Source organism: Providencia sp. 2024EL-00732, assembly GCF_044006275.1.
Classification (GTDB): Bacteria; Pseudomonadota; Gammaproteobacteria; order Enterobacterales; family Enterobacteriaceae; genus Providencia; species Providencia huashanensis.
On sequence record NZ_JBIPDG010000019.1, the window covers coordinates 1 to 53971 of the forward strand.

Genomic DNA, 53971 nt, shown 5'->3' on the forward strand with positions numbered 1-53971 from the left:
AAAAAAATATTCACCTGCATTCGAGTTTTATATCAAAAAACTCAATAGAAAAGATAAGTTACCTCGCGGAAAATACTTTAAAAACAGAAGGGCAGGTCATAACCCTGTTATCATGGATGAATTCTGGATGGGTGTAAATAGCTCGGCTTTTAATGAAGCTTACAGACGAGCCAGATCATATTAATTGACGAATTAAGGTGGGTTTGAAATGGATGATTGCCATTTAGTATTAGAAGCCAGAAAAAAAAATAGAGCTATTTTTAATGATATTAAAGTAACGACAAGGATGTTTTCTGAGGTTGGGTATAATTACGCAAAAAGACAAATTAACTTGAAGTTTTATTGGTTGGGGATGCTTTTGTTTTTTGTTTTTCTGTTTTGTTTTAATTTGATTTTAGATAAGTTTATATCCCTTTCTTTATTCTATAGTTTTTTTGCTTCAGGAATTGCTTGTTTTTTGATTTGGGTATTTAAAATCAGCAAGCATTTAACGAGTGTAGAGGACTATATTGATAGTCTTTTAAGCCAGTATATACCCAATGACAAAGAGGCTTTTGATACACTGATTGATAAAGTTAAGACTTCACCTGATGAGTTTTTGTCGTTAGTGCGTAAGTGGGTAGAGTTAGAGGTAGAAACTTACAGGAAAAGAGATTTAATCAAAAAAGATTATAAATTTATCAGGTCAAATAAAGTTTAGGTAATTATAAAATTGATTAATTAATCGATTTTAAGGAATAACTATGAATACTGTAAGTGATTTTCAGAATACATTAAAACCGATTATTGAAATGATTTTAACCGTCAATAACTATGTACTGATAGTTACGATAATAGCGATAGTATTTTTTGATAAAACAAAACTCATGTATCGTATTGCATTTTCCTATTCAGGTATCGGATTAGCATTTTACTTTTATGGACATTACTTTGTTTACGATGAAGTGTTAATTGATATAAATAATACACCTCCGTTTGCACTTACTATGATGAATATTGGAATGCTCACTGTTCTGGCTTATTGGATTTATTGGATATATTACATGGGAAAAGTATTGGGTTTATTTAAAAATGAGGATAAAGCTGATGGTAAAAAAGACGCTTAAATCTCGCTCTATTAAATCGTATCTAAATGAATATAAAAAAGATAATTTATATTGCCAACATTGTCATAAACAATTAGAAAGAACCTCTCTTGTCTATAAAAAACAAGCTTTAACTAAATATGCTATTTCGGAAATGAGAGAGAAAATTAATGAGGCGGCTTGGTTGTTAATGAAAAGCGAACTCATTATGCTCTGTCGATTCTGTCGCGATATTTATTGTATGCCTGAATGTTATTTTTTTGATTTGAAAGGTTTTAAAAAGTATTTAATTAAAGCTAAGAAAATGACAAAAATGACGATCCATGAATATGTTATACGCTTAAAGCGACTTGATACAATATTTTCAAAGGCTCAATTTAAAGTAAAAAGCAATTTACTTGACGACTTTAAAAGTCAGTTCGAAAGTGAAATGACGAAAGAAATGTTCATTAACTATTCGGTTGCGATATCTGTTTATTTAAGATACAAAAACTAAAGTAAGAGGTAGATATGAAAAAGTTTTTTATTAAATTTCTCGGTGGTTTTACTCAAGATGAAGTAAAAGAAATCAAAAATGAAAATTTTCTTTTACATGAAAAACAGAAAAGATTAGAAACATTATTTGAGAATATCTCACGTTATAAAGGCACCTATCCCGCATGTAAAGCTTACAATGAGTTTCTTGAGGTTATTTATCATAATGACAAATATTTATCAGATTATGTTGAAGAGTATCTAAAAAAATTGTGTATTTCTTTTATTGTTTATTTTAAAAGTGAAGGTAATCATCAGGCGGTAGAGTATTGGGAGAGGATGCTGAGTGATTCCGAAGAACGTAAGAAAGGGTGTCGTTAGGTTAAAATTAGTTAGGTGATTATAATTACTTTGATAATCACCTATAAAAACAAATGGTTATAATACTCATTTAACATAAATATGATAATGCGAACTGTGATTAAGTTCTGTGATAAATAAGAATTGTAGAGGGCGGTAATAAATGCAAATGAAAGCGTATTTTAAAGCAATTGAATATCAATTGAGCAATTTCAGCCAAGAACAAGATATCAATTTAACAAAGGCAGTACTTGTTTGCAAGAAAGCCCAAGAAGAGATTGAACAAAATTCAGGACCATTAACCCCTGAACGTGAACACCTTGCTTTTATCCAATTGAGTCAACATGTCTGTGAATATCTCGATCACAATGATGATTGTGAAAATCCTGAATTCTATCTGGCAATGCAACGCCTAGAAAACGAATGCCTAGGTCGAATATTAAGTTATCGATTAATGATGGGATGGTTAGTTAGAGATAAAGAGGCTCCGATTCAATTTAACGCATTTTGCTAGCAAAATACGATTAGCCGGTGCATCGAGTTAGTGTTTTTTGCTAGCAAATTTACATTGGCCAACAACCAGGATTAATGAAAAATGCTAGCAAAAAAGTATAAAAAAAACCTCACGTGGTGGGCGAGGTTCTTAAAACCATTGATAGGTGGTTTTAGTATAACGTTACGTTATCATCTAAACGCCTTTATTATACAATACAATTAAATTGTATTGTACACTACAAAAAACCTAATTAAATAATTTCCAATCTAACACCACAATCACCACATAGGATATTGGCTGAGGGTTTAGCCCATACATTCAGCCCACATGCACTACAGGTGAATTTAGCCCGTGTTCCAGTACCTTTTATAGGTGGTCTAACCGTTATTTCTGGTTCTTCCTCTTCCTGATGTCGATCAGGAACGTTCTGGCTTTCACTTTCTTTTATATTAATAAGTTGAACCTCGTCTTTTTGTATTGTTCTCGTCAGCTTATCAATTAATTGTTGTTCGTTATCAGGCGTAACTCTTAGCCAATCATCCAAAATCGCTTCATACCGTTTGGACGGAATATATTGTTCCGCGCCCCAACGGTCATACCAAGAAATTGAAAAACCATTTTTCAATAGGTCATACACAGCCGTTTGAAAGCGCCCTCCCCTAATGATGTATTCATTCATCTGTTGACCTGTTTTTTTTCCCCCTTCTCTGCCTGTGCTCGATGGCATTAATCCAATTTGTTCCATTTTTTCAGCCCACACTTGATCGTGATAGCCCTTTCTCGCTTTCTTCACTGGCATATAATACTGCCAAACATGCACCATCTCATGAACTAAAGTCGATAAGGTTTCTATCAGTGGATAGCTTCCAAAATAGTCGGGATTCATTGCCAGTTCAGACAATTTTGATTCACCAACAAACCGTTCAGGGGAAAAATACCCCATTGTATTTTTTCCTCGCTGTAATGTTATGATTAAGTCTGGTAAATCGTTATCAAATAAGGTTTGATTAAAGTAATCATAAGCTTGCTGTAGTTCGGTGTAAGCTTTAATTGTTGGTTTTTTAGGTTGCCCCATCTACCTTTCCTTAATAGCATTAATGCATGTTTTCATTATTTCATGATTAGTCAACACATTTAAATAGACTGATTTGGGCTTGTTTGTACCGCCTAATAGTCTCTTTGATCTCCTCAAGCTCATGATCTTTAGATGCTAACTCCCTAATTAACTCGTCCTTCTCTCGGCTTAGAGCAATGTAATCAGTAGCTGCCGCAAGGATAGCGGTTGAAGCCGTTTTCATACTTAAAAAAGCTTTCAATTTTTCTATTTGTTCATCTTCTTCTTGCTTGGTTCGTAGCATTAACTTAGCCATATCAACCTCTTTGTATTGTACAATACAATTACTGACACAAAAAAATTATCGTTCATCAATTATGCCGTTAAGTATTTGGGTATTGATGTCTAATTTATCCTGCTTTATATCTGTCTTTGCTTGAACTTGCTTAGTTCTTACACTGATATTTCCATTAGAATCTGTTTCTAAGGTCATGCCTGCCATTTTACAGCGTTGTTTTGCTTTTTGAGCTGATACGGATAATTGGCAATCATTCAGTTTAATGGTCTTACTTGACGTTCTGATATTAATAGAGGCTATCGCCAATGTTGGCGTTAATACCATCAAAACAGGAAGTAATTTAAAATTTATCATAACATTCCTTTTTGTCGCGTTGGAATGATTTAATGATATCATTAAATCATGATTGCATGCTCTAATTTCTATTAATTATTAGCCATGATTTCCCGATAGGGACAGGCGTAATGTAACGACCATTAGGATATGCAATCATATTCACAGGCTCTACCTGATTTTTACATATCCGTTGTTTTACGTTAATAATCCAGCCCTGCCCCACCTCTTTCATTTCTCCTACATACTTACACAAATTAGAATCAACAAATTGCACAACCTGTTCTGCATCATCGATTCTATTCGCATTAAGCACTTTTATTTCATCTAAGTCCTTTACCTGTGCCATTGATACAACAGGTAACATCATTAATAAAACAGGGATAAGTGTTTTTCTAAGCATGTTAGACCTTTTTCAATTCAGCATGATTTAATGATTTCATTAAATCACTATTTGATTAGGTATACCATTCCAAGAACAATAGAAAGGCAACCCAAAATTTGAGATAGCTCTTTAAATTCATGCTTATAATTACTTTTTTTAGTAGAAAAAGTAATTACCACTGCAATAATAGCCGCAACCACGCTAGCTATGTAAAAATATTTAGGGGCTAAGTCCATTAAATAATCCATCTTAAATAACCCTTATCATACTGATTTAACGTATTTTTATGTTAAGACAAGCGCTTTGATCATGATATAATGATTTCATTAATTCATTTTATTACGGTACATTTCATAGCTTGTTAATAACATTTCAGTCATTGTGATCCCCTGCTCTGCTGCATAAGCTTTCATTTCTTTATGCTTACTCACAGGTATCTTTATTTGAATTGGTTTAATGTCTCCATCAGGCTTTGCCCCCTTCCCTGTTACATCCAATGTAGGTTCATTTTCTTGAGGAGGGGTGAGCTTGATATTTTTTTTGGGTGCTTTCATTTTTACTTTCTCTTCATTAAATAATTAAAACATTAATTCATGATATCATGTATTAATGATATCATGAACCTCTTCAACCATGTTTTTAGCAATTGAATTTAATGATTTAAATGGTGTTTCACTTAATGAACGCCCTTGATCTAGGGCATTGCCGTAGCTGGTCTTAAAAGGAATAATGGATTTCAAAACCTTAAATCCCCAAGCAGTTATTGTTTCCTGTGCTTTTACCCCTTCCGCATCCGACGGTGATTTAACAACAATAAAAACTATTTTCTCTTTGTTGATACCTTTCTTTATTAACTCTCTCGCAAGTTCTAAGGATGGCTCTAGATCATCAATCGTTGTTCCTGTAGAAACCAGAACCAAATCAGATTCATTAGCCACATCTAATGATGTCGTTTCAGCAGCGGGGCGACCATCAATTATGAGTAAGTTATATTGATCCTTAATTTTCACTGCCGTATCAACTCGACGATATAACCCACAGTCAATCATAGGAAGTCCAGCCTCTTCTCGACGCTTACACCATTTTAATGACGTTTGTTGCTTTTCATCGATATCAGCAAGATGAGTTTTCCATCCAGCCTCAGTAAAACCTGCGGCTAATGTTCTTGCGATTGTACTTTTAGCACCACCACCTTTTTGACCGATACATGACACTATCATGATTTCATCCTTTCATTATTTCATGTTATAGGTAGCATTTTGTCATAGAACCAAATACAATAAAAGCATTATTTCATGCATTCATGCTATCATGATTTAATCATATCATGATATTTTTTATAAAAATGTAAAAATAGATGCTTTGAGCAAAAAATCGAGCGAAAAAAAATAATGTTAACAAAATGATCTAAAACGGGAAATTCTGTAATTTTACTACAAAATAAAGCGGGGCGGTTTTGTGATGATCGGGTAGGGGGTGCCTCTAAAAAAAGGGGTTCCTTAACTTTAAGTCAAGTAAGAGGGCGATTTTTACAAAAAATTTCCGCATTTAACATAAACCCTCTTAATCGCACCTCTTTTTATGACTAGTGATTAAATTTATCTCCCTCACCACAGAAAGTCTATGATGAGGGAGCATGGAACTATAAGTTACGCCCTTTATTTTGCTCTTGGGTTTTCTTATGCTCGTTTTGTTGGCTCTGTTCTGGGGCATGTTGTTCTTTGGCTTTTTCAACATTACTTTCTAGTTTACCACGTTGTTCTTTAAGTGCATCGAATTCACTGCGAGACCATGATTTAGATTTCATATGCTCAACGTGTGCATTAAGCTGCTTCTCTGCGTGTTTAAGCGGGGATTCCACATTAGCATTCGGTAACTTACTAATGTTGATAGAAACAGGCTCAACTTTACGCATATCGATATCTTTCGTATTAATTCCCATGCGGCTTAAATCTGATTCAGTAATGCCTTTTAACTCAGTAACCATTTTATCATCGTGTTTAAAGGCGACCTTAAACTCAACTGATTTTTCAAAACCATCGTCTTTATGAACTGGTACGACGATAAGCTTGTTGAACTCTTTGCTGTCAATGGTTGGGGCAGTATCTTGTGTTTTTTCTTGTGCTTGTTTTGATGTCATATCCGCGTCTAAATCAGCTTTAGATTGATCTGTGGCTTTTAGCTGATGGTTGTTTGGAAGTGGATTTAGAGCTTCACTGTTCTGTATATCAGCTATTTCTTTGCTAATTTGCTGCGTTTCTGTTTTTTCAGGGGTTAAACGATCATTAAAATCATTTTTTAAATCTTGAATAGGTACGTCTATACCAGTTCGCTCCTTGATTATTTCAGCATTGACCTCTGCTTTGATAGTTAAGAACTTATCATTATTGATATGACCAGATAACACTTGATCAGTTGCTGAATTAATTTTTTCTGTTTGTTCAGTATTCATCAGGCTATTACGATAAATATTATCGTTAACTAACCCATTCCTTAAAAATTCAACTTCTTTAACTGCATTATCTTTTTCTGGCTTCGCCTGATTATCGAGTTTAATGTCTGGATTTTCGGTAATCGTGTTGGTTTGCTGTTCTTTTAGCTCTTGGTTAGTTTGTTGTTGAGCGTCTTTCAGGCGTGTCACTTCTTTTAACATCATTTCATGATATTTTTCTGGCTCTAAAATAATTTTCATTCCTTTTTCGGCAGCAGTGAGGGCGATTGTTTCTTTAAATGCTTCACTGCCTGATAAGCGTAATGCACCACCGTATTTTTTTTCTGCGTACTCTAACATCATTGCAGCTTCATTTTTGCTGATGATACTTTTTGCTTCAATATGCGTTCCTGTATCTTTAAAAACAACTTCTTTAGTTTTGTGATTTAGATATTCAACCTCTTTATCTTTTTTATGAGCAACCAAATCCGTGAGTTTCTCCCCTGATTTAACTTGAGTTTCAAAATCATTAAATTGACGTTTGCGTGCAACAGATTTTTCAAATGTAAAATCGGTATCTGCATTCATAATTTTATTCATAGTATAATTTCCTTTTTCAGTTAAAACGGTTTTAAGAAGTTCCTGCTGATGTAAATCATTCGGTTTCCAATGATTATGTATCGCATTTACAGTACTTCTTTTCGCTTGCGTGATTTTATTTAAAGATTCAATATCTTTCAAATGATTAAACATTAAAAATCCACGTTCGACTTCTTTTTTACGGTGATCCTTAATGGCGTATAATGACTTTAATTCTGTTTTATACCCAAGCTCTAAACCTTTTCTTTCTTCTCGATAAAAAGCATTTAATGCTTTTTTTGCATTTTCACGTGAAGAAGTCCTTTCTTTGGATTGTTCACGATTCAATGGAACTCTTGATAAAACAGATAAGAAAGGTTCGTTTTTTTGTTGAGATTCATTAATCGTCAATAAATCCATTTTAGCATCTTCCCATGATAAACCTAAATGTTTTGTTAAAAAATCACTCGCATTTAAATTCAGTTTATCAACACCAAACCGAGGACTATTATCTTTTGCGAACGTAATTTTATGCAATTGGGGATCAATATTATACTTACTGACGCAGTAGGATAGAAAACGTTCTGGCTCAATCGTCTGTCTAATCTCTTTCATCAGTTTTAAATCATTATCAGTGGGCTTATTTTCCAATTTAAGAAGCGTTTGTTGAATTGGATTGGTTACTCTTCCTCTTCTTCCTGAATCCTGTGTCCGTCGCATTCCGCTACGATAATGTTGTCTATCTTGTTCCGCGTTTTGTATAGCACTACGTTCATGAGATGACAATACAGCGTTAGGTTGTTGGGTTGTTCGTTGTCCGTATCCTCGTAACTCGTGAACCATGTTGCGTTCTTGCAAAGATGACAATCGCTCTTGCGTGGGTCTGGATTGAGTTCTTTGGGAATTAAGGTTAAAACCTCGCTCCGTATTTCGTCCTCGCTGTAATGGTCTAGAAAGCTTTTCTCTTGGTTCTCGTTTAAGTTTGTTTCGCTCATTATACTGATTCCTTAATGTTAAAAGCATATCCGCTTTTTCGATATCATTGGATTTTGCATAGCTTTTTCTAAGTTTTTCACCTGCGGGGTGAATGTGTTTTATTTCATGGCTGGTTTTACTGCACCACTCATGTAACGCTTTTTCAATTTGCTTGGGAGTGGGTTTAATTAACGGAATAGTCCTCGTTTCAATAAATTGTTTAGAGAATAGGGGACTTTTCAATCGGGTAAACTTAGTTTCATTTGGTTGTTTAACACCATAATATTGATTCGATTTACCTTGATTATAAGTTTTGACTTCCCCAAACTGTGATAAATGCGTTAAAAAATCGTTTTCTGTCCTAATGTTTTTACTTTCAATATCAGAAATTAGTGTTTGTTTAAACGCTGATTTTGCTTCACTGAATAGATCGCCTTTCATGCGTGATAATACATTCGCATGATTCTGGTCACTCACTCTAATTCCATCTTTCGGGCTGGCTAAGTTGAACTTGTTGTTTATGTGTTCTTGAATAGCATCAAGACTTTTAATGTTAAATTCACCACGACCTCTAGGATTCAAATGTTTCCCTGTTACCAAGTTCTTTTCAGGAATAACAATATGAATATGGGGTTTTCTTTCAATTAGTAAACCCGTTTTTTCATCAACGACATTTTTAACTTTTGGAATATGTGCTTCGGCATAAAAACAATATTCATCTTTATCATACGCATTCATTAAAAGCGTTTTATATTCTTCGCAAACCGCTTTCAGTGTTTCTTCATTGATTTGATTTTCGTGAAATGAAAGTGAAATATGCAAGTAGCGTTCTTGCCCCTTATCAGGAATACTTTCAATAACGTGATCTAATTGCTCAATGTTACCATCTAAACATAGTCGATAGTCTAAATCATCACGCCCAAGTTCACGCCCTTGTTTTTGCCCTGTTTCAAGGTAATAAACAATTCCACTATTACCACCGCCTATCCTACTTAACACGTTCTATCCCCATCATTAAATTATCGGTAATAATGCTCAACTTACGATACCAATCGGTTAGCTGCTTTTCGGTTATCGTGTTTTCTTTGTATGCAATGTTTATTTGCTTGGCTATCTGATTCAGATTATTGCTAGCTTTGTTTACCAAAAAGAGGATTCGGTCATACTCTGGCGGTTTTCGTGTTTCAAGTTTTGGTATTGCATTAACTTGTCCAAGCACCATCATACGAAAAAACTCACTTTTACTGACATCCATTTTTTCAATGATGTCTTTAAAGGGTGCATATTCCTCATCGGTCAATCTAAACGACACCATGTTTTTTCTTTCTATTTTTGATTCTTTCATAGGCTCGTAGAGACTCCTTTAATTTCCAATTAAAGCCGCTTTGCGGGGGTATTAGGGGGATTTCCCCCTAAGCACGTCGATTATACATGAAGCTTTAGCCTCATGTATACATCGCCCTCGTGCCTGTAATTTTGTTTTGTTAGTTTAGGTGTAAAAACAACAACCAAAAAGAAAGCAAAAGAAAAGCATTAAAAACACAAAAAGAAAGCATAAAAACGAAAAAACAACATTAAGAAAGCAAAAGGAACACAAAAAGAATACAAAAAGAAAGCAAAAAGAATACACGCTAATTTGACATACATATTTTTAGATGATAAATTTCAATAGAGGTGAAAAAATGAATGAACTAGATGCTTTTTGTGCTTCTTTGAGAGAAAAAAAGTTTAAATCATTACAAAAAATCATAGATATTCATTACAATGAATTACAAGCAGCTAAAGAACTGTACGGCTGGAAATCTGTAACTGAGTATATCAATGATAAAACCCACTCATCTATGCAAGTCAGTTTTATCAAAAACATGTTCTATCGAACGGAGAAAAAACTAGGATTAATCAAATCTGATAAATCAAGAAAAACAGTGCATAAAGAAAATTTCAATCAGGGTGTAAAAAAACCATCGACAACAACGATTGAAAAAAGCGATAATAATAATATTGATTTTTCTAATTTTACAAATTTAAACCCTTTATCGATGAAATTGATTTCAGATCACAATTTAACACTTGATGATTTAAATGAAATTGGTATAAAGGGGATATCAGATAAAATGACCGTTTACAATAAAATCAATCGATTTTGTGAAAATAAAGTTTCACAAGCTAAACGCGAAAAATATCAAGACATAATGAAAAAGGATTAAACAATGAAAACAGTTGTAATGAATAATAGTGGTAATGTAGGTAAAACAACTATCTGCCAAAATCTTTTATTACCTCGATTACCTGAATCAGAAGTCATTCGCGTTGAAACATTGAATGATGATGGAGACAGTACAGGTGAAAAACTCGGTGCAGACGATTTTGATAAAATCTTTGAAACGATTTTAAGCAGTGATGATGTCATTGTTGATGTTGGTGCATCCAACGTTGAAATGTTTAACTACAAACTAAAAAATGAATTTATAGGTTCACATTCATTTATAGATTACTTTATCATTCCTGTCACGCCCGAAGAAAAACAGCAGCGTGATACTATCGAAACCATTTTAATGCTATTGGACATGGATGTTGATGCGGATAAAATTAAAGTTGTCTTTAATCGCATTAATCCTAAAAAAGACATTCACTCACAATTTTCAACATTGATTGATAGCGATAAACTTGAACTCTACAACTTTAAGTTTGATAACATTGATGTTGGCATCAACAACGCAGGGCTTTTTGATTCATTAAAAAAAGCCGATATTGAATACTCCTTTATTCGTGACCTATCTCTCGCTGAGTTAGAAGAAAAAATTCAAAACGAAGATGATAAAACGAAAAAAAGTGAACTGAATATTTTAAAATTTTACAAGATGGGATTTGATAGTTATCAGTCCAACCTACAAGCGGTCTTTGAAACGCTCGAATTAAAATGATTTTAAAAGGGCGTAATAACGCCCTTTATTTATTTGAGGCTATATGTATATAGTGGATATTCTCATCGTTATTCTCTCAGCTATCGGTTTTATAGGAATATTAACTTTATTTACATTCATTTTTATTGAATTAAAAAACTGTATTAATCTAAAGGTTATCTCTTTCATAGGAATGTTAGTTTTATTTACATTTCTATACTGAATTAAAAAACTTTACCAATCTAATAAATCAAATAAGGATTAATCTATGTCAGAAATTGAAAAAAATGAAAGTCCATTAAAGGAATTAAACACCCTTAAAGCTTTAGAAGCAATACAAGATAATCCTGAGCTTCGTGGTTTTTTTATGAATGGATTATTAGAAAATGGTTATGAATTAGAAAAACTATTAAAATCATTGATAGTCAATTTACCTGAAACCGTTGATGAACGTGTTGCCTGTCAAATACAAACATCAATTGAAGAATTATCTCAAAAATTAGATGCCATTCATGAAGCTATAGGGGACTTACCGCAAAATCTCGATCAACAAGTCGCCTTATTCCGTGATGTACTGACTGAAACCCGTCAACAAGTTAATCAAGAGGTTGAAGCCTTACAAACTAAAGTAGAGACCATTAGCAGTATGGCAATAAATGTTATAGCAAAATCAATGCGTGATAATGTCCATGTTTTTGAGAAAGAACTGCGTGAAGCAAAAGATAAAGTGTTCTCAGAAGGCGTAGAAACAATTAAAGAAACTAATCGGCACTCTAACTTAATTTTGATTGTTGGGATCGCTGTAATAGCAATAGGTGCTCAGGTGGTTGGTTATTTTTTAAAGTAACTGCCTTGCAATAAAAAACCCGCTAATGATACGCGGGTTTTTTATTTTCTTTTCTTCATTTCAATTTTTTTCTGGTTCACCAATGCCTTTCATATCCAAGCTGCTGACGCACTCAAAATCTTGAGCGATAGAAACATCCTTATATTTATCGCTAATCACTTTATTCTGTTTCTCTATGTGCTCAATTAACCCGTAACATTCCGAAACGCTTCCCGTGGGCGTAACCGAAGTAATGACAAAATCGTTTAAAACCGTCCCGCGATTCCAACGAGACATATAGGCGCCACTTCTACTGGAAGTGATCAGGTAATAACGCGATTTTTCCAAGTTATCAATTTTCTTTGATAACTCCGCTATTTGTTGCTGTGTCGTTACATCCGTTATAGAAGTACCCGAACTTATGGCGTAAGGAATGGACATTCCCAATAAAAGAGTGCTTATAGCGTAGAGTGAGGGTAACATCATGTTTTTCATAACAGTCCTTATAAAGGATTCAATAGTAAAATGATATTCAGCAATATGACACTTGAAACTATCAGGTATATTTTTTTTGTTCTTCGCTTTGCTTGTTTAAGCATTTCAGGATAATCGCGTATGATGTGCTCTGCAAAATTGATATAGAGCTGGCTATTTTCATCGTTATTTTGTTTATTCATCGCTAACAGCATTCTAGCGTATCTTAATTGTTGACGAGCCTCTAAAATGCCTTGAAAAAAATAGACTATTTTAATTTTTAATTTTCTTCGTTTTAAATACTGGCTGTTTTCAATTTTTCTCAACAACAAATCTCCGTGATTCAAAAAATTAACTATTCCATTTTTTAAAAAATAGTAATCCTTGTCGTCACCTTTTACACTATTTCCTGAACTTTTTAAGCATAATTTAAAACATTCAATTATTACATTGTAATCCTTTTTTAAAAGGATTTTATTTACTTTCCTTTTAACTTTACAAGTCACTTGCGCCCCCTACCCAAGAAAAGAAACAGTATAATAAACAAAGTATAAACATCAAAATCCACATATAAAAAATAACTGACAAAAAATAAATTTTAAAACTAATTACCTCACTATTATAAAACGAATAAGATAATAGGTAAATAAATAAAAAAACAACAGATAAAAAAACACAGAGTATTGAAAAATTAACTAATCCATTCAAAAAATTATTCTTTAAAGTTATAAAATAACTCCCATATGCCATATTAACAGCACCAAATAATAAAGCAAAAACAACACCTAGCGCTCCAAAAAAAGCTGTTATTTCATTCATATACTCATTAATCCACATACAATCTCCTTACTAGATATAAAGTGGGCTATCCTTTGATAGCCCAATATTGTTATAAATGTGTATTAAGTCCTGTTTCTTCTGTAAAAATCTCTTGAAGTTGATCCCAATAAACGCCATTAACTTCTGAAATCACTTCTGATGAATAATCAAATTTAATTTTTTTCAGCTTGATGAATTTCATTGTGTACGTATCTGACGGGTCAAGGATAATTTGAACACAATTAATTCCTTTTTGAGCAAAGCGAGTCGGTAATTTTACTTGCAGACCATTCTTAATGGCTAATAACAAATGACGCTTTACGCCTGTCATAGCAATAAAACGATTACCGCCTAACTGAGATAAAATAGTATTTGCAATATCGATATCTAATTGTGACATATTTAAAACTCCTGCCTATTGGCATTTAGTGGTAGGGAATATTCCCCGTTTCAGTAAAACATTATGCCCGTTTTCGGGCGCAATTGCAAGCAATTAATTGTTTTTTTTATCTCTACTTCCCAAGTAATAGAAGAAATTTGCAACCCTAATCACTTCATTAATTTGTTCCTTGCCCCACGTTGATGATCTAGGAAGCGAAAATAAAAATTTCCCTGAATCATCATAAACTTGGATTTCGTTATCTTCTTCTACCCGTGCAATTTCAATATTATTGATATCAATATAGTTAGTCTCAATCATTTTAACCCCTAATAGTAGTGATTCATGGCTAATACATCACTAAAACCAATAGGAAAACCATCTTTAAAATAAAATGTGATTAAGTCGTAATACCCAAGATGTAAGTTTTCCATACTGTTATATAAATCAGGATTTGGTGATTCTATCGAGCTACTCAGATTAATGTAACCTTCGTTCGCCAACTCCGTAAAATACTCTAGCAAATCAAATAATTGGGATTCAGTGAGCTTTGACATAGTAAACCCTTTCAAAAAGCCCACGAATGGGCTTTAGCTACAAAACCTTAAAGTGTGACTTGTGCACTTGATACACAAAACAAAAAGAGCAGGGCAGAAAGGACGGCTGAATAAACAAAATCTACCGAATCATGATTTTTTATTTCGTCCATAAAGACCTTAAATTCCTTGCCTGTCATGGCTGGCATTTTAACGGGGATTCCTTGCTTAACACATTCAATCAGTGATAACATTTCTTTTGACATATTTAAACCTCATTTAACTATGTTGATGTGATAACCGCTAGATTGCCCTCTAGCGGTTATTTTCTTTTAAATCACTTCATTCGCGACAATTTCAAAATATCCCATTACCTCTAAACGCTCAGCTTTGATTGCCAGTTCTTCCAAACTGGTAAATGTTCTGGGTTGCGTCTCAACATTTACAGGGGTTCCATGTACATTTAACCCTTTATACACAAGAATAAACGTTTTTGGTTGATTAAACGGAATCGTCATAATTACTTTAGCGGTCATTTTAAAACTCCTGCCTATTGGCATTTAGTGGTAGGGAACACTCCCCGTTTCGATATAGATATTATGCCCGTTTTCGGGCGTAAATGCAAGTATTATTTCTCTGTATTTCATTTTTTATGCCCTTTAGGGCATGTCAGGCAACCCACGAAAGCCGAGAAAAACGCCCTATGTTGATTTGCCGATAAAATCGGGGGGATTTGAAAAGAGCAGGGAACACCTCCTCGCGCTGATTAGCCGTGAGCGGAGCGAACTAAACGGGCACAGAACGCAACACAACACCATTTTCAGACGGTCGGAGACAAAAGATAGGGGAAACATCACCTGACAAAATAAAATTCAGCACAGTGCATTTGATAAAGGAAATCTATAGAACAGGAAGTTTTTATCTCTGCTAGCAAATGCCACTCTTCCTGGTCAATGGCCAACCTTAATTTGCTAGCAAAATTCGCTTTTTAGTCACACCGGTTAACCCTATTTTGCTAGCAATTTGCATCTCAAACTTTGTGATACCGAGTTACCCACCGCAGTTAAAAAATCGCAGGTACGCCTACGCTACGCTATCGGCTACCCGTGCGCTACGGATTGCCGCACTTTTAAGGGTGCGGTAATCCTGCTCGATTTTTTAAAGCCGTGGATAACTCTACTTTATTCATCGGTATTAATCCGTCACATTTTCGATTTGCATGGCTTACATCTAAATTCTATTGATATCCACTCATTCAAAAAGTGATTATAGACAATAGTACTTTGAGTTTTTTGCAATTTATCTTTTAATAGAGAAAACTGCTCTTCATTATAAGGATTGTATTGATTCAATAAGTTATTTATTTTTTCTTGTAATTTTAAGGTTCTATTCGCATTATTAAATAACTTAAAAATATCTAAACTAAATACACATATAATAGGAAGTGTAAATGCAAGGGCTATAACAATAAAAATCAACTCGCTTCTTTCGTTTGCTTGCGTTGCAGCAAAAACAAAGAAAATTGTGAGTATTATATATATAAAAAACGATAGAGGGACAGTTCTATACCAACTCCAAAAGCTAAAAATAAACGTTTTACCATTTTTTTCATCTTTATATATATTGTTTTCCTTTTCAAGGATTTCATTAAGTTTAAACTTAAAGTAACATATTTCATTGAAAAGCTTGTCATTGTCTGTTTGCATTTTATATCCTTATTTTCTTGCATCTAACTTATCTTTGATATTAACCAAATACCAAAATCCAAAGAAAAGTACATTCCTAAAACAATTAGCAGCAACGCAGTAATCACCGCAGAGAGTATTTTATTGATTTTTCCTCCGCGATTATATGTCATTAAAATTAAGTTAACGCCAGCAATCACATAAAGAATAAAGTAAAAAGCAGGATGAATAGAAAAATACTGATTAGTAAAAAATAGACCTATAGCAACAAAAATCATTATAGTGAAAATAATGGCAATTATTTTTTGTAATTTAATTAAATTCATCTTAGTTACCACTTGATAACGGGAGGATTGCAGCAAATACACCTAATCCGAAGCCGATAATTAAAATAAATGTTAGAATGGCTGATAATATACGGTTAACTCTACCTCCGCGATTAAACGCCTGCAATACGATATTAATCGCAGCGACAACATATACTACTAATAACACAGGTATCTCAATCGAAAATTGTTTGCCCGACAAAAGTAGTCCAATCGTTGCAAAAATGACAATTGCAAGAATAAAACTTGTTATTTTTTCCAGTTTAATTAAGTTCATTTTCATTACCTGTATTTTTTCTGTACAGCAAATATTCCTTTAAATATAAAACACTCAAAATCAACATAATCAAAGCAGGAATAATGATTAAAACTGTATTTAAATCAAACCCATACTTGTTATAGCTTCGTATAACCGTTATAGATTGGAGTATAAAGAGAAAGAAAAACCCAAAAACCTTTTTTAGATAAGGCTGATTTTTATTCATTTCGAGTTATCTCCAAGTAAGTTTAAATTCTTCACAAAATAACTTAGTGAGTTCTTTGCAAGGTAACAGCGAAAATTCTATATTCTTAAGAGTAGTGAAATAATACTCAGTTTCTAACAGTTTTTCACGAGTTGGCTTGATGCCTTTGAGTTTATCGGCTTTTGACACCTGATTACGCTTAAACTTTTGAAAAACCAACTTATATTTTTCACCATTATGAAAAACAGAAAAACACTCACTAAAGGTATTTCCTTTTACTTTTCTAAAAACTAACTCATATTCATTGCTCATTTATTTTCCTTTGAAAAGAGCAACTTAATATTAAGCTGCTCTCTATCTATTTATCAATCACTACCTTTATCTTCGCTGATTTCAATTTCTGGCGCAAACAGTTGTTTATACAGTTCTAGCGGGATAGATACATTCACTGAATCCCCGTTAATTTCAGGCTGTGCCTCTGCCACAATATCTAAAATCTTAGTCACTGTTTTTTTAGGTGGTGTATATTTTTTCGGCTTGTCGCCTTGCAGGGCTTTTGTCAGGGTTAACTTACCTTGTCGGATAAGTTTTTTCGTCTCAATCGGTAAGTCATTGACTTTTTTCATGTAATAAACATATTGAACTGTTTTTCTTACTTTTGCGGCAATTTCTTCCACCGTGAAACCGAATGCATCTAATCGTGATATCCCCTCAGCTATTTCAACAGGTGTAACCTCTAATCGCTGCCCTGTATTTATCATCAGCAAAATATTTTTTGCTTCGTCTCCTTTTGATTCTGATACTTCATGGCGAATAATTTCAGCCCCTAAATTCGCGTTCGCTTCTAAAATCGCCATGTATCGGTGAGCACCATCGACGATCACCGCTGTCTGTGTTTGCTCATCAAAACGTACAATAATTGGCGGGAAACGGTCGCCTTCTGCATAGCAACTGGCTAATTGCGAAACATACTCTTGAACATGCGGTTGTGACCAGTATTCATCAAATCCTAACCCCGCATAGCGAATATTGTAATCTGTTGGTAAAACTAATTTTTCGATATCGAGTATGAATGATTTTTTGGTTTTGACCGTTTCTTTGTCTAAACGTGAAAGCTGGTCGATTGAAGTGGCTTTTTTGTTTGTCATTTTAAAAACTCCTGCCTATTGGCATTAAGTAGTAGGAAAATCCCAAATGATGTAATTAAAAATAGTTTAATTAGATCACTTTTTATTTTTGATTAAACCATATTGGGGATGTGTGCCCGTCAATAGCATGAAATATTCACATTCAGCAGGGCTTAATAACTGTTTTCTAATAACTTGAGTGCTAGATCGCTTATTTATCCATGTTTTTGCACTAATACCCAATAATTCCGCCATTTCCTGATCGGATTTTTTCAATTCTTTTTGAAAGAAAATTAAGTCTTTTGGGTGTACATCTTTTGGATTTATCATTCATCCTCCGTATATCAGGCGTTAAAACGCCTGATAAGTTAATTTATCTATTATAAGCTGAACATACCTTTTAAATTTTCACTATAATCACTTATAACATCTTCACCATTACCGTGAATCAAAGTTATAAATCCATAGTTTTCAATTTCGCTACGATTAAATTTTGAAATTTCTTTTGATAACACTAACAGCTTTTTGATTTTTAAGATGGTTACTTCTGTATCTCCAATTACTGATAGTATATCTTTTCTATTTCTAGTCGTTTGCATTGCAACATCTTCCTCGTCACGAACACAAATAGCTAAATCTTCATGAGCCAGTATTGAGTCAACCAAATTAGTTATAATTTTTACTTCATTATCAGGTACATGTTTCATAATCATCCCTTTGCTGTTATTGAAAAGCCCACGAATGGGCTTTATTGCTTAATTAATACCAAGAGCTAAAAAAGTGTTCTTTATCAATAGAGGTTAAGGAGGCTTGCTCAAACTCTTCAATTTTAATTAATGGCTCAGAACCATGTTCTTTAACCTGACGACGTAACGGGTCGGCAATAAAATCATTTAAAATAGGTTTTTTCTTACCAGACATAGAGCTATCAAGAACCGCCTCAGCTCGAATTTCCCTGACCGTAACGGTTTTTTTACCATGTAACGAAATGACTTGATAAAAATTCACGTTAGTTTGCTCATATCCCCAAGATGATACAAAAACATCATTCACAGAAACCGAACCATTACGAAAAACTAATTTAGATGTTGTCATTTTAACACTCCTGCCTATTGGCAATTGATAGTAGGGAACATTCCCCGTTTCGATATAGATATTATGCCCGTTTTCGGGTGTTAATGCAAGTGTTATTTTATAATATTTTCTGCATAAAAATCAGAAATATAATAAATTATTCCATCATGACATAAATAACCATTTTTTGGAGATGATAGAAAGCCCCCGTTAGCGCCAACTATTTTCAATTCACAATTGTTTATGACATACTCCGCCTGTTTACGAGCTTTTATTGCATTGTCTCTTATTTCGTTATTCTGTTCATCTATGCTAGACATCATTAGCATGTATAAACTAATTAATGAAATTATTAAATATATAATAACTATATATGGCTTTAGGATTACAAATTTATACTGTGTAAATACAAATAAAATAGTAGCAACAATTGAAATAATTGAAATAGATATAAAAAACCGACTATTTATATCATGATTAATAATAAGTATAGCAATGCTTAGGCTAAGAGCCGTACAAAAACCTGCGAATGTACCTTCTTGATTTGAATTTTCCATATATAAAAACCTTATTATAATATTGCCTATTAGCTTTTAGTAGTAGAAATTATTTTCATGTTAAAATAATTTCTTACTCTGAGATAACCTAACCATTAATTTTATTTTTCATCATAAAAATCAATCGTTTGAATTGCATTATCATATTCTTTTTTACTTATTTTTTTCAATGTGTCATTTTCACATAAAAAATATTGATAATAATAATCCCTCTCATACTTCTTGCATTTTTTAAAATCATCTAATATATCATTTGCATTATCTAACTCTATTTCTCTATAGCGTTCTTGATATCCTTTGTAAGTTTTTATATCCATATCTTTTAGATAATAATCACCTGAGCTAGTAGATCTGCATGATAAAATTACTTTCTTATTTACTTGTTCACTTACAGAACAATCATTTATGATATGATCAAGCCGTTCATATTGAAAATTTTCAATAGTATTACTCCATCCTAAGACAAACATAAGAAATATGATTAAAACTAAAATTAACTCAAAGTATGATGAAGCTGTTGATTCAGGTGAACTCATTTAAAAACTCCTGCCGATTGGCACAGTGGTAGGGAACACATCCCCGTTTCGATGTAAACACCACACCCGATAACGAGCGCTAAGTAAAAAGCTATTTAATGAATTTCTTTAAAACGTTTTTATACAGTCTATTTATAACCCCCTTTTTCAGGGGGTTATTTAAACCTAAATTCCAAGCTGTCGTTTTGTGTATTCGATATCTATATAATGCGTCCAATTAGCTTTATAAAACTCAATCGCTGCTTCATGAAGCGTGAGGAGACCTGCTTCATATTCAATTTTTACAGATTCATGAAAAGCGGGAATATCAAACGGTTCATTTGGTTTTCTTTCTTTTTTGTTTCTCATTTAAAAACTCCTGCCAATTGGCATTTAGTGGTAGGGAACATTCCCCGTTTCAATATAAATATTATGCCCGTTTTCGGGCGCCAATGCAAGTATTATTTGTCTGTATTTTATTTTTTATGCCCTTTAGGGCATGTAAGGCAACCCACGAAAGCCAAGAAATACGCCCTATGTTGATTTGCCGATAAAATCGGGGGGATTTGAAGAGAGCAGGGAACACCTCCCCGCGCTGATTAGCCGTGAGCGGAGCGAACTAAACGGGAACAGAACGCGACACAGCACCATTGTTAGACGGTCGAAGACAAAAGATAGGGGAAACATCAAGAAAATAAAAACCCTCATTAAAGGGCTTTTATTTTGATTATCACATACTCAATAATTGTTTTTTGATTGAGTTAGCCGCGTATAAAGCATTGTGACTTATTTTACGAATCCATGCATTATTATAGCTACTCCAATTAAAAGAATTTTCACCTAATATTTTCCTTACTTCTTTTTCTGGTTTACCATCAAAAATAAACATAATACGATTAATTTCATAATTAATTTTAAATATAAACTTATTATTTTCCTCTATTACGTTATCATTGTTTTTTATTTTTGATAAACTTTTAATTCTTTTTTTAACGCGATTAATTTCCGCGTTATTATTTTGTAATGCGTAAGGCGCAAAGCCAATTGTTCCAACAATATTACCTGTTAGTAATTCATTAATATCTTTTTCTTTAATTCCTAATTTAATTATTTCATTGTATTTTTCATCATGTGTCATTTTTTTGTTCTTAACAATTTTATTTACTGATTTCATGATTTCATGACTTTTCTCTAATCGCGTTAATTTTTTCTGTAGCTTTAAAATTGCATCGGGATCATCACTGGATATCCCCGCTTTACCTACTGATGCCGCTTTATTTTCGTAATATTCCGCCTTACTACTTTGCTCAAATGATTTTTCAAAGTTTTTTGTTATTTTAGAGCGATAATTTCTGTCGCGTCTTTCGCTGTGATGCCCTAATAAAATAGGTTGTCCAAACGGGATTGCATCAGCCATTTTGACGGCTCTAGAATAACTTACGCCACTCTGAATAGCCGCATTTCCAGCTAGTTCAAGATAACGCTCCTTACGTCTAGCTTGCTTTTCTTCGTACCAATTTAAGACTTTTTCTTCTGTCTTTGCTGCCGCTGGGTGTTCCTGTTCACTTTTTACATTTTCTTCGGTGCTAGCTGATTCTATGACTTCCGTTTTATCATCCGTTGGGCTTGTCTGTGAAATATGGAAAACGGTAGTTTGGCGTTTCTTGAATACCTTTTTAACTTCGTCGGAATCTTCTTCTTTTTTATCGACTTGAATGTAAGTGATGACTCTCACACCTTTTTCGCCTTTCTTCACAAAGCGACCTTTCGCTTTCCATGCATTAAACGTAAATACATTCACGCGAGGCTCAATATCATCTTTATCGATCCCCATTGCCATAAAGCCATTAAAAATGGTCTCATAATTGGTTTCTGATGCGTTGTTTTCTGCGCGGTCTAAAGCTTCAATTGCGATTTCTTGCTTAGTCATTTTAAAACTCCTGCCTATTGGCATTTAGTGGTAGGGAACACTCCCCGTTTCGATATAGATATTATGCCCGTTTTCGGGCGTTAATGCAAGTATTATTATCATTGAATTTTACCTTTATTAAATAAATAAACTGATAACCACAGTTGACAACCCGAGTTATAAAACTTATAATTAGTTATAGATAAGGGAGTATTCTTAATGATAGAAATTAAGCAGACTGATGAAATTGAAAAATGGTTGAATTCACTTAAAGATAAAATAGCGAAAGCTAAAATATTAATCCGACTTGAAAGAATGGCTGAGGGTAATATGGGTGACGTTCAACCAATAGGTCATGGATTATCAGAATTAAGAATTCATCAAGGAAAAGGCTATCGCGTTTATTTTGGAAATAAAAATAATCAAATCATTTTATTGCTTTGCGGAGGCGATAAAACTACTCAGCAAGCCGATATAAAAAAAGCAAAAGAATTAGCGAAGAAATGGGGGTTTTAACATGAATAAAGAATTAAAGAAGTTTGATGTTGTTGAATACTTAACAACAGAGGAAGATATTCAAGCTTATTTAAATGCAGCATTAGAAGAAGATGATAATAAATATCTTTTTCAAGCATTAGGCAATATTGCTAAAGCTCGAAATATTAGTCAATTATCAAAAGATACCGGCATGAGCAGAGAGGGGATTTATAAAGCTTTATCTGGTGAAGGAAATCCGTCTTTTAAAACTGTGACAAAAATAACGAAAGCATTAGGATTAAAAATTCAGTTTGCAGGGGCTTAAATGCCCCTTTTTTATGCCCTTTAGGGCATGTAAGGCAACCCACGAAAGCCAAGAAAAACGCCCTATGTTAATTTGCCGATAAAATCGGGGGGATTTGAAAAGAGCAGGGAACACCTCCCCGCGCTGATTAGCCGTGAGCGGAGCGAACTAAACGGGCACAGAACGCGACACAACACCATTGTCAGACGGTCGGAGACAAAAGATAGGGAAAACATCACCTAATAAATTAAACCCGTTAGAGAGTCTTACAGACCGAAAAACTGTTGGAAAGAAAAAAGATTTGTTATGCTAATCGCGGGTGCTTGATCCTGACTGGTTCAAGCATTTTGTGAGAGCCAGAAAGAAGAAAGCCCCGTTAGTTGTTTTTTAGTTCAACCAACGAGGCAAGACTCTTCACATAAGCAATGAAGATTTTGCCTCCTAATCAATTAGGAGTCAAGGAGAATGACCAAGTATGCCCTGATAGGGCTGATTGCCGTTTGTGTGACGGTGCTGTGTTTCTCTTTACTGATGCGCGATAGGCTTTGTTCTATCAGCGTGAATAGTGGAAATACAGTAGTTCAGGCTAGCCTTTCTTACGAAGAACGGTAATGCCTAGCGGGGGGATTTTTCCCCCGCACTTTCTCTTTTTTGCTTATGTTAGGCATCAAGCGCCCTTTTAATTCAAAATACATTCAATTGAGCTAATTTCTGCCTCATACTCAGGTTGCTTGTTGCTATCATTTTCATTAAGCAATGATTGGATCTTATTAATTTTTAGCGCATAAACTTTATTGATTTTTAACATTTCATCATCATTGATAATTTTATCACATTGATGACTTACCCCCGCATTAACCAATTTAGTCGCAATTCCTAAATTTTTATCCATAGCTTGTAATGTTTCTAGTTTTTGATTAACGGATTCTGTCCAATAAATTGATTTTGCATATCCCGTAATTGAAAAAAATGCTAAAACTCCCACTACGGCTAATTTTGTTTTTAAATTCCTCATCTAATTTCCTTATAAACGCTTAAAGTTATATTGTTAAAAAGTTAGTTTAATCATCTTCATCGTATTCTCTACCATTGCAAAATTCACAACCTAAATAATACGAATCGTGTTGTACATACGTACTTCTATACTGACAACAATCACATGTATTTACTTCATCAAATATTTGCAAACAATTTTTACAAATGTATTTAGAATTAAGTTCTATTACAGAATCTTCGGTCATGCATTCGCAACATCCTGTATAAACAAAATGATTATAATTATCTAGTTCATATAATGTATTGAAATATTCTTCTTTATCATTTAAATAGCCACATGATTTACATGATACGCTATCACTATAATTACTAAAATAATTTTCTGAATTACAAGAAAGGCAATTAAATTTAAAAGAAACCGTTGTTTTGTTACAAACACTACAAGAGCCATTATAAATATTTTGTATATCATTATTAAAATTGAAAACTAGTGATTTTTTATTACAATATGAGCATTGTTGTACTTCTGTGCCTTCTTTTATTATTTCATCAAGATAATTTCTAACACTGTTAAATTTTGCTTCTATATAGTATTTATTATTATTTAAAAGAAAATAATCCAGTCTATTCAATGGATTGTAGACGCCATCCGTTTTAAATAAAAACTTCCAGTTAATGATAAATGAATGTAAAGCAAACCAAGCATTAGCAAGCTCTTTTTTTGTCTCTTCTTGGGAGTTTATTATCTCGTCATTATGAAAATGAATTATTTTATTTCTATGTTTTTTGACTTTATCTAAGTGAATTAAACTATCTTTTGGAATTGGATTATTTAATATATTACCTAATATTTTTACTGTCTCATCAAATGTTATTGAGTTGAACGCCCCTTTTTTAAAAGCATTTATATTTATCTCATTTCTCTTTTTACTAGTTATAAGTAAATTCCAATGTTCATTAGCAATCGGAACTTTGAGTAAAATCTCAACACCTGTCCAGAAAGTAACTAAGGCTAGTTTTAAATCTTTTTCAATGTTATCTTTTGCATGATCTAAAAAATAAATTCCATTCTCAATCAAGCTCGTAACTGTTTCTTTATTCATATTAAATAACACACGAAATATAAATTAGCCTATCAATGCTTTTGCTTTGGCTTTTATTTCTGCCAGTTCAGATAAACTGACAGTCCCTTTTTTTGTTATTTTTCTTGCTCTCCAATCAACACAAGTCACCTGATCGGATAATGCAAAACTCTCATTTCCACTACACGATAATTCAACCTCAAAAGGATAATTTTTCCCCTTTGTAGTGCAAGGAACACAGAGCAATAACCCTACTTTGTTATTATAGGCAAATGGACTCAATACAACCGCAGGACGGTGTCCACCTTGCTCATGTCCTTCAACAGGATCTAAATTAATCCATATTAAATCACCCGAGTCAGGCACATAACGCGAAACCATTAAATTAACTCCTTACCCGTAGCTTTTCCAAAATCCATTTTTTCATGGATATTTTCTGGCGTGATATTTCCTAAAAGAAAATCTATGGAATACTCTTGCGCCTTAACAGGCGTGATGATAATCCGACCTTCTTCAACGTCTATTTCGACCGTATCATCTACATTCAGGGATGCTCGTTCCATAATGGCGACAGGCAATCTTACAGATGGACTGTTTCCCCATTTTTTTACTATCACTTGTGTCATTTTGTCTTGCCCTCTAACCGAGTATATTTACTACCAACACACCATCAGGATATCAGTATCAAACCAATGTATCAACAATGTTGATATACAATATTCATTATCTGAAATATTTCCTATAATCGATTCTGAGCAATTTTAATTGAAATTGGCTACCTAGAGTGGATGCAAGATAAAAAATCGCTTAGAGGGCGTTTGGTGAGCTTCTGTTTTGCACGAAGGGGAGGATCACAAACTGGATCGCGTTAGATCCTGTATTAGGGAGTCAGTTCTTTGCTAACCGGTTCATCGTTGCCTAATTTTTTATAAACATGTGACCACAAAGCTACGGGAAAACGGGATTTATTGGTGTTAACCTATTGAATTAAAAGTTATTAATATAGGACCACGTATTGATAGTTTTGAAGTGAAAAATATTGAAACCCTTAACCCGCACCGCTCGACGCAGGTTTGAGACCGACCAACGGGAGCGAACAAACCGAGGAAGCGGAATATCATCGATGTTGAAGAGAGCAGGGTCACTGAGTTGTTAAGGGGAAATTTATTTTAGGTGATTTTTATTTTTTGTTGTTTTTTTCTTTTTCTATAAATTCCTTTTCTATACTCCTATGTTACATAGTATATTTCCTTTCTTTTCTTATGAAATTTAAAACTATTAATTTCAATCTGTTGCAAACTTGAAGATGTACAGATTTATCAATAAAGATGTACGGATTTATCAATAAAGATGTACGGATTTATCAATGCTGTTATTTTTAAGATGTACAGATTTATCAATAAAGATGTACGGATTTATCAAAGTAGATGTACAGATTTATCAATAAAGATGTACAAATTTTCTGTGGATAACTTTACTTATCCACAAATAGACAAACCGAAGTGAAAAAATAAAATTGACATTAAAATCAATATGTTGTGATTTATTCGACTTTTTAAAATTATTTTCAATTTTAATTTTAAGGTTTTTTTTAAAAAAACTCGATCTTAATCTTGGGTTTATGGCTTGTTTGGGTTTAACCAATGATGTACAGATTTATCAATACATGTATGTACCAAAATAAAAATGTGTACATCTTTATGGAAGTGAAATATACTTTAGAAAATATGATATTTTGGGGTTGTAAAATGAAAAAGAAAGATTCGATTATTTTTACACAAGCAAATGATTTGATTGATGGTTCTTATAGCTTAACGTTACCTGAAATACGTTGGCTTTATTTAATTTTAACAAAAATAGATAGTAAAAAACCTCAACCAGAGGGTTTCTATACCGTTTATGCCAAAGAGTATATAGACATTTATGGGTTAAAAGAGATTGGCTATAAACAAGTAAAAAATGTAGTGGAATCTTTAGCATCAAAACCAGTAGTTCTTTTTTCATATAATGAAGAAAAGAAGAGAATAGAAAAAGACATTATTTACTGGTTTACTAGGATAAATCAAGGTGTTGGAGATGCATATGGTGATGTAACTGTAAAATTTTCCGAAGATGTAAGAGATTACCTATATGAATTGAAAGAATCTTTTACTCAAATAAATTTGGAAGAAATGGTTAAATTAGATTCTCCTGTTGCTTTCAGAATTTATAGTTGGCTAATGAAATATAAATTAATGAATAAAAACAAAAAGGAAAATGGTGTTATATGTACTAATCCATTAGATATTGAATGGATAAAAATCGCACTTGGTATGGATGGGCTTTATCCTAAGTATGGAGAGTTTAAAAGAAGAGTTATAGAGCCAGCAGTAACAATAATAAATAATACAACTGGTATTACAGTAACTTACAAAGAAATTAAATCAAATAGAAAAGTGGAATCAATAGTTTTTTGTTATATTGATGAAAAACTAATAGATAAAATTAAGCCTGCACGACCAAGAATGCCTAATAGACCTCGCGTAACAAAGGGGAGCGCGGCTGAGGGGGATTGGGCTAGAACATGTATAGAATTAATGAGAAACTATTTAAAAAAATTGAGAGCTTATGATCCCAAGTTAAATTTGAGTAAACCTGATTTAGAGAAAGTTTTTGCGTGGCATAAGGTTGTTGGAAATAACGTGGATAATTCATTTTGGGATAAAAATAATGAACAAAAATAACTCGAATGTGTATGTTTTGGTTTATCGAAATCTTAATGCTGTTAAGATTGGAAAAGCTGATAATGTGACTAATCGAATTCAACAGCTTTGCCATTGGGGTAAGCCAGATTTTGATGAAAGTTACATTATTCCCATTTCCAAAGAAGGCGTTTACAATCTCGAATGTGCATTGCATCTCTATTTAAAACGATTTAAAAAAGATATGAGTAAGAATCATGGTTATTCTGAATTTTTTAACCTTGATGCTTTAGATGAAATTCCTAAATTATTGAATTTTTATGGTCTTAAAAATGAAAAATTACAAACCCCATCATTAGTGGAAGAAATCGAAGTATCATTAAGAAAAAAAACAAATTCAATAAGATTTAAAAATAGAATTAATCGAGATGTTAATTTAATAAATGAAAATTTAAATATTCTAAATAATGCTAAACGTTGTTTGTATTTGATGAAGTTGAAGGGTCTAAAATGTGAAATAAATAAACATGAACTAATTATTAGTTCACCTGTATTATCTTTTATAAAAAATAAAAATTTTTGCTTTTGTGGTGTAAATGTTTTAACTATGTCTAGTAGAAAAAAAATTTATATTGATATAAATAGTGTTACTAATTCATTTAATGAAAATGGTGGTTTATTTATCCGTCAATCAGGTTTTGATTTATCTTTTTTTTATTCTATTCTTGTTGATTGTTATAATTTTCTAATCAAAGGTTTACCCAATGAATCAGAACTTCCAACCATCAAAATCAATGCAGAGAATAGATTGGAAATTATTTTTTGATTTTTAAAATGATTTTAATTCTACTCTTATAGTGTTTGTGTCTGTGAATTGAAAAAATCTGTTTCTAATGATAGCTATTTATTTGTTGATGCTATAGTGTAAGTTGTTTAAACTTAACTCAAATGACAATCAATTTTTTGAAGGGTGATTTTATGAAAAAATTAATGGCAGCAATTTTATTCAGTGTTGTGGCTTTGACAGGATGTAATGAAGGTGACAATGGAGAGCTGGCAGGGGTTTATCAAGCAGAGAATAAAGATCAAATGGTTTTATCATTTGATAAGAGCGATAAACAATATAAAGTTGATTATCGACAGTATATTGATTTATCAAAAGTAAACAAATATGCGAAACCGCAATACGCTGCTAATAGTGTAGTTGGTTTTGTAGTTAAAGATGGTGATTTTCTTGTGATGCCTTCCGAAAATAATAAGAAGGTATTTCAAGTTGAAAATACTACTTTGAAAGCCGTTTATAACAAAACAGAAAAAGTATACAAAAAAGCAGAATAATTAATCTTGTTCATTGACGTTACGCGAGAGGATTGCGCCCTCCCACGTAACTAATCATATCAACCTATGTCAGAGGTTAACATGACTGAAAATGATCGTATCCATATTAATGCATTATCGCAACTCTTTCCTGAATTGAGTCCCACGGAAGGGCGTGTCGCTATTCTTAATACTGTTATGGGGCAACCCGTTAGCGTTATTGCTAAGGAGCAGGGCGTACAAAGTGATACCGTGAAAACGCACTTTAAAAGAGCGAAACAGAAACTTAAATGTGATTCTCAGCAAGAACTGAGATCATTGATTATGCTTCGCATACTCGCGCATAACTTCATATCGACTAAAAAGGAATTAGTAACCCTAAATTTAGACAAAATTTAAATTGTAAATATTTATTACATTATTCATTGTAACTTAACTAAGCCACCGAAAAACGGTGGTTTTTTTGTTTTTGTACTTTTTTCCTGTCCCCCTAGAGGGGGACTTACAAACGCTTAAATTTCAGTATGATAGGTTAAATCTAATTACGGTTAATGAGGGTTTGTTGTGAAAAATGAAAATATAAAATGTATTAATGTTGAACTTCCTGTGAGCTTTCATCTTTGGTTAGAGCCGAGAGCAAAAAGTAACGAACGGGCTAAACGTTCAGAAATAAAAATACTTTGTGCCGAAATGATGAAGTTAAATCCTGATTTGTCGGGTATGGAAGAGTCAATTTTAGAATCCCACACGAAAAATGCGAAATGGGCATCTCTAGAATTACCACTTAGCTTTCACCTTTGGTTAGAAAATCGCGTAAAAGAAAGCGAACGCTCAAAAGCAGATGAATTGAAATTGTTGTGTTTATGGATGCAACAGCAAGAAAGTTAAATGGTTAGTCACACTGCCATGTGACTAACCGTTAGTTTAAAAACAACCCGTGAGAATTATTTAATGAAAACTAACAAATTGAATGTAGCACATTCGACACGAAATTTAAAACTAACAGCAATAGCAGCCGTTATCAGCTTGGCTTTTGCGGGAAGTGCCAGTGCTGCCTTTGAAAAATGGAACTCCCAATTGGATATTGCTCCTTTTTCCATTACTGAAGGAATCGATAAATGTGTTGATAACAGCCGTAAAGGGATCGCGATTGGTATTGGGAGCGAATCGACCTGTTCTTCTGTTTCTATTGGTGATAATGCTAAATCGGATGCGCGGGGGATTGCGATTGGACATGATTCAACTGCGGCATTTGAAAGTACTGCTGTGGGTTATGGTTCTAAAGCTACAGGAAATTATTCTTTAAGTTTGGGGCAACAATCAATTGCTTCTGGTACGAATAGTATTGCTCTCGGGCATAATGCTGTTTCTTCTCATAATAATAGTGTCGCTGTTGGTAAGGATGCAAAAACAGATCGCGAAAATTCGGTTTCTTTTGGCAGTGCTGGAAATGAAAAACAACTGACGAATGTTGCAGCAGGAACGCAAGCGAACGATGCGACTAATAAGCAACAGTTAGATATTGGGTTAGCGACTAAAGTTGATAAAGGACAAGGGCAAGGTTTAGCTGTTGGCTTAACGTCTAATGCGGATGGTAATAATATTGCTATTGGTGATAATGCAGAAGCATTGGGTGGAAATTATAATTCCATTGCGATAGGTAAAGACAGCAAGGCTACTTCATCAGGTGCTGTTGCGATCGGTGTAGGTGCTGAGGCAGGTAACTATTCAACAGCGGTGGGGATGAATGCGAATGCAGTGACGAATGCTTCTGCATTTGGCGATAGAGCCAATGCTACAGGTGAAAATTCTACTGCATTAGGTAGTGGTAGCGAAGCATCTACCTATCAATCTCTGGCGGTAGGTAATTTTACTCAAGCAACGGGTTATGAGGCTACCAGTGTCGGGGCATTATCACGTGCTTCTGGTAATTATTCATTAGCCGTTGGTACAAGGGCTAATGCTTCTGGTCAAGATAGTATTGCTTTTGGTCATAATTCGAAAGCGAGTTTTGATAATAGCGTTGCTATTGGAAAAAATAGTCAAACAGATCGCGAAAATTCAGTTTCTTTTGGTAGTGCTGGAAATGAAAAACAACTGACGAATGTTGCAGCAGGAACACAAGAGACCGATGCGGTAAATAAAAGTCAATTAGATGCTGTCGAAAATAAAGCGGATAACGCCTTAGCCACTGCGAATAACGCACAAACTAGCGCAGATGAAGCTAAAGGGCTAGCAACGACAGCCAATAATACGGCAAATGACGCAAGCGCAAAGGCAGATAATGCGTTAAATGTTGCCAATGATGCCAACCAAAAAGCCGATAATGCGTTAAATGTTGCCAACGATGCCAATCAAAAAGCCGATAATGCGTTAAATGTTGCCAACGATGCCAATCAAAAAGCCGATAACGCATTAAATGTGGCAAATGAAGCCAATACGAAAGCGGATACTGCATTAAATACGGCAAATAACGCGCAGCAATCCGCAGATGAAGCTAAAGGACTTGCAACCACTGCAACCAATACGGCAAATGAAGCCAATGCAAAAGCGGATAGTGCGCTTACTAAGGTCGATGAAGTTCATAGTATCGCGACTGAGGCTAGTACCAAAGCTGATAACGCGGTAAATACCGCAAATAATGCCAGTCAAAAAGCGGACAATGCTTATTCTCGTGCAGAACAAGCGGAAACGAATGCAAACGGTTATACCGATATGAAGATTAAAGATAACAATGTGATCATTAATCAAAATATTGAAACAGCCGCAAATACGGCTGAAAAAAACTCGAATGCTTATACCGATAGCAAAATTAAAGATAACAACGTTATCATTAATCAAAATATTGATAATTCGAAAAAAGAAGCAATTTCTGTTAGTAACCAGTATACCGATCAGCGTTTCGGTGAACTACAGGCTGACGTTAACCATAATTTCAACCGCATTGAAAATAAAGTTAATAAAAATGCTGACCGTGCGAATGCGGGGATTGCGTCCGTTTCTGCTATGGCGAGTATTCCTTACACGAATGAAAATACATTTAGTATGGGGCTTGGTTTAGGTAATTACCGTAATGGTAATGCGGTTGCTATCGGCTCTCAATATCGAGTGAGTGATAATGTTAATCTTCGGGGTTCTATTTCTTGGAATAATGAAGATAGTGCGGTCTATGGGGCAGGGGTTGCTTTTGGGTTTTAATTAAAATCATTTAAATGAGTATGGGCTTTTAACCTAAAGCCCATATTGAAATAAAACCCTCAATTATTTTATGTATAAGGAATAGATGATGAATAGTGAAAATTATAATGTTGCAATGTGGGGAATAGCTAAAGATGGTATGACAAATGTCCTCGTAAGTGGTGAGTTAGGCAGTGGTATCAGTAAAATTATGGATGAAAATCCAAGAACTGGTAAAAGTATCATCAGGATTGAAAATCCGATGAATATTTTATGTCAACCAGCATTGAATTCAACTTCTGTTATCGTTTTTAATCGGTATGAGTTAAATGAAATAACAAGAACCATAAAATCAAATAATAGATTTTAAATGATTTTAAATTGCGTCAACACCAGTTTTAAAAAATAAAATAGGCATGGTTTATAAAACCATTCAATGAAAGGTGATGTTATGAAAATTGCAAAGTCAATTTATGGGATGGTTTTATTTTTACCTTGTGTTTTTGTTTATTTCTTTTATTTGTGTTTTTCAGGATTTGCAGATGTTTTTAATGCAAGTTATCGCTATTTGATAAAAGAAATAAATCGATTTTAACTAATTATTTAAAGGTTTCATTATGCTTAAAGCAGCGGTTTTAAGCGCGTTGTTTTCACAATGTGCGCCTGATGTTAGTCCTATCACTTTACATGCGCTTGTTGGTGTTGAATCAGCGGGTAAGCCTTATGTCGTTGCAAATGTGACCGATAAAACAAGTCATTATTTTGATAAAAAAGATGATGCGATTAAGTTTGTAAATGGATTGGCAGCCAATAATAAAACGTATAGCGCGGGATTAATGCAAATCTACAGTAAGAATTTCGCAGGTTATAACTTAACGAATGAAACCGTGTTCGATCACTGTACCAATATTAAAGTAGGTGCGGATATTTTAAATAAATGTTTTGAGCGGGCATTGAAAGATAATCCAAATGATAAGCAGGGGGCATTAAGAAAAGCATTTAGTTGTTACTACTCAGGAAATATGACGAGGGGGTTTAAACAAGAATCTTGGGATGGAAAAAGTTATGTTCAACGAATCGAATTGAAGGCAGAAAAAAATTATTCTGTTCCTGAAATTCAAATCAAAAATCTGGCTAAATCCAATCAGCCAGAAAAATCTGCACCGCTAGAGCGTGAAGCGGTATTAAGTCAACATGAAAAAAATAAACATCAATGGGATGTTTTTGGAGATTATTAATATGAGTAAAGTTCGTTTTTTCGGAATTTCTTTAAATAAAGATTCAGTATTAAATTTAAATCTGTTTTTACTAACACTAGCCATCGCTATGTTAGCAATGGCAAATCCTGCATTAGCCGCAGGAGGACTCGATAATTTAAATAAAGCTACTGATGCGTTACAAGAGCTTGTTGATTGGCTTTATATCTTTGTTGGGGTCGGTGCTCTTCTTTATTTAACGTGGCTCGTTGTTATGGCTCTGATGGAGAAAAAACAGTGGAGTGATGTGTTTATGGGGATTGGTTATTGTGCCGTAGCAGGGGGAATTGTCATGGCGGGTGACTGGGGTCTTGAATTATTCAAATAATAAATTGAAAGGGGGGGACTCCCCCCTTTATGAGGTTAATCATGAGTGATTATCAAGAGAATGACGAATTGAACGATGTTTATCTATCCTATAACGGATTAAATCGTCCCGCTTTAGTGATGGGGGTTCCTATCTTATTGTTACTAGCTCTTCTTGGAATAGCCCTTATTACCGCAATCATTGGTGTGAACCTTTTTGGTTTGTTGGGGCTTGTGCCTGCTGCGTTGTGCTTTCTTTGTATTGTGGTTATTCGCTCATTAACGGAAAGCGATCCAAATGCGCTATCTGTTGTTTCATTTAAATTAAAAGGGTTCTTTTTGAAGTTAGGTAGCCCTGTATTACGTATTAAAGGGTGATGAAATGAATGTTAAAAGTATCGAAGCGGATAAATTTATTCCTGAATACAACTTTCATGTTGATGAAAATATTGTTTATCTTTCAACAGGAAAATTAATTGCTCCCTTATTTATTGAAGGTTTTCCTTTCGAATCTCTTAATGATAATGAAATTGTGAATAAATTTAATGATTTTTCACAGTTTCTTATGGGATTAGGAAAACAAGGTGATTTATTTGTCTGGTCTCACATCATCAAACGTAAAATGACGGTAGATCATATCTATAAATTTAAAAATAATCCTTTTTTACAGGGGTTTGCTGATAAATACGTTGATTCACTCCTTCAAGGTGATTTTTTTAGAACCGATTATATTTTAACGTTAGGTATCTCTGTTAAGCCCGATAAAGGCAGCGTGTATGATGGTATAGAACGATTAAATGAAATGATTCAGCAAACTCAAGCCACATTAAATGGAATGCAGGTTGTTCCTTTTGGGGTTAAATCGTCGTATTTAAGTGAGATTGCGGGCGATTATTTATCTTACATTGTTAATCATGAACCAACAGCAATTCCTTTGTCTGGTTCACGCATAAAAAATACGATTACCAATAGTGATATTTTCTTTGGTTTTGATGTGGGTGAAATTAGACCGAGAGAGTCAAATAATAGTGTTTATTGCACTAACTACGTGGTTAAAGATTTTCCGCGTGGAACAAAAATCGGTCAGTGGGATTTTTTGTTAAAACTGCCTTACGAGTTTATTCTCACACAATCTTTTATTGCTGAACCCCCAACAAAGAGTATCAAAAAGATTGATTCTCAATTGAATCAGTTGAGTTCGTCTCAAGATGCAGGTGTTACACAACAAGAAGAACTGTTGTTAGGGCAAGAAGGGGTTACTTCGGGTTCTACGCTATTTGGTTCTTATCATTCAGTCTTAACCGTATTTGGTCAAACAGTCGAAAAAGCAAAAGATAATGGAATTAAAGTCGCGGCTGAGTTTTTAACAAGTGGGAAAGGGTTTCGTTTTATTAAATCAACGAATGAAGCTCCTTTTACGTATTTTTCGCATTTACCCATGAGTGAATATCGTCCGTTAGCCACAAAACGCACCAGTAATAACCTTGCTTGCTTATTTTCACTTCATAACTTTAGTTATGGTAAAGAAAAAGGTAATCCGATTGGTGACGGTACAGCTATTATGCCGTTAAAAAGTATTTCCGATACTCTCTATTTTTTTAATACGCATTTTAGCGATTTAAATAAAGATGTTAGGGGACAATTGATTGCTGGACACGCATTAATCCTAGGGGCTACGGGTTCAGGTAAAACAACGTTTGAAGGCACGGCGGCGGCATTTTTACAGCGTTTTGATCCTGACCTTTTTGTTATTGACTACAACCGTTCTACCGAGCTGTTTGTTCGTTCTTTTGGGGGAAGTTACTTTTCATTAAAGGAAGGGGTATTTTCAGGGCTTAACCCTTTCCAAATAGGGGATAGTGACGATGTAGAACTCATGTCGTTTTTAAAGCGTTGGGTTAAGCGTGGAGCCTTAAATAATGATGGTTCACCGTGTACAGATAGAGAATCCCAAATTTTGGATAAAGCGGTTGAAGCCGTCATGGGGCTGGCTCGTGAAGATCGTCGTTTTGGTGCGTTAAGACAAGCTGTTGCCGATGCCGATTTAGAGTTACGCTTATTAAAATGGTGTGAAGGCGGTGAGTTTGGTTGGGCGACTGACAGCGAAACGAACACTTTTAATCCTGCTGACTATCGTAAAGTTGGTTTTGATACCACCGTCATTTTAGAAAGTGTTGGCGGGCAAGATCACCCTGCTTGTGAAATGATTTTAAGTGTTTTGTTTTTCTATAAAAGTCGGATGCAAAAAAGCGGTGGGTTAATGCTAACCATCGTTGAAGAGTTCTGGAAGCCAGCGAATTTCCCAATGACGCAAGAGATGATAAAAGACATTTTGAAAGCGGGGCGTATGAAAGGGGAAATGATGTGGCTAACCAGTCAAAGCCCCGAAGATGCGGTTAATTGCGCGATTTTTGCAGCAATTGTCCAGCAAACGAGTACTAAGATTTGTTTACCGAATCCAGATGCTGAATGGGCGGGATATAAAAGTATTGGCTTAACGGCTAAGGAATTTGATTTATTAGTTAAGTTAGGCAAAGAATCTCGCAAAATGTTGATTAAACAGTCTAATAGTTCTGTTTTCGCTAAATTGGATTTATACGGCTTTGATGATTTCCTGCCTATTATTTCAGGAAGTCGAAGTGGAATTTCATTGTGTGAAAATATTAGGGCTGATTATGGTGATAACCCTAATGATTGGATTCCTGTTTTTATTCAATGTGAAAAAATTCGCAAAGATTTAATTAAAGCTGGAAATCTAAATGAATCACCAGATTCTGTTTATCAAGAATTTAAAAATCGGAAAGAGGTTGTTTTATGAAAAAGAATATCATTACATTAACGTTATTAGCGTCATTCGTCTTTTCTCCGCTTTCATTTGCAGGAGGTATTCCTACGATTGATGTTGCGGCTATCGCAGAAGCTGAAAAAATGCTTTTAGAAGCTCGTAATCAACTAAAAGAATTGCAAACTCAAGTTGCAACCGCAAAAAGTCAGTTGGATGACTTTCGAAAAGAAGCAGAGGAAACGAAAAAACGTTTAGAAGGATATACCGATTTTAGTAATATTTTCGATTCTTCAACCGAATATTTAAAAGATACATTAAATGATTTTAAATCTGATATCAAACAAGTTGAAATTGATGATTATTTGAAATCAAAAGGTGTTGACGTTCAAGATAATACGGAATTAAAAGCCGATTATGAACGTAAGGTTGAGCAAATTAAGCGTTATGAAAAAATTCAAACGAATTTAGAATCTCAATCAACTAAATTAGATAAGCTACAACGCGAATTTAGGGATGCCACAACACCACAAAAACGTGAAGAGATTTTAAATACAATTCAGCTTGAAAATCTAAAAATGCAAAATACGATGAAAACCGTTGAGCTTGAAATGAAAAAACAAGAGCAGGAGCAAGAAATAGAAAAAAAAGAAGCTGTAGTTAAATATTTGAATTCTGAGATGGAGACGTTTAAACCTAAAGGATTTATTGATTTAACTAAATAATAAAAAGGATTATTCCTTTTTTGAGAGGTTTTTATGGATATGGGATTAGCTGAAGGGATTTTTAAATCCATTGAGGTTATATTAACTAAACAGGTAGCAGAAAATTTTAAAGCTATCTATGGCATAATATTTCCGATTTGGACTACAGGAGTTATTCTCTATTATATCGTTCAAGCGTGGGAAATCATTTACAGTGAAAAGCAAATCATTGTTAATGAGTTTGTGAAACATTTTATGGTGCTTGCGATAGTTACTGCATTTTTAGGCGCAAACTCCGTATATATTGATTCCGTTGTTCCTGCGGTTATGAATAGTGGTCAAGAAATTGCTGCAAAACTGATAAATGATGACGCATCTTCTATGGGAGGAATGATTGACCAGATGATTGACCAAATTATGTTGATTGGTCAAAAGTCTTATGAAGAGTTCCAAGATGCAAGTGGGGTTACTGATACTATAGTAGCTGGTTTACTAATGGTAAGTAAAATACTCACTTTATCTATATTTGGTGGTGCATTTGTTCTTTATGCGACTGCATATTTAATAGTTGCTATGGTCATGGTTGGGATTTTATTGTCATTAGGCGGGTTTTTTATAGCTTTTTCCGCTTTTCCTGCAACTCGACAAATGTTTACTGCATGGGTAGGAAGTTGTTTTAACTATATCTTTTTAAATATTGGATATGCAATTTTATTTGGAATTTTAATTGAGTATATAAATAAGTATATAGCTTTAAATATTTTGCCTACTGGCAGTGAAACGGGTGATAAATTTACGCAAGGCGTTTGGTCTGCTTTTATTATTTGTATCGTGTTTGCTATTGGAGTCTTTTTGATTCAACAGGTTGCTACGTTAATGAGTATTTTAACGGGGGGCGTGGGGATTAATGGATTAACAGGCGCAACGAATTCATTTGTCAGTAAAGCGGCTGGCGCATTAGGTTTACGCGCTGCGGGTGGTGCTGCTGCGCGTGGTATTAGTCGTGCAGGTAGTGGAATATCTAATGGGGTTAAAGCGGGTTGGACATCGTTAAAGGGCGGTGGACGGATAAAGCCATAATCATTTAAATGAGGTTTAAAATGAAAAAATTATTTTTTGGGTTTGCTTTGGTTTTATTAATTTCAGGTTGTAATGCGACAAATCCACCTGATGCACCAAAAGCGAAAGGTAAATGGGTTGAAATTACAACGAACTTAAAAGAAATTCAGGCGAAATAATATGAAAGATAATGAAAACTATTTTAATCAGTCTATTGCTGAATCTACTAAAAGCCCTGCTGAAAAGTCGGATGAGAAAAGGCAGCAAAAAGAACTTTTTAAAGCTGTCGCCATGTTTGAAACAGATATTATTGAAAGTAAAAACCATAAAATTAAATGGTTAAGCTTTTTGACGGGGTTTTTACTGTTATCTGTTACTGCTTTAGCTATTGCGATTGCGAGTTTAGCACCATTGAAAACCGCGGTTCCTTATTTATTACGTGTTGATAGTACGACAGGGTATGTTGATAAGCTAGAGCCGTATAATTCAGAAACCGCAACGATTGATGAATCGGTTGTTCGCTATTTCTTGGCGAGATTTGTTGAAAATCGTGAAGGCTATGATTGGTACATGATCCAATCAATGTATGATTTTGTTGAAATGACGGCTAGCCGCCCTATTTTCGACGCGTATAAAAGTTATATGTTGAATGACGAATTAAGCCCACTGAAAAAACTTGCGAATCGCAATAAAATTCAAGTGAAAGTGAACGGTATTACTTTCTTGAATAAAGATACCGCGCAAATTCGTTTTACTAAAATGATTAGTGAATTGGATGGTAAGCCTGCGGTTGGTTATAAACCGTCTAAATGGATTGCAACGGTTACATTCGATTTTAATCGTAAAATTAAAACCGAAGAAGAGCGTTTGATTAATCCATTAGGCTTAAATATTGCGTCTTATCGGGTCGATGCCGAGGTGGTGAAATGATGAAACTAAAAACGGCATTATCTATTGCCATTTTGCTAGGGTTATCTTCACAAGCATTTTCTGCTGCTATGCCCCGTTCTAGTGGGGCAGATCCCCGCGTTCAGGAAATTTTTTATAATCCTAACAATGTCACTGTCGTTAAAGTGAAAGAAGGCGTTGCAACCTTAATTCAGCTTGAAAGTGATGAATATGTTGAGGGTAATGATTCTGCAACGGGTATGGGGTTAGGTGATCCGCTTGCTTGGAATGTCTCTGTGAGGGGGAATAATATCTTTTTACGTCCAATTGCGGCACAGCCTGACACCAATATTGCTTTAGTGACCAATAAGCGGACGTATGCTATTCAATTAACCAGTAGTGGTGAGTCCCAACCGACTTATTTATTACGTTATACCTACCCGAAAAAACCTGAGCCTGTAAAACAGACAGTTTTCTTAGGTAAAAGCAAAATTGATTTACCGTGTTTTGACGGGGGTAAAATTAATAATCGTTATCAAGTTCGTGGCGATATGACGTTAAAACCCAATGGTATTTGGGATAACGGTGAATTTACGTGTTTTAAATGGAATAACGCAACGGATTTACCTGTGGTTTATCGTGTTTTACCTGACGGTAAAGAGCATTTGGTGAATTTCCACATGGATAAAAATGTCATGGTTATTCATGAAGTCGCCCCTAAATTTGTTTTGCGCTTAGGTGAAAGCGTGATGGATGTGAAGACCGATCACACTATTCAACGCGGTTATAACTACAGTGGAACGACAACAGGCGAACAATTAGTGGAGCGTAAATAATGGGATTATTTAAACGTAAAAAAAATAGACCAATTGAAAAGCCAATAAAAAAAGAAGAACCTGTTTTAAGTGAATTAGACGGTGACCGTGGGCTTTATAATGTCAAGGGCAAAAAAGGTAAAGGCGGTAAAAAGTTCGTTTTAATCTTTATTGTTATTGGTGTTGCACTATTGGCTTTAATTGGTGGCGGTGTGACCTTTTTGAAAATGAAAAAAGAACCTGAAAAGGTTGAAGTTTCAATTTCAGATAAGGAACAGTACGAAAAAACAAATACGTCAAGTTCTGCTTTAGCACAAACAAAAGGGAAAGTTGAAAAATCGTTAGACCAAATGCTTAATGAAATTTCAACCGAAAATGAAAGCGAAAATGAGACGGTGGAAGTTGCTAAAACACGACCTCCCGAAAGTAATGCGATTGAAATTCCAGCAGAGCCTGTAAGTAGTGAAGGTCGAAATGATCGCAATAAAATACCTACGCCCGAAGAAAGACGGTTACAAGGGGAAATTCTCGTTGCTCAAAACTTTATTTCTACCCCTGAAAAACAAGAGGCTGATTTAAATAAACCTGCGGATAAACGACACGTTAAAGCGAGTGAAAATGACTTCTTAAAAGGAGCAAGCTTTGCCGATGGTAGCGTTGGGATTATTCGTGATCGGGAATATTTATTGTCTGCGGGTACATCCATGCCTTGTGTCCTCAAAACTAAAATAGTGACCTCTTACCCTGCGGTTGTGATGTGTCAGTTAACGAAAAATGTTTATTCCGACGACGGTAAGAACATTCTGCTCCGTTCTGGCGCAATGTTGCAAGGTGAACAAACGCGTGTGATGCAACAAGGCGTTGCGCGTGTGTTTGTTAACTGGTCAACCGCTAAGAGTGGCAATATTCGCGTCCGTATCGATGCACTAGGTGCTGATGGTCTAGGGGCTTCGGGTTTACCTGCATGGATTGATAGTCATTTCTGGGAGCGTTTTGGTGGGGCTATCATGCTTTCCTTTATCGATGATGCACTGGCGGCGGCTGCAAGTCATGTGAGTAAGGAAAATAGCAGTGTGACTGTTGATAATACCCGAAATACAGCGGGTAACATGGCGGAATTGGCATTAGAAAATTCAATCAATATTCCACCTACAGCGTACATCAACCAAGGTGAAATGCTGACGGTGATTGTTCCTAGAAATATTGATTTTTCCCCTGTGTACAAGGTTGAGTAATTAATAAAGGCAAGAGCTTTGCTGCTTGCCTTTTATTTTGAGGTTCCTATGACTAGAAAAGATTCAATGGTTCGAAGTTATCTTGAAAAAACGGGTATTCAAAAATATCTCGATATGGAAGGGGTATCTGAAATCATCATCAATAAACCGAATGAAATTATTTTAGAAGATAGCTCAGGTTGGCAATATTTTGAAGAAAGCGGGGCAACGCAAGAAAATTTAATGACGTTGGCAACGACATTAGCAACGTATAACAGCGCAGGGGTTATTGATTCAAAAAACCCGATTAAATCATTGGTTTTGCCTGATGGGGAACGTTCACAAATTATTATTCCCCCTGCTTGTATGGCAGGAACATTTTCAATGACTATTCGTAAACCGTCTTTAACCCGTTTTACATTGGGCGATTATGTGAAGTCAGGGCGTTTTAAAACAGCGAAACAAGCCCAAAAAGCCAATGGAGCATTAACACCACAACAACAGGAACTGTGGGAACTGTATCAAAAAGCGCAAGACAATACGGATGTATATGAAGACTTTTTCCGAAAAGGTGTTGAAGCGCGATGTAACTTTTTAATTGTTGGGGGAACGGGGTCAGGTAAGACGACAGTAGGAAAGGCTATCGCTGATGAATTTCCTCGTGATAGGCGCATTATTACGATAGAAGACGTTCATGAAATGCCTCTGCCTTATCATCGGAACCATGTGCATTTGTTTTATAAAGCAGGGGGCGTTCAACCTCGTTACTTGATTGAGTCCGCTATGCGAATGAAGCCAGACCATATCTTTTTGGCGGAATTACGTGGTGATGAAGCGTGGAGCTACATCGAGGCATTAAACACAGGGCATGAAGGAAGTATTACCACCATCCATGCGAATAACACGTATGCCTCTTTTGCTCGTCTTGCCTCGATAGTTAAACAGTCTACCGTTGGTTTGACGTTAGATATGGATTTAATCCAAAAAACGATTAAATCGAGCATTGATATTATTGTGTTTTTTAATAAAACCTATATGACCGAAGTCTATTTCAATCCTCATGAAAAAATGAAAATTTTATCTGAAATGTAATTGTGAATTGCTAGCAAAACTCAATGAGCCGGTGCATGAGCTGAGGTTAATTTGCTAGCAAATTGAAATTGGCCATCTGACCAGGATCATGCCAAATGCTAGCAAATGGGATTCTGGTGTTATTTATTCGTTGGAGTTGTCATGCCTAACAAAAAGCCTTTGTTTATTTTTTTGGCATTCTTGTTTGTCATTGTCGTTGTGGCGGGTTTTTTTACCTCCAGTATGGCATTACTTAAAATGGTTGGAATGCCGATAAATTTTGAAACAGTCAAATGGAATACCTTTATCGATACCTATCAACTTTATGTAGGACAAAAAGCGTATCAAAAATATTTATTGGTTGGCTTTGCAGGGGGAATAGCCCCCCTAGTGATTTATTTAGCATTGGTTATTTTTATTATTATTGGTTTAAAACCGAAAAAAACGTTACACGGGGCGGCTAGATTTGCCACGGATATGGATTTAGCGAAATCAGGACTATTTCCAGCTAAAAATAAAGTGAATAAAAAAGCCTCGACAGCCGTTTTAATTGGAAAAATGTTTCAAGGGCGTTATAAAGGGCAATATATTCAATACATGGGGCAACAGTTTTTAATGCTCTATGCGCCAACCCGAAGCGGTAAAGGGGTTGGTATCGTTATTCCGAATTGTCTTTATTATTTTGAATCTCTCGTTGTGCTCGATATTAAATTGGAAAACTTTATCTCTACAGCAGGGCATCGAAAAGATAAATTGAATCAAGAAGTTTATCTGTTCTGTCCTGATGGATATCTTGATAGTGAAAATATGGAGGCAATAAAAAAAACAAATGAAATGAATGGAGTTGTGTTAAAAAGCCATCGTTATAATCCGCTTTTTTATATTCGACGTGATCCGATTAATCGCTTTGGGGATTTAACAAAAATAGCCACTATTTTATTTCCTTTAACAGGAGATAAAAATGATATGTGGACGGAGTTATCTGCTAACGTTTTTAACGCTATTGTATTGTTTTTACTTGATACAGAAAGTGAAACGATTGTTCAAGATATTGAAGTTGAAAATGAAGATGGTGTTCATTATGAAGAAAGTATAAAACCAAAATACAAAGTTACTATGTCGCAAGTCTTTAACTTATCAGTTCCCAAAGACGGAACTAGCCTTGGTGATTGGTTTTTAAAAGAAATAGCAGCACGGAATACCGATGAAAATAAAGCTGAGTGGGAAAAATTCGTCGTAGAGGTTAAAAATGGGAATGATTCTGTCCCTCGACCTAAGCTTTCCTTGTTATCTAATGATACGGTTATGTTAATGCGTCAATTCGCAGAACAAAAACCAGAACAACAACAAAGTATTATGCTGACATTTAATGCCAATATGAAAATGTTTGCAAACCCGATAACAGCAGCAGCAACAGATGGAAACGATTTTGATTTACGGGATGTTAGACGTAAGCGTATGACGGTTTATTTTGGTTTAGCGCCTGCGGCATTAGAACAATATTCTCGGTTAACCAATTTATTTTTTAGTCAGTTATTAAATGAAAATGTACGAACGTTACCAGAACACGATAAAACACTTAAATACCAATGCTTAATGATGCTTGATGAGTTTACTTCTATGGGGTGTTTGGGAATCATTCAAACTTCACTGGCTTTTACAGCAGGTTATAACATGCGGTTTGTTTTTATTTTGCAAAACCAAGAGCAGTTATTTGATGAAAAAAAAGGTTATGGGAAAAATGGGGGGAACACCATTTTGAAAAACTGTGCTGTTGAATTGTTTTATCCACCAAAGGAGGTTGATGATTCTGTTAAAAAAATGAGTGAAACGTTAGGGTATTATGACATGAAAGTTATCAGTACCAGTGTAAGTAAAGGAAAGTCTTCGTCTAAATCAACAAGCACGAGCATTCAGAAACGTGCTTTGATGTTACCACAAGAGATAATTGAATTAAGAGACATTAAACACGCATCAGGAATGGCGTTACGTGAAATCGTTAAAAGTGAATTTAGTCGTCCATTTATTGCCGATAAAATTGTGTATTTTGACGAACCTTATTTTATTGAGCGTAAAAAATATGCGGAAACGCATATTCCTAATATTCCTGTGCTGAATATTGAACAAGATGCGCTTGCTCTTGCGTTGCATGAAATATTGTTACGTGATGCAAGTTTTGTTGAAGAACCTGATTTTGATTGAGAGGTTTTATGAAAATGAAAAAAATTGTGGCATTTGCAGTTATGGGAATGGTCGGTTACTTGGGGGTACTTCCTGAGAATGAAGCACAAGCCGCCAGTCAAGATGAATGTGCTATATGGTTGTGTTTACCTGCTGGATTTGGTGAGGGCTGTGGGGCGGCTCACAGCGCGTTTAAAAAGCGATTGAAAAAATTTAAGCCGCCACTACCAAGCTGGAATAGCTGTGCTGTTGATGGCGGGACAGAACCTTACGGTTATAAAACACGTTATAAGACTTATACTAATTACGGGAAAAACAAAATTTCAGATAGAAGCGGTCGCAATTGCCCTGATAATGGCGAAATCTATTGGAATGATAATCGCTATAATGGCATTGAAGCGATTTGTACAACCACTGAAATTTATACGACAACGTTTTATGATGGTTCAGGTCAGTACGTCCATGAAGAAGAACGTTGGGGGAAACCATTATCACAAACCTTAAATAAGGACTTTAAAGCCGATCGCTATCGTCCTGATAGAGAAAGCGGTAGTGAACGTTAATTTAATCTGAAGCGGGGCAACCCGCTTTTATCGATTTTTTAATTACTGGGGATTAAAATGAAATTAAATCAGATTAAAACGCTTGGGGATTTTATGTTTTACTGTAAAATGCCTTATTATTATCAAGCCAAAATAAAAAAAATGAAAGTCGGTGATACTTTTTTTATGGGGCAATATCGAGAGTTCATTGAAAATAATGATGATGAGTATGTTGCTGAGGCTTGGATTGAAAAGCATCATGGTTTTTTGGCGTTTTATGGCACTTGGACGTTTCCGTCCCGCTCTGGTTTTATTATGACTCATGGGAAGTTTAAAATTCATAAAAGTGAAATTAATTTCATTGAAGGAAATCATGAAGAGTATGAAAAGTCAGGAGTGAGGATGTTTGCATTGGTTTGTCGATATCTTCATGCGATATTAAAAAAATGCTCATATGATGAAAAAATGTTTTACATTAAAAAAGGCACATCACCTCTACTTATGGGGGTTAGAGTTGATAAAAAATTTACAGGTTATAAACGCTTGTACAACCAAGAAACGAAACGGTTTTATTCTTTAGATTATCATCGATATGTGCCAATGCCGCAATTACAAGCCATTGTAAGTGCGTCAATGGCATTAGGGTTGATTAATACAGAGCAGGAGGGATAATGCCAACTAAATTTAATCTTGAAGATTTTTGGATTATCTGTTTTTCAGTGCTTTGTGTTTGTATTTTGATTTATTCTACTATGGATTTAATCAAAATTTTGATGAAAAAAAAGGTAATGTTGAATGATTTACCATTTAAAGGTTTAGGTGTTCAAAATCAGTTTGATGAAAAAATTAAAATGATAGAGAATAAAAAAATAATTTTGTGTGAGAATCATGTTTATTTTCCTGATGGTGAATTGGTGTCATGGATTGAAGAAGGTGAACTTGATATTGAACTTTACATGTCCGAGGAGCAAATTGGGCGATTAGTGAAGCAATACATGATAAAAACTAACGGGATGCCGCTGAAAATTGTTTTTCCTGAATATGATAGGAGAGGACAAAAATGAATAGCTACGATTATAATACGACACTATTTTTCAGTCCTTTATTTAAAAACACCATTGGATTACTTCATTTGAGTGATCCTTATGATCATGTGTTGGAAAACGGTGAGTGGGTGTATCGTTATAAAGAGTTTATAATTAACGATTTAACAGTTTTGGAAAGAATTTCTTTATGCTGTGTTGAAAAAAATATAATGACTATAGGTGATATTACAAAAGAAAATTCGCGTAGATATTTTAATGGAAATTTAGAAGGGGTTGACTCCTTAAAGTCAATGGGGATTGATATTGAGAACTTTTATTACGGTGAGCTTTTCATCATCAGTTCTAATAGTGAAATTACTAATTTAAAAGAAGAAATATGCCTCTTTAAATCTCACCTTTATCGATTTTATGAAACAGATGAATTCGATGATGATGTTTCTGTTTTGTTAGGGTTAAGTTAAGCTAAATTGATTAAATACCAACCTCGAGAAAACGATTAAATTCATTTTAATGGTTTGGGTTGAGGTTAAATGAAAATATAGAGGTAATGAAATGTATTTACACATAGTTCCTGCACTGTTACATCGACTGGCAAATGAGTGTTTTTTGAAATCAATTACTATACCTGAGTTGGATTTTAATTTGACCTCGGAATCTCTTTCCACAAAAAGACCTTACCCAAATAAAACGATTTGGGTTGGAATGTTAAAAGGTAGAAAAGCCCTTGAGGGGATTTTATTAAAAACAGATAAAAAGCTAGATTGGTTTACTACGGAATACCAATGGGAAATTGATGGGCTAGGTGTAATTCAACACACTGTCACGACTTACATTGAAGATCATGATTATGATTTAGTCTCTCACAATATTCTTTTGGGCGATGGTTATAAAAACTGGGAATCTAGACGACATCAAGCTTATAAAGGTATAGCTCCGGTACATATCCAGCCCATGATGAAATCACTTTATACCCCCGATGAAAAACGAGAAAGTCATGATACATGGACAACATATGAGTGGGGGGATTTTCTAAATATGAGGGAAGAAAGTTTGCTGTTGCATTCAATTGAATCAGAAAGATTAAGTTCCCACTATTCAGATAGACTGCCAACACTTGAAAGTGCCATTAAATGTTAATTCAAATGTAAAGGCTAAAAATGAAAGAATATAATTCTGTTAATGAACAAGTAAAAACAAAAGCTAACACATTTTTTGATTCGATGTTTAGTCATTGTTACGGTGTTCTTAGTTTAAGGAAAGAGGGTGAACGTAATTTTCACTTTGAAATTGAAATCAATGATATTGAGGTTTTAAAAACAATCGCTATTAATAGTCATAGTGTTGCGTCTTTATTTTCAAGAAAGACCAATAAAACTGATTTTGATGTTCAATATCTTTTTTCAAAATCAAATATCAATAATGAAATAATTAAGCGTATTGATTTTAAAGGTGATTTTGATTCTGCAGAATTGCATGTAATTAGTAGTGAGGATGAATTAAAAAACCCAATAGATGAAATTATTCATTATTATTTTGACCTGTTAAGTGCTAAAGATTGTGAAAAATAGGGCAGTGAAATGTTTTTCATATAATTTTTTATAGTTATAAAAATGATTAAATTTAAAGAGGTGAATTATGAGAATATGGATTGCTGAAAAACCCGATATCGCAAAAGATATTGTGAAAGCACTTGGTGGAAAAGTGGATAGAAAAGACGGTTACTTTGATTGTGGAAGTGACGTTGTCACATGGTGTTTTGGTCATATATTAGAAAGTGCAGAGCCTGAAATTTATAACCCTGCTTATAAGCAGTGGAATTCGGCTGATTTGCCTTTGCGTTTATACCCTGTAAAGCTTGCGCCAAAAGACAGTACGAAAAAGCAAGTCAATATTATTTTAGATTTACTTAAAAAATCCGATAGTGCTGTTCATGCGGGCGATCCTGATGATGAAGGGCAATTATTGGTTGATGAAGTCTTGATTTATGCCAATTACCAAAAGCCCGTTAAACGCGTGTTGCTTAATGATAATACGGATGCAGCCGTAAAACGTGCGGTTAATAATTTAAAAGATAATAAGCAATTTCAAGGTTTGTATTTAAAAGCGTTAGCACGTAGTGTTGGAGACGATATTTACGGTAAATCCATGACTCGAGCGTATACGTTAGCAGCTCGGGCAAAAGGTTATCGAGGGGTTCTTTCCGTTGGTCGCGTTCAAACGCCAATCTTAGGTTTAATCTGTAAGCGTTTTCTTGATAATAAAAACCATAAAGAGAGTTTTTATCAAACTATTCACGGTCAATTTAAAACGGATCATGGGGTGTTTAATGCGAACTGGAAAGTGAGCGAGAATGCCCCACAAGATGATAAAAAGCGGCTCATTGATGAAGGGTATGCTGATCGCCTTTCTAAACATTTAATGGGGAAAACGTTTGATGTAGTATCGGCTGCGGTGTGTGATAAAAAAGAATTTGCCCCACTGCCTTTTAATTTATTGAAATTACAGCAAGCTATGAGTAAATCCAATAAGTTTTCAGCGAAAAAAACACTGAAAATTACGCAAGATTTACGTGAAAAACACAAAGCGATTACTTATAACCGTTCTGATTGCCAATACCTTTCAAATGAACAATTTCAAGAAGCCCCTGAATTGCTTTCTGCACTAAAAAATGGGTTAACCCAATTTTCTGAATACCCAATTAATGAAAATCAAAAAAGTAAGGCGTTTAACAGCGATAATGTTACCGCCCATACTGCGATTATTCCGACAACTAATGTACCGAAATTAACGGCTTTAACAGATGACGAACGTGTTGTTTATCTCACTATTGCAGAACGCTATATTATGCAATTTTTACCGCCTAAAATTTATAAAGAGGCGATTGCTGTTCTCAAATGGGATTTAGAGACGTTTAGTTGTAGTGCGGTTGATATTCAAGACAAAGGTTATACAGCCTATTATCAAAATAAAGATGATGACAGTGAAGATACCGAGCAAGAAACAGATCCAACCAGTGATTATGCCATTATTGCGAAACTTCGTACTGGTGTGAGTGTAACGTGTGAGAGTTGCCGATATGAAAATAGAAAAACGACTCCACCGCCTATTTTTACAGAATCAACACTGCTTGCTGCGCTATCTCGGATTGCGGATTATGTGACAGATCCAAAAATTAAAGCAGCACTAAAAGCGAAAGATGCAGGTAAAAAAGGGGAGTTTGGCGGGATAGGGACACCTGCCACTCGTGATAGTTTTGTTCCTTTGTTAGTGAATCGCGGATTTATTACGATTGAAAAGCAAAAACTCATTCCTACCCAAGCGGGATTAGATTTTTATCATTCCCTGCCGAAAGATGTAACACAGCCTGATTTAACCGCATTATGGGCTGAAAAACAGCAAGAAATTGAAAAAGGTCAACTGGATATTGATGTTTTCGTCAATGAACTCTACGATGATATTCAACGTCTTTTAAGAGAAGATATTGCAAATAATTTAAAGGTGGATGCATCTTCTTCTGAAAATGTGCTTTCCGTTAAATGTCCGTTGTGTCAAAGTGAGTTATTAGAAAATAGCAAGGCGATAGCCAGTTGTAAGGCACGGTGTGGCTTTGTTGTCTGGAAAGTCATGTCAAGTAAAACCATTACCCGTAATCAAGCAGAAACGTTGATTGAAAAAGGTAAAACAGGCATGATTAAAGGTTTTAAAAGTAAAGCAGGTAATCCATTTGATGCTAAACTAGTTTTAGATAGTACAACGGGTAAAATTACATTTGAATTTGAAAGTAAGGGGAAAAAATGAGTGAATTAACCAAAAATGATGAATATGATATCACTAGAAAAACACTATCCAGTATTACATCCATACGAAGCTGTTTCAAAAATACACCGATTGATTTAATTGATGATATTCTTGGTAAGCTCGCTGGTATTAAAGAAGAGAAAGAGGCTGAATACCGTCAATTCGAAGCCGAAGCGGTAGAGCGTAATGAAAAACGCCTACAAGCCGTTACCTTGCTTGAAGAAGCGGGTCTTCCTGTTCCGCCTGAATTTTTACAGCCAATCACTGCTGAGTTTTTAGCTACGGGTCAAACGACGACGAAAAGAAGTAAGGGGGCAGCTAAACCTCGTAAAGTTAGTTTAGCGTGGCGTAATCCTGAAAAAGGTGGTGAGTGGGAAAAATATAGTAGTGGACGTATGGCGAATTGGGTTGCGAAAGCCAAAGACGAATACGGTGAAACGGATGAAACCCTTACTATTTACGCAGAAGAATATAATAAAGAAATGGGTCTTGAATAAATTTCTTTAAGTAAAATAAAAACCTTGCTTTTTAGTGAGGTTTTTTATTGACCGAAACGTACACGGCGTGTACACTTGGTTTTAAGTTAAATCTTTATCAGAAGTATATTGTTTTTAACGTCAGTTGGTTTCTTTTTGTAAAACGAAAATCTTAAAAAAAGCTAAAGGGCAATTTAGCTTTTTAATACATTTTAAATGAGGTTTTAATGATGGAAAAATTTCACGTTTTAGGTTTTTTAATTCCAATTATATTTCTTGTTTTTTGCTTGGCTTGGTTATCGACTTGTATCGTGATAACGAAACAAAAAACAGTGAAAATTATTGAACAGTTTGGGCGATACGTATCAACAAAAGAAGCGGGTATTTCACTTAAATTACCCACACCTTTTCAGCGAGTTGCACATACTATTGATACGAATTTACTTTCATTAGAAGAAAGTTTGGAACTGAAAACCAAAGATAACCTATTTATTACTTATCCTATTTCTCTTCAAATTCAAGTTCTCGATCCCGTTAAGGCATGTTATGAGCTTGAAGAACCTCACGATCAAATCCTGTCCTTTGTGGGTAGCTTTATTCGTTCGGAGGCAGGTAAACACAATTTCATGGAGTTATACGGTCTAAGAAATGAATTGGAAGATGAAGTCATTGAGCACCTAGGGGCGAAAATGGCGGAATTTGGTTGGGAGATTAAGGCTGTACTGGTTGATGAACCCATCCCTTCAGAAGCGGTTCGTAAGTCTTATGATGCGGTGAGTGAATCACAGCGAAACTTAGAAGCTGCAAAAAATCAAGCTGAAGCCCAAAAAGTAACATTAATAGCCGAAGCGGAAGCGCAGAAAGAAGCTAAACGCTTATATGGCGAAGGTATCGCTTCTCAACGTGACGCTATTGCTAAAGGCTTCTCAGAGTCTATTTCTAAGCTTGCGGAGTCAATGGGGACAACAGAAGAGCTTGCGGCAGCGTTTTTATTACAAATGACTAAATTTGACACGATCCGCGAATCATCAACGAATGGGTCGTTAATCATTACGGATGCAGGCGCGGGATTTGAAATTGGTAACACACTAAATCTTCAAAATACATTTAAATCTTTTATGGATAAAAAAGCATAATCAGTGATAATTAACCCGTATTGATTACGGGTTAATTAACGTTGAGGAAGGTATGACAGTTCTTATTTTAAAAGTAGTGAGTATTTGCTTGTTTGGTGGGATTATTGGTTTGTTTGTTAAGTATAAAGCCCATCCCCCAAAACGCTATGTGGTTGCTATCTTCTTCGCGTTGCTATTGAATGATTATGTCATTTATAAGTTGGCTCCTGAGCGTTCTTGGTTAGGGAAAATTCCGACAAAGATAATCAATACAAACAATGAGATATGAGGGTGTGGGGTATGCTAACAAGTATCATTGTGATAGCTTTGTTTTTAGCAATGGCAGTTTTTTTAATCAGTTTAGTTGTTAATTTGTTCAATGATGCTGATAAATCAATTAAAAATGGATACGAAGATGCACGAGCTAAAGGAAAGCTATATTCTCAATTGAAAATTCATTTAATTAATAAAGAACTGGATCAGAAAGAAGAAACCTATCATTTGAAAGGTGTTGTTGATGGGATTAGCTATAATATTCAAGTTTCAAAATCTGAATATGAAAATAAAAAGAGATATTATGAACATGTTAATAACGATAGTGAACACCAAAATTAACATTTAATTATAGTAAGCTAGGGGGGGATTTTGAAAAAGCCAAAAAATACATTAAGTGTTAGGCTTAGTGAGCCAACCATCGATATAGTTGATTCAGCAACGACGGTTTTTTTTCATCGTGCTGATGTACTTATTGCTGCTATGCTTAATTTTGATGCACTCAGTATTGATGAACGCAATGCATTTTTAAGTGTTTTAGCGAGTCCACCAAAGAAGCCCATTACCTTTCGTTTACCCGAAGCCTTCTTTGAATTGATTGATGGTTATACTAACACGATCATTACTCGTCCTGATGTAATTCATGCTGCATTATTGGCATTTGATAATCTGGATGTTGATAAGCGGTATCAATATCTCAATGAGGCAAAGGTGAAGAATAATGAATAAACATGAAGTCTTAACATGGGTTATTAGGATTTTATCTCTTTTAACCCTCTGGATTTCAGGTATGTTATTCTTTTTTGAGTATCAACAAAAAGGAACTACAGATACCTACCTTAATGCGGGGTATGGTTGGGCTTTTGGCTGGTCAATTTTGACTTTTATTCTTACCTTTCGTAAAAGTAGCTATGATGTTTTAAGATATGTTTTGCTTTTTTGGCTTTTCATCATGGCTATTGGAGGATTGACAACTTTTTTAATTCTTAATCCCAGTATTTTGTTTGTTCTGTTTATCTCTTTCCCCTTTGTTTTTATACTATTTATCATTTGGAATTTATCATAAACTTAATTTTAAATGGGAGTTAATTAAAAATAATGAAAGTTAAAGTGCTGAGAAATAAAAGAGGTAACTATGTTTTACGTTGAAATATCTAGGATAATAAGTTTTGTTGTTTTGTTTTTAATGGTTTTGGGTATTATACTTGGAACCTATGGATTCAAAAAAAACAAAAATGATTTTTTTATTACGGGTTTGGTGTTTATTTTAATTTCAGTTTCGGGAGGATTGGTGTTAGTGGCTGTCCCGACCTACAATGATGAAGATATAAAGATGGGGGCTAGGTGGAATAAGTGTGAGTTATTAGAAACTAACAAATTCAATGGGTCTTTTAGTGAAAATGTCAACGTTATTAAGTGTGATGGGGTCGTCGAAAATATTCCGATTACAGTCTATAATCAATTTACAAAATTAGCTTTGGAAAAATAAATATAACCAACATAACGTTTTTTATGACCTTTTAAAAAAGGTACATGTGGCTATTTATTTTTTGGTTTTAATTGGCTAATCGAGGTAAGTTAAAATGATTTTAAAAAAAATTATGGTTGTAGGGTTATTTTTAATGCCTTTCACTATTTCAGCTAAGGTTTTAGTGATTGGTGATAGTTTAGCGTTTCCGATAGCAGAAAGTTTGAAAGTTATTATCCCTACAGATGGTTTTTTCCTTGAAAGTACAGGCTTGAATGATAAAAGCACACTTAATTGGTTTGATTACATCCAAACATTAGATGCAACCCGTTATGATAATGTCATTATTTCATTAGGGGCTAATGATGGGATTCAAGGTAATGACATTGACAATTACCAACAAAAAGCGGTGATGCTTATAAAGCACTTGCAAAGCGCAAATGAACAAGCGTTGGTTACGTGGGTTTTACCGCCTGTATTGGAAGATACTAAGAAAGAAATTGCTGTGAGTAATACTCGCAAGGCACTAAATCATGCTTGTAATGCGACAGGAATTAATTGTTTCGATCCCGCTGTAGTGATAGGGCATGAGTTTAGTTATCAGGTTAATGGTATTCCTGTTCGTTCTCAAGATGGGGTACACTATACCCCTCAAGGGGCTGAACTTATCGTGAATAAAATGATGGGGGTAAAATGAAAGTAGTAACAATTATTCAAAATCATTCTGATTTGTTAAGAGCGTTAAAAGGGGAAAAAAAATATTCACCTGCATTCGAGTTTTATATCAAAAAACTCAATAGAAAAGATAAGTTACCTCGCGGAAAATACTTTAAAAACAGAAGGGCAGGTCATAACCCTGTTATCATGGATGAATTCTGG

General features: G+C 34.6%; 78 protein-coding genes and 2 pseudogenes. 47 read left to right on the plus strand and 33 right to left on the minus strand.

The window, feature by feature from the left end; all coding sequences use genetic code 11:
• The 6 genes and pseudogenes from ACHB7C_RS19465 to ACHB7C_RS19490 all read left to right on the plus strand — a co-directional run.
• Positions 1–184, plus strand: a pseudogene (locus ACHB7C_RS19465) (hypothetical protein); the annotation flags it as partial.
• A 24-nt stretch (positions 185–208) separates the two neighbouring features.
• Positions 209–700 carry a hypothetical protein gene (locus ACHB7C_RS19470; protein WP_395348257.1) on the plus strand — a complete coding sequence of 164 codons (492 nt, stop codon included), beginning with the start codon at positions 209–211 and terminating at the stop codon, positions 698–700.
• A 43-nt stretch (positions 701–743) separates the two neighbouring features.
• Positions 744–1106, plus strand: coding sequence for a hypothetical protein (locus ACHB7C_RS19475; protein WP_395348259.1), 363 nt, complete (start codon positions 744–746; stop codon positions 1104–1106).
• Complete coding sequence (locus tag ACHB7C_RS19480; RefSeq protein WP_395348261.1) at positions 1087–1581, plus strand: hypothetical protein; 495 nt, start codon at positions 1087–1089, stop codon at positions 1579–1581. The genes ACHB7C_RS19475 and ACHB7C_RS19480 overlap by 20 nt, the downstream gene beginning before the upstream one ends.
• A gap of 14 nt (positions 1582–1595) precedes the next feature.
• The gene (locus tag ACHB7C_RS19485) at positions 1596–1940 is read left to right on the plus strand and encodes a hypothetical protein (RefSeq protein WP_283656948.1); all 345 of its coding nucleotides are present in this window, start codon (positions 1596–1598) and stop codon (positions 1938–1940) included.
• Between the two features lie 142 nt (positions 1941–2082).
• On the plus strand, positions 2083–2433 hold the full coding sequence (locus ACHB7C_RS19490; RefSeq protein WP_395348263.1) for a hypothetical protein: 351 nt from the start codon (positions 2083–2085) through the stop codon (positions 2431–2433).
• A gap of 232 nt (positions 2434–2665) precedes the next feature.
• Here ACHB7C_RS19490 and ACHB7C_RS19495 read toward each other — a convergent pair whose 3' ends face one another.
• From ACHB7C_RS19495 to ACHB7C_RS19535, 9 genes are all read right to left on the minus strand, one after another.
• Positions 2666–3490 carry a SprT-like domain-containing protein gene (locus ACHB7C_RS19495; protein WP_395348265.1) on the minus strand — a complete coding sequence of 275 codons (825 nt, stop codon included), beginning with the start codon at positions 3488–3490 and terminating at the stop codon, positions 2666–2668.
• A gap of 46 nt (positions 3491–3536) precedes the next feature.
• Entirely contained in the window at positions 3537–3785 is a 249-nt protein-coding gene (locus ACHB7C_RS19500) for a hypothetical protein (protein WP_395348267.1), read from the minus strand.
• 45 nt (positions 3786–3830) lie between these two features.
• Entirely contained in the window at positions 3831–4121 is a 291-nt protein-coding gene (locus tag ACHB7C_RS19505) for a hypothetical protein (protein WP_395348268.1), read from the minus strand.
• A gap of 61 nt (positions 4122–4182) precedes the next feature.
• Positions 4183–4503: a hypothetical protein gene (locus ACHB7C_RS19510; protein ID WP_395348270.1), complete on the minus strand. Its 321-nt coding sequence runs from the start codon at positions 4501–4503 to the stop codon at positions 4183–4185.
• Between the two features lie 47 nt (positions 4504–4550).
• Positions 4551–4733, minus strand: a complete 183-nt coding sequence (locus ACHB7C_RS19515) for a hypothetical protein (RefSeq protein ID WP_395348272.1) — start codon at positions 4731–4733, stop codon at positions 4551–4553.
• A gap of 78 nt (positions 4734–4811) precedes the next feature.
• Entirely contained in the window at positions 4812–5039 is a 228-nt protein-coding gene (locus tag ACHB7C_RS19520; protein WP_283656954.1) for a hypothetical protein, read from the minus strand.
• Between the two features lie 45 nt (positions 5040–5084).
• Positions 5085–5705: a ParA family protein gene (locus ACHB7C_RS19525; protein WP_336432722.1), complete on the minus strand. Its 621-nt coding sequence runs from the start codon at positions 5703–5705 to the stop codon at positions 5085–5087.
• Between the two features lie 422 nt (positions 5706–6127).
• Positions 6128–9469: an LPD7 domain-containing protein gene (locus ACHB7C_RS19530; protein WP_395348273.1), complete on the minus strand. Its 3342-nt coding sequence runs from the start codon at positions 9467–9469 to the stop codon at positions 6128–6130.
• A complete protein-coding gene (locus ACHB7C_RS19535; RefSeq protein WP_395348275.1) occupies positions 9459–9815 on the minus strand; it encodes a plasmid mobilization protein in 357 nt (118 codons plus the stop codon). The genes ACHB7C_RS19530 and ACHB7C_RS19535 overlap by 11 nt, the downstream gene beginning before the upstream one ends.
• A gap of 337 nt (positions 9816–10152) precedes the next feature.
• Here ACHB7C_RS19535 and ACHB7C_RS19540 point away from each other — a divergent pair, with 337 nt between their 5' ends.
• The 3 genes from ACHB7C_RS19540 to ACHB7C_RS19550 all read left to right on the plus strand — a co-directional run bounded on the left by ACHB7C_RS19540 (position 10153) and on the right by ACHB7C_RS19550 (position 12220).
• On the plus strand, positions 10153–10677 hold the full coding sequence (locus ACHB7C_RS19540; RefSeq protein WP_395348277.1) for a hypothetical protein: 525 nt from the start codon (positions 10153–10155) through the stop codon (positions 10675–10677).
• 3 nt (positions 10678–10680) lie between these two features.
• On the plus strand, positions 10681–11394 hold the full coding sequence (locus tag ACHB7C_RS19545; RefSeq protein WP_395348280.1) for a transcriptional regulator: 714 nt from the start codon (positions 10681–10683) through the stop codon (positions 11392–11394).
• A 247-nt stretch (positions 11395–11641) separates the two neighbouring features.
• Positions 11642–12220 (plus strand): hypothetical protein, encoded by a 579-nt coding sequence (locus tag ACHB7C_RS19550; RefSeq protein ID WP_395348282.1) that lies wholly within the window; start codon positions 11642–11644, stop codon positions 12218–12220.
• Positions 12221–12280: 60 nt separating this feature from the next.
• Here the strand turns inward: ACHB7C_RS19550 and ACHB7C_RS19555 are convergent, their stop codons facing one another.
• From ACHB7C_RS19555 to ACHB7C_RS19650, 20 genes are all read right to left on the minus strand, one after another.
• Positions 12281–12640 (minus strand): hypothetical protein, encoded by a 360-nt coding sequence (locus tag ACHB7C_RS19555; RefSeq protein WP_395348283.1) that lies wholly within the window; start codon positions 12638–12640, stop codon positions 12281–12283.
• A 62-nt stretch (positions 12641–12702) separates the two neighbouring features.
• Positions 12703–13179 (minus strand): hypothetical protein, encoded by a 477-nt coding sequence (locus tag ACHB7C_RS19560; RefSeq protein WP_395348285.1) that lies wholly within the window; start codon positions 13177–13179, stop codon positions 12703–12705.
• Positions 13169–13510 (minus strand): hypothetical protein, encoded by a 342-nt coding sequence (locus ACHB7C_RS19565; protein ID WP_395348287.1) that lies wholly within the window; start codon positions 13508–13510, stop codon positions 13169–13171. Before ACHB7C_RS19565 ends, ACHB7C_RS19560 begins: the two co-directional genes overlap by 11 nt.
• 52 nt (positions 13511–13562) lie before the next feature.
• The gene (locus tag ACHB7C_RS19570; RefSeq protein ID WP_395348289.1) at positions 13563–13892 is read right to left on the minus strand and encodes a hypothetical protein; all 330 of its coding nucleotides are present in this window, start codon (positions 13890–13892) and stop codon (positions 13563–13565) included.
• Between the two features lie 93 nt (positions 13893–13985).
• Positions 13986–14192: a hypothetical protein gene (locus ACHB7C_RS19575; RefSeq protein ID WP_395348290.1), complete on the minus strand. Its 207-nt coding sequence runs from the start codon at positions 14190–14192 to the stop codon at positions 13986–13988.
• 8 nt (positions 14193–14200) lie between these two features.
• On the minus strand, positions 14201–14428 hold the full coding sequence (locus ACHB7C_RS19580) for a hypothetical protein (protein WP_283656968.1): 228 nt from the start codon (positions 14426–14428) through the stop codon (positions 14201–14203).
• A 47-nt stretch (positions 14429–14475) separates the two neighbouring features.
• A complete protein-coding gene (locus ACHB7C_RS19585; protein ID WP_283656969.1) occupies positions 14476–14673 on the minus strand; it encodes a hypothetical protein in 198 nt (65 codons plus the stop codon).
• Between the two features lie 66 nt (positions 14674–14739).
• Positions 14740–14943, minus strand: coding sequence for a hypothetical protein (locus tag ACHB7C_RS19590; RefSeq protein ID WP_395348292.1), 204 nt, complete (start codon positions 14941–14943; stop codon positions 14740–14742).
• A 666-nt stretch (positions 14944–15609) separates the two neighbouring features.
• Positions 15610–16113 carry a hypothetical protein gene (locus tag ACHB7C_RS19595; RefSeq protein WP_395348294.1) on the minus strand — a complete coding sequence of 168 codons (504 nt, stop codon included), beginning with the start codon at positions 16111–16113 and terminating at the stop codon, positions 15610–15612.
• A 23-nt stretch (positions 16114–16136) separates the two neighbouring features.
• Positions 16137–16418, minus strand: coding sequence for a hypothetical protein (locus tag ACHB7C_RS19600; RefSeq protein WP_395348296.1), 282 nt, complete (start codon positions 16416–16418; stop codon positions 16137–16139).
• A 1-nt stretch (position 16419) separates the two neighbouring features.
• A complete protein-coding gene (locus ACHB7C_RS19605; RefSeq protein WP_395348298.1) occupies positions 16420–16695 on the minus strand; it encodes a hypothetical protein in 276 nt (91 codons plus the stop codon).
• A 214-nt stretch (positions 16696–16909) separates the two neighbouring features.
• Positions 16910–17194: a hypothetical protein gene (locus tag ACHB7C_RS19610; RefSeq protein ID WP_395348300.1), complete on the minus strand. Its 285-nt coding sequence runs from the start codon at positions 17192–17194 to the stop codon at positions 16910–16912.
• A 53-nt stretch (positions 17195–17247) separates the two neighbouring features.
• On the minus strand, positions 17248–18030 hold the full coding sequence (locus tag ACHB7C_RS19615) for a ParB/RepB/Spo0J family partition protein (protein ID WP_395348302.1): 783 nt from the start codon (positions 18028–18030) through the stop codon (positions 17248–17250).
• A 75-nt stretch (positions 18031–18105) separates the two neighbouring features.
• A complete protein-coding gene (locus ACHB7C_RS19620) occupies positions 18106–18339 on the minus strand; it encodes a hypothetical protein (RefSeq protein ID WP_395348304.1) in 234 nt (77 codons plus the stop codon).
• Between the two features lie 50 nt (positions 18340–18389).
• A complete protein-coding gene (locus ACHB7C_RS19625; protein ID WP_395348306.1) occupies positions 18390–18716 on the minus strand; it encodes a hypothetical protein in 327 nt (108 codons plus the stop codon).
• A 52-nt stretch (positions 18717–18768) separates the two neighbouring features.
• A complete protein-coding gene (locus ACHB7C_RS19630; RefSeq protein WP_395348307.1) occupies positions 18769–19104 on the minus strand; it encodes a hypothetical protein in 336 nt (111 codons plus the stop codon).
• 92 nt (positions 19105–19196) lie between these two features.
• Complete coding sequence (locus ACHB7C_RS19635) at positions 19197–19640, minus strand: hypothetical protein (RefSeq protein WP_283656978.1); 444 nt, start codon at positions 19638–19640, stop codon at positions 19197–19199.
• A gap of 101 nt (positions 19641–19741) precedes the next feature.
• Positions 19742–20176 carry a hypothetical protein gene (locus ACHB7C_RS19640; RefSeq protein WP_395348309.1) on the minus strand — a complete coding sequence of 145 codons (435 nt, stop codon included), beginning with the start codon at positions 20174–20176 and terminating at the stop codon, positions 19742–19744.
• Between the two features lie 165 nt (positions 20177–20341).
• On the minus strand, positions 20342–20524 hold the full coding sequence (locus ACHB7C_RS19645; RefSeq protein WP_283656980.1) for a hypothetical protein: 183 nt from the start codon (positions 20522–20524) through the stop codon (positions 20342–20344).
• A 361-nt stretch (positions 20525–20885) separates the two neighbouring features.
• On the minus strand, positions 20886–22085 hold the full coding sequence (locus ACHB7C_RS19650) for a DUF3560 domain-containing protein (RefSeq protein WP_395348311.1): 1200 nt from the start codon (positions 22083–22085) through the stop codon (positions 20886–20888).
• A 198-nt stretch (positions 22086–22283) separates the two neighbouring features.
• Here ACHB7C_RS19650 and ACHB7C_RS19655 point away from each other — a divergent pair, with 198 nt between their 5' ends.
• The 3 genes from ACHB7C_RS19655 to ACHB7C_RS19665 all read left to right on the plus strand — a co-directional run bounded on the left by ACHB7C_RS19655 (position 22284) and on the right by ACHB7C_RS19665 (position 23457).
• The gene (locus ACHB7C_RS19655; RefSeq protein WP_395348313.1) at positions 22284–22580 is read left to right on the plus strand and encodes a type II toxin-antitoxin system RelE/ParE family toxin; all 297 of its coding nucleotides are present in this window, start codon (positions 22284–22286) and stop codon (positions 22578–22580) included.
• Position 22581: 1 nt separating this feature from the next.
• A complete protein-coding gene (locus ACHB7C_RS19660) occupies positions 22582–22866 on the plus strand; it encodes an addiction module antidote protein (RefSeq protein WP_283656983.1) in 285 nt (94 codons plus the stop codon).
• A gap of 444 nt (positions 22867–23310) precedes the next feature.
• On the plus strand, positions 23311–23457 hold the full coding sequence (locus tag ACHB7C_RS19665; RefSeq protein ID WP_283656984.1) for a Hok/Gef family protein: 147 nt from the start codon (positions 23311–23313) through the stop codon (positions 23455–23457).
• 67 nt (positions 23458–23524) lie between these two features.
• Here the strand turns inward: ACHB7C_RS19665 and ACHB7C_RS19670 are convergent, their stop codons facing one another.
• Genes ACHB7C_RS19670 through ACHB7C_RS19685 form a run of 4 tightly spaced genes read right to left on the minus strand, consistent with a single transcriptional unit; the run spans position 23525 to position 25549 of the window.
• The gene (locus ACHB7C_RS19670) at positions 23525–23860 is read right to left on the minus strand and encodes a hypothetical protein (RefSeq protein ID WP_395348315.1); all 336 of its coding nucleotides are present in this window, start codon (positions 23858–23860) and stop codon (positions 23525–23527) included.
• 46 nt (positions 23861–23906) lie between these two features.
• A complete protein-coding gene (locus ACHB7C_RS19675) occupies positions 23907–24944 on the minus strand; it encodes a hypothetical protein (protein ID WP_395348317.1) in 1038 nt (345 codons plus the stop codon).
• Between the two features lie 24 nt (positions 24945–24968).
• Positions 24969–25304 carry an endoribonuclease MazF gene (gene mazF / locus ACHB7C_RS19680; protein ID WP_283656987.1) on the minus strand — a complete coding sequence of 112 codons (336 nt, stop codon included), beginning with the start codon at positions 25302–25304 and terminating at the stop codon, positions 24969–24971.
• Positions 25304–25549, minus strand: a complete 246-nt coding sequence (locus tag ACHB7C_RS19685) for an AbrB/MazE/SpoVT family DNA-binding domain-containing protein (protein ID WP_283656988.1) — start codon at positions 25547–25549, stop codon at positions 25304–25306. The genes mazF and ACHB7C_RS19685 overlap by 1 nt, the downstream gene beginning before the upstream one ends.
• A gap of 1122 nt (positions 25550–26671) precedes the next feature.
• Between ACHB7C_RS19685 and ACHB7C_RS19690 the strand changes: the two genes are divergently transcribed.
• From ACHB7C_RS19690 to ACHB7C_RS19860, 35 genes and pseudogenes are all read left to right on the plus strand, one after another.
• The gene (locus tag ACHB7C_RS19690; protein ID WP_395348319.1) at positions 26672–27646 is read left to right on the plus strand and encodes a replication initiation protein; all 975 of its coding nucleotides are present in this window, start codon (positions 26672–26674) and stop codon (positions 27644–27646) included.
• Positions 27633–28430, plus strand: coding sequence for a GIY-YIG nuclease family protein (locus ACHB7C_RS19695; protein ID WP_395348321.1), 798 nt, complete (start codon positions 27633–27635; stop codon positions 28428–28430). The genes ACHB7C_RS19690 and ACHB7C_RS19695 overlap by 14 nt, the downstream gene beginning before the upstream one ends.
• Before the next feature lie 152 nt (positions 28431–28582).
• Positions 28583–28942, plus strand: coding sequence for a hypothetical protein (locus ACHB7C_RS19700; protein ID WP_395348324.1), 360 nt, complete (start codon positions 28583–28585; stop codon positions 28940–28942).
• Between the two features lie 81 nt (positions 28943–29023).
• The gene (locus ACHB7C_RS19705; protein ID WP_283656992.1) at positions 29024–29320 is read left to right on the plus strand and encodes a LuxR C-terminal-related transcriptional regulator; all 297 of its coding nucleotides are present in this window, start codon (positions 29024–29026) and stop codon (positions 29318–29320) included.
• A 165-nt stretch (positions 29321–29485) separates the two neighbouring features.
• Positions 29486–29809, plus strand: a complete 324-nt coding sequence (locus ACHB7C_RS19710; protein ID WP_395348326.1) for a hypothetical protein — start codon at positions 29486–29488, stop codon at positions 29807–29809.
• Positions 29810–29872: 63 nt separating this feature from the next.
• Entirely contained in the window at positions 29873–32119 is a 2247-nt protein-coding gene (locus tag ACHB7C_RS19715) for an alanine-zipper protein (RefSeq protein ID WP_395348328.1), read from the plus strand.
• Between the two features lie 88 nt (positions 32120–32207).
• Positions 32208–32468 (plus strand): hypothetical protein, encoded by a 261-nt coding sequence (locus ACHB7C_RS19720; protein ID WP_395348330.1) that lies wholly within the window; start codon positions 32208–32210, stop codon positions 32466–32468.
• Positions 32469–32715: 247 nt separating this feature from the next.
• Positions 32716–33336 (plus strand): lytic transglycosylase domain-containing protein, encoded by a 621-nt coding sequence (locus tag ACHB7C_RS19725; protein WP_395348332.1) that lies wholly within the window; start codon positions 32716–32718, stop codon positions 33334–33336.
• Between the two features lies 1 nt (position 33337).
• Positions 33338–33682, plus strand: a complete 345-nt coding sequence (locus ACHB7C_RS19730; protein ID WP_395348334.1) for a TrbC/VirB2 family protein — start codon at positions 33338–33340, stop codon at positions 33680–33682.
• A gap of 41 nt (positions 33683–33723) precedes the next feature.
• Positions 33724–34038 (plus strand): VirB3 family type IV secretion system protein, encoded by a 315-nt coding sequence (locus tag ACHB7C_RS19735; protein WP_336432731.1) that lies wholly within the window; start codon positions 33724–33726, stop codon positions 34036–34038.
• Between the two features lie 4 nt (positions 34039–34042).
• Entirely contained in the window at positions 34043–36478 is a 2436-nt protein-coding gene (locus tag ACHB7C_RS19740; protein ID WP_395348336.1) for a hypothetical protein, read from the plus strand.
• Positions 36475–37167 (plus strand): type IV secretion system protein, encoded by a 693-nt coding sequence (locus ACHB7C_RS19745; protein WP_395348339.1) that lies wholly within the window; start codon positions 36475–36477, stop codon positions 37165–37167. Before ACHB7C_RS19740 ends, ACHB7C_RS19745 begins: the two co-directional genes overlap by 4 nt.
• Before the next feature lie 33 nt (positions 37168–37200).
• On the plus strand, positions 37201–38226 hold the full coding sequence (locus ACHB7C_RS19750) for a type IV secretion system protein (RefSeq protein WP_395348341.1): 1026 nt from the start codon (positions 37201–37203) through the stop codon (positions 38224–38226).
• Between the two features lie 20 nt (positions 38227–38246).
• Positions 38247–38384, plus strand: coding sequence for a lipoprotein (locus ACHB7C_RS19755; protein WP_283657003.1), 138 nt, complete (start codon positions 38247–38249; stop codon positions 38382–38384).
• A gap of 1 nt (position 38385) precedes the next feature.
• Complete coding sequence (locus ACHB7C_RS19760; RefSeq protein WP_395348344.1) at positions 38386–39135, plus strand: virB8 family protein; 750 nt, start codon at positions 38386–38388, stop codon at positions 39133–39135.
• A complete protein-coding gene (locus tag ACHB7C_RS19765) occupies positions 39132–39929 on the plus strand; it encodes a TrbG/VirB9 family P-type conjugative transfer protein (RefSeq protein WP_283657005.1) in 798 nt (265 codons plus the stop codon). Before ACHB7C_RS19760 ends, ACHB7C_RS19765 begins: the two co-directional genes overlap by 4 nt.
• Complete coding sequence (locus ACHB7C_RS19770) at positions 39929–41143, plus strand: TrbI/VirB10 family protein (protein WP_395348346.1); 1215 nt, start codon at positions 39929–39931, stop codon at positions 41141–41143. Before ACHB7C_RS19765 ends, ACHB7C_RS19770 begins: the two co-directional genes overlap by 1 nt.
• A gap of 48 nt (positions 41144–41191) precedes the next feature.
• A complete protein-coding gene (gene virB11, locus ACHB7C_RS19775) occupies positions 41192–42214 on the plus strand; it encodes a P-type DNA transfer ATPase VirB11 (RefSeq protein WP_395348348.1) in 1023 nt (340 codons plus the stop codon).
• Positions 42215–42355: 141 nt separating this feature from the next.
• Positions 42356–44395 (plus strand): type IV secretory system conjugative DNA transfer family protein, encoded by a 2040-nt coding sequence (locus tag ACHB7C_RS19780; RefSeq protein WP_395348350.1) that lies wholly within the window; start codon positions 42356–42358, stop codon positions 44393–44395.
• 8 nt (positions 44396–44403) lie between these two features.
• On the plus strand, positions 44404–44937 hold the full coding sequence (locus tag ACHB7C_RS19785) for a hypothetical protein (protein ID WP_395348351.1): 534 nt from the start codon (positions 44404–44406) through the stop codon (positions 44935–44937).
• A 57-nt stretch (positions 44938–44994) separates the two neighbouring features.
• A complete protein-coding gene (locus ACHB7C_RS19790) occupies positions 44995–45588 on the plus strand; it encodes a hypothetical protein (protein ID WP_395348353.1) in 594 nt (197 codons plus the stop codon).
• Entirely contained in the window at positions 45588–45980 is a 393-nt protein-coding gene (locus tag ACHB7C_RS19795) for a hypothetical protein (protein ID WP_395348355.1), read from the plus strand. The genes ACHB7C_RS19790 and ACHB7C_RS19795 overlap by 1 nt, the downstream gene beginning before the upstream one ends.
• Positions 45977–46423: a hypothetical protein gene (locus ACHB7C_RS19800; protein ID WP_395348357.1), complete on the plus strand. Its 447-nt coding sequence runs from the start codon at positions 45977–45979 to the stop codon at positions 46421–46423. The genes ACHB7C_RS19795 and ACHB7C_RS19800 overlap by 4 nt, the downstream gene beginning before the upstream one ends.
• 91 nt (positions 46424–46514) lie before the next feature.
• Positions 46515–47099, plus strand: a complete 585-nt coding sequence (locus tag ACHB7C_RS19805) for a DUF6012 family protein (protein WP_395348359.1) — start codon at positions 46515–46517, stop codon at positions 47097–47099.
• A gap of 20 nt (positions 47100–47119) precedes the next feature.
• On the plus strand, positions 47120–47530 hold the full coding sequence (locus ACHB7C_RS19810) for a hypothetical protein (RefSeq protein ID WP_395348361.1): 411 nt from the start codon (positions 47120–47122) through the stop codon (positions 47528–47530).
• Positions 47531–47597: 67 nt separating this feature from the next.
• Positions 47598–49760, plus strand: coding sequence for a DNA topoisomerase III (gene topB / locus ACHB7C_RS19815; RefSeq protein WP_395348363.1), 2163 nt, complete (start codon positions 47598–47600; stop codon positions 49758–49760).
• A complete protein-coding gene (locus ACHB7C_RS19820) occupies positions 49757–50257 on the plus strand; it encodes a hypothetical protein (RefSeq protein WP_283656934.1) in 501 nt (166 codons plus the stop codon). Before topB ends, ACHB7C_RS19820 begins: the two co-directional genes overlap by 4 nt.
• A gap of 206 nt (positions 50258–50463) precedes the next feature.
• Positions 50464–51372: an SPFH domain-containing protein gene (locus tag ACHB7C_RS19825; RefSeq protein WP_395348366.1), complete on the plus strand. Its 909-nt coding sequence runs from the start codon at positions 50464–50466 to the stop codon at positions 51370–51372.
• Between the two features lie 52 nt (positions 51373–51424).
• A complete protein-coding gene (locus tag ACHB7C_RS19830) occupies positions 51425–51640 on the plus strand; it encodes a hypothetical protein (RefSeq protein WP_395348368.1) in 216 nt (71 codons plus the stop codon).
• A gap of 11 nt (positions 51641–51651) precedes the next feature.
• Positions 51652–51966 carry a hypothetical protein gene (locus ACHB7C_RS19835; protein WP_395348370.1) on the plus strand — a complete coding sequence of 105 codons (315 nt, stop codon included), beginning with the start codon at positions 51652–51654 and terminating at the stop codon, positions 51964–51966.
• A 30-nt stretch (positions 51967–51996) separates the two neighbouring features.
• Positions 51997–52353, plus strand: a complete 357-nt coding sequence (locus ACHB7C_RS19840; RefSeq protein ID WP_283656940.1) for a hypothetical protein — start codon at positions 51997–51999, stop codon at positions 52351–52353.
• Positions 52346–52690 carry a hypothetical protein gene (locus ACHB7C_RS19845; protein ID WP_283656941.1) on the plus strand — a complete coding sequence of 115 codons (345 nt, stop codon included), beginning with the start codon at positions 52346–52348 and terminating at the stop codon, positions 52688–52690. The genes ACHB7C_RS19840 and ACHB7C_RS19845 overlap by 8 nt, the downstream gene beginning before the upstream one ends.
• Before the next feature lie 69 nt (positions 52691–52759).
• Positions 52760–53113, plus strand: a complete 354-nt coding sequence (locus ACHB7C_RS19850) for a hypothetical protein (RefSeq protein ID WP_395348372.1) — start codon at positions 52760–52762, stop codon at positions 53111–53113.
• A gap of 94 nt (positions 53114–53207) precedes the next feature.
• Positions 53208–53789, plus strand: coding sequence for a GDSL-type esterase/lipase family protein (locus tag ACHB7C_RS19855; protein WP_395348374.1), 582 nt, complete (start codon positions 53208–53210; stop codon positions 53787–53789).
• Positions 53786–53971 (plus strand): annotated as a pseudogene (locus tag ACHB7C_RS19860) (hypothetical protein); the annotation flags it as partial. The gene ACHB7C_RS19855 and the pseudogene ACHB7C_RS19860, both read left to right, overlap by 4 nt.

What these genes read in the sequence shown, in the direction of transcription:
- ACHB7C_RS19470 (WP_395348257.1), top strand. Translation starts at nt 209, where the DNA reads ATGGATGATTGCCATTTAGTATTAGAAGCCAGAAAAAAAAATAGAGCT.
- ACHB7C_RS19475 (WP_395348259.1), top strand. Translation starts at nt 744, where the DNA reads ATGAATACTGTAAGTGATTTTCAGAATACATTAAAACCGATTATTGAA.
- ACHB7C_RS19480 (WP_395348261.1), top strand. Translation starts at nt 1,087, where the DNA reads ATGGTAAAAAAGACGCTTAAATCTCGCTCTATTAAATCGTATCTAAAT.
- ACHB7C_RS19485 (WP_283656948.1), top strand. Translation starts at nt 1,596, where the DNA reads ATGAAAAAGTTTTTTATTAAATTTCTCGGTGGTTTTACTCAAGATGAA.
- ACHB7C_RS19490 (WP_395348263.1), top strand. Translation starts at nt 2,083, where the DNA reads ATGCAAATGAAAGCGTATTTTAAAGCAATTGAATATCAATTGAGCAAT.
- ACHB7C_RS19495 (WP_395348265.1), bottom strand. Translation starts at nt 3,490, where the DNA reads ATGGGGCAACCTAAAAAACCAACAATTAAAGCTTACACCGAACTACAG.
- ACHB7C_RS19500 (WP_395348267.1), bottom strand. Translation starts at nt 3,785, where the DNA reads ATGGCTAAGTTAATGCTACGAACCAAGCAAGAAGAAGATGAACAAATA.
- ACHB7C_RS19505 (WP_395348268.1), bottom strand. Translation starts at nt 4,121, where the DNA reads ATGATAAATTTTAAATTACTTCCTGTTTTGATGGTATTAACGCCAACA.
- ACHB7C_RS19510 (WP_395348270.1), bottom strand. Translation starts at nt 4,503, where the DNA reads ATGCTTAGAAAAACACTTATCCCTGTTTTATTAATGATGTTACCTGTT.
- ACHB7C_RS19515 (WP_395348272.1), bottom strand. Translation starts at nt 4,733, where the DNA reads ATGGATTATTTAATGGACTTAGCCCCTAAATATTTTTACATAGCTAGC.
- ACHB7C_RS19520 (WP_283656954.1), bottom strand. Translation starts at nt 5,039, where the DNA reads ATGAAAGCACCCAAAAAAAATATCAAGCTCACCCCTCCTCAAGAAAAT.
- ACHB7C_RS19525 (WP_336432722.1), bottom strand. Translation starts at nt 5,705, where the DNA reads ATGATAGTGTCATGTATCGGTCAAAAAGGTGGTGGTGCTAAAAGTACA.
- ACHB7C_RS19535 (WP_395348275.1), bottom strand. Translation starts at nt 9,815, where the DNA reads ATGAAAGAATCAAAAATAGAAAGAAAAAACATGGTGTCGTTTAGATTG.
- ACHB7C_RS19540 (WP_395348277.1), top strand. Translation starts at nt 10,153, where the DNA reads ATGAATGAACTAGATGCTTTTTGTGCTTCTTTGAGAGAAAAAAAGTTT.
- ACHB7C_RS19545 (WP_395348280.1), top strand. Translation starts at nt 10,681, where the DNA reads ATGAAAACAGTTGTAATGAATAATAGTGGTAATGTAGGTAAAACAACT.
- ACHB7C_RS19550 (WP_395348282.1), top strand. Translation starts at nt 11,642, where the DNA reads ATGTCAGAAATTGAAAAAAATGAAAGTCCATTAAAGGAATTAAACACC.
- ACHB7C_RS19555 (WP_395348283.1), bottom strand. Translation starts at nt 12,640, where the DNA reads ATGTCCATTCCTTACGCCATAAGTTCGGGTACTTCTATAACGGATGTA.
- ACHB7C_RS19565 (WP_395348287.1), bottom strand. Translation starts at nt 13,510, where the DNA reads ATGTGGATTAATGAGTATATGAATGAAATAACAGCTTTTTTTGGAGCG.
- ACHB7C_RS19570 (WP_395348289.1), bottom strand. Translation starts at nt 13,892, where the DNA reads ATGTCACAATTAGATATCGATATTGCAAATACTATTTTATCTCAGTTA.
- ACHB7C_RS19575 (WP_395348290.1), bottom strand. Translation starts at nt 14,192, where the DNA reads ATGATTGAGACTAACTATATTGATATCAATAATATTGAAATTGCACGG.
- ACHB7C_RS19580 (WP_283656968.1), bottom strand. Translation starts at nt 14,428, where the DNA reads ATGTCAAAGCTCACTGAATCCCAATTATTTGATTTGCTAGAGTATTTT.
- ACHB7C_RS19585 (WP_283656969.1), bottom strand. Translation starts at nt 14,673, where the DNA reads ATGTCAAAAGAAATGTTATCACTGATTGAATGTGTTAAGCAAGGAATC.
- ACHB7C_RS19590 (WP_395348292.1), bottom strand. Translation starts at nt 14,943, where the DNA reads ATGACCGCTAAAGTAATTATGACGATTCCGTTTAATCAACCAAAAACG.
- ACHB7C_RS19595 (WP_395348294.1), bottom strand. Translation starts at nt 16,113, where the DNA reads ATGCAAACAGACAATGACAAGCTTTTCAATGAAATATGTTACTTTAAG.
- ACHB7C_RS19600 (WP_395348296.1), bottom strand. Translation starts at nt 16,418, where the DNA reads ATGAATTTAATTAAATTACAAAAAATAATTGCCATTATTTTCACTATA.
- ACHB7C_RS19605 (WP_395348298.1), bottom strand. Translation starts at nt 16,695, where the DNA reads ATGAACTTAATTAAACTGGAAAAAATAACAAGTTTTATTCTTGCAATT.
- ACHB7C_RS19610 (WP_395348300.1), bottom strand. Translation starts at nt 17,194, where the DNA reads ATGAGCAATGAATATGAGTTAGTTTTTAGAAAAGTAAAAGGAAATACC.
- ACHB7C_RS19615 (WP_395348302.1), bottom strand. Translation starts at nt 18,030, where the DNA reads ATGACAAACAAAAAAGCCACTTCAATCGACCAGCTTTCACGTTTAGAC.
- ACHB7C_RS19620 (WP_395348304.1), bottom strand. Translation starts at nt 18,339, where the DNA reads ATGATAAATCCAAAAGATGTACACCCAAAAGACTTAATTTTCTTTCAA.
- ACHB7C_RS19625 (WP_395348306.1), bottom strand. Translation starts at nt 18,716, where the DNA reads ATGAAACATGTACCTGATAATGAAGTAAAAATTATAACTAATTTGGTT.
- ACHB7C_RS19630 (WP_395348307.1), bottom strand. Translation starts at nt 19,104, where the DNA reads ATGACAACATCTAAATTAGTTTTTCGTAATGGTTCGGTTTCTGTGAAT.
- ACHB7C_RS19635 (WP_283656978.1), bottom strand. Translation starts at nt 19,640, where the DNA reads ATGGAAAATTCAAATCAAGAAGGTACATTCGCAGGTTTTTGTACGGCT.
- ACHB7C_RS19640 (WP_395348309.1), bottom strand. Translation starts at nt 20,176, where the DNA reads ATGAGTTCACCTGAATCAACAGCTTCATCATACTTTGAGTTAATTTTA.
- ACHB7C_RS19645 (WP_283656980.1), bottom strand. Translation starts at nt 20,524, where the DNA reads ATGAGAAACAAAAAAGAAAGAAAACCAAATGAACCGTTTGATATTCCC.
- ACHB7C_RS19650 (WP_395348311.1), bottom strand. Translation starts at nt 22,085, where the DNA reads ATGACTAAGCAAGAAATCGCAATTGAAGCTTTAGACCGCGCAGAAAAC.
- ACHB7C_RS19655 (WP_395348313.1), top strand. Translation starts at nt 22,284, where the DNA reads ATGATAGAAATTAAGCAGACTGATGAAATTGAAAAATGGTTGAATTCA.
- ACHB7C_RS19660 (WP_283656983.1), top strand. Translation starts at nt 22,582, where the DNA reads ATGAATAAAGAATTAAAGAAGTTTGATGTTGTTGAATACTTAACAACA.
- ACHB7C_RS19665 (WP_283656984.1), top strand. Translation starts at nt 23,311, where the DNA reads ATGACCAAGTATGCCCTGATAGGGCTGATTGCCGTTTGTGTGACGGTG.
- ACHB7C_RS19670 (WP_395348315.1), bottom strand. Translation starts at nt 23,860, where the DNA reads ATGAGGAATTTAAAAACAAAATTAGCCGTAGTGGGAGTTTTAGCATTT.
- ACHB7C_RS19675 (WP_395348317.1), bottom strand. Translation starts at nt 24,944, where the DNA reads ATGAATAAAGAAACAGTTACGAGCTTGATTGAGAATGGAATTTATTTT.
- mazF (WP_283656987.1), bottom strand. Translation starts at nt 25,304, where the DNA reads ATGGTTTCGCGTTATGTGCCTGACTCGGGTGATTTAATATGGATTAAT.
- ACHB7C_RS19685 (WP_283656988.1), bottom strand. Translation starts at nt 25,549, where the DNA reads ATGACACAAGTGATAGTAAAAAAATGGGGAAACAGTCCATCTGTAAGA.
- ACHB7C_RS19690 (WP_395348319.1), top strand. Translation starts at nt 26,672, where the DNA reads ATGAAAAAGAAAGATTCGATTATTTTTACACAAGCAAATGATTTGATT.
- ACHB7C_RS19695 (WP_395348321.1), top strand. Translation starts at nt 27,633, where the DNA reads ATGAACAAAAATAACTCGAATGTGTATGTTTTGGTTTATCGAAATCTT.
- ACHB7C_RS19700 (WP_395348324.1), top strand. Translation starts at nt 28,583, where the DNA reads ATGAAAAAATTAATGGCAGCAATTTTATTCAGTGTTGTGGCTTTGACA.
- ACHB7C_RS19705 (WP_283656992.1), top strand. Translation starts at nt 29,024, where the DNA reads ATGACTGAAAATGATCGTATCCATATTAATGCATTATCGCAACTCTTT.
- ACHB7C_RS19715 (WP_395348328.1), top strand. Translation starts at nt 29,873, where the DNA reads ATGAAAACTAACAAATTGAATGTAGCACATTCGACACGAAATTTAAAA.
- ACHB7C_RS19720 (WP_395348330.1), top strand. Translation starts at nt 32,208, where the DNA reads ATGAATAGTGAAAATTATAATGTTGCAATGTGGGGAATAGCTAAAGAT.
- ACHB7C_RS19725 (WP_395348332.1), top strand. Translation starts at nt 32,716, where the DNA reads ATGCTTAAAGCAGCGGTTTTAAGCGCGTTGTTTTCACAATGTGCGCCT.
- ACHB7C_RS19730 (WP_395348334.1), top strand. Translation starts at nt 33,338, where the DNA reads ATGAGTAAAGTTCGTTTTTTCGGAATTTCTTTAAATAAAGATTCAGTA.
- ACHB7C_RS19735 (WP_336432731.1), top strand. Translation starts at nt 33,724, where the DNA reads ATGAGTGATTATCAAGAGAATGACGAATTGAACGATGTTTATCTATCC.
- ACHB7C_RS19740 (WP_395348336.1), top strand. Translation starts at nt 34,043, where the DNA reads ATGAATGTTAAAAGTATCGAAGCGGATAAATTTATTCCTGAATACAAC.
- ACHB7C_RS19745 (WP_395348339.1), top strand. Translation starts at nt 36,475, where the DNA reads ATGAAAAAGAATATCATTACATTAACGTTATTAGCGTCATTCGTCTTT.
- ACHB7C_RS19750 (WP_395348341.1), top strand. Translation starts at nt 37,201, where the DNA reads ATGGATATGGGATTAGCTGAAGGGATTTTTAAATCCATTGAGGTTATA.
- ACHB7C_RS19755 (WP_283657003.1), top strand. Translation starts at nt 38,247, where the DNA reads ATGAAAAAATTATTTTTTGGGTTTGCTTTGGTTTTATTAATTTCAGGT.
- ACHB7C_RS19760 (WP_395348344.1), top strand. Translation starts at nt 38,386, where the DNA reads ATGAAAGATAATGAAAACTATTTTAATCAGTCTATTGCTGAATCTACT.
- ACHB7C_RS19765 (WP_283657005.1), top strand. Translation starts at nt 39,132, where the DNA reads ATGATGAAACTAAAAACGGCATTATCTATTGCCATTTTGCTAGGGTTA.
- ACHB7C_RS19770 (WP_395348346.1), top strand. Translation starts at nt 39,929, where the DNA reads ATGGGATTATTTAAACGTAAAAAAAATAGACCAATTGAAAAGCCAATA.
- virB11 (WP_395348348.1), top strand. Translation starts at nt 41,192, where the DNA reads ATGACTAGAAAAGATTCAATGGTTCGAAGTTATCTTGAAAAAACGGGT.
- ACHB7C_RS19780 (WP_395348350.1), top strand. Translation starts at nt 42,356, where the DNA reads ATGCCTAACAAAAAGCCTTTGTTTATTTTTTTGGCATTCTTGTTTGTC.
- ACHB7C_RS19785 (WP_395348351.1), top strand. Translation starts at nt 44,404, where the DNA reads ATGAAAATGAAAAAAATTGTGGCATTTGCAGTTATGGGAATGGTCGGT.
- ACHB7C_RS19790 (WP_395348353.1), top strand. Translation starts at nt 44,995, where the DNA reads ATGAAATTAAATCAGATTAAAACGCTTGGGGATTTTATGTTTTACTGT.
- ACHB7C_RS19795 (WP_395348355.1), top strand. Translation starts at nt 45,588, where the DNA reads ATGCCAACTAAATTTAATCTTGAAGATTTTTGGATTATCTGTTTTTCA.
- ACHB7C_RS19800 (WP_395348357.1), top strand. Translation starts at nt 45,977, where the DNA reads ATGAATAGCTACGATTATAATACGACACTATTTTTCAGTCCTTTATTT.
- ACHB7C_RS19805 (WP_395348359.1), top strand. Translation starts at nt 46,515, where the DNA reads ATGTATTTACACATAGTTCCTGCACTGTTACATCGACTGGCAAATGAG.
- ACHB7C_RS19810 (WP_395348361.1), top strand. Translation starts at nt 47,120, where the DNA reads ATGAAAGAATATAATTCTGTTAATGAACAAGTAAAAACAAAAGCTAAC.
- topB (WP_395348363.1), top strand. Translation starts at nt 47,598, where the DNA reads ATGAGAATATGGATTGCTGAAAAACCCGATATCGCAAAAGATATTGTG.
- ACHB7C_RS19820 (WP_283656934.1), top strand. Translation starts at nt 49,757, where the DNA reads ATGAGTGAATTAACCAAAAATGATGAATATGATATCACTAGAAAAACA.
- ACHB7C_RS19825 (WP_395348366.1), top strand. Translation starts at nt 50,464, where the DNA reads ATGATGGAAAAATTTCACGTTTTAGGTTTTTTAATTCCAATTATATTT.
- ACHB7C_RS19830 (WP_395348368.1), top strand. Translation starts at nt 51,425, where the DNA reads ATGACAGTTCTTATTTTAAAAGTAGTGAGTATTTGCTTGTTTGGTGGG.
- ACHB7C_RS19835 (WP_395348370.1), top strand. Translation starts at nt 51,652, where the DNA reads ATGCTAACAAGTATCATTGTGATAGCTTTGTTTTTAGCAATGGCAGTT.
- ACHB7C_RS19845 (WP_283656941.1), top strand. Translation starts at nt 52,346, where the DNA reads ATGAATAAACATGAAGTCTTAACATGGGTTATTAGGATTTTATCTCTT.
- ACHB7C_RS19850 (WP_395348372.1), top strand. Translation starts at nt 52,760, where the DNA reads ATGTTTTACGTTGAAATATCTAGGATAATAAGTTTTGTTGTTTTGTTT.
- ACHB7C_RS19855 (WP_395348374.1), top strand. Translation starts at nt 53,208, where the DNA reads ATGATTTTAAAAAAAATTATGGTTGTAGGGTTATTTTTAATGCCTTTC.